The 56,086-nt window shown below is 68.7% G+C and carries 52 protein-coding genes (2 of these 52 cut by a window edge); 23 read left to right on the top strand and 29 right to left on the bottom strand.

Features of this window, described 5'->3' with window-relative positions; all coding sequences use genetic code 11:
- From AB0P11_RS14720 to AB0P11_RS14710, 3 genes are all read right to left on the bottom strand, one after another.
- A protein-coding gene (locus AB0P11_RS14720) for an FGGY-family carbohydrate kinase (protein WP_363522689.1) crosses the window boundary here: on the bottom strand, positions 1 to 1,348 show its 5' portion. Its footprint begins 254 nt before the window's first position; 1,348 of the gene's 1,602 nt are visible here — the first part of the coding sequence; the start codon lies at positions 1,346 to 1,348; its stop codon lies beyond the left edge, outside the window.
- Positions 1,345 to 2,064 carry an L-ribulose-5-phosphate 4-epimerase gene (locus AB0P11_RS14715; RefSeq protein WP_363522687.1) on the bottom strand — a complete coding sequence of 240 codons (720 nt, stop codon included), beginning with the start codon at positions 2,062 to 2,064 and terminating at the stop codon, positions 1,345 to 1,347. The genes AB0P11_RS14720 and AB0P11_RS14715 overlap by 4 nt, the downstream gene beginning before the upstream one ends.
- Before the next feature lie 246 nt (positions 2,065 to 2,310).
- Positions 2,311 to 3,324, bottom strand: a complete 1,014-nt coding sequence (locus tag AB0P11_RS14710) for a LacI family DNA-binding transcriptional regulator (protein WP_285363426.1) — start codon at positions 3,322 to 3,324, stop codon at positions 2,311 to 2,313.
- A 57-nt stretch (positions 3,325 to 3,381) separates the two neighbouring features.
- Here AB0P11_RS14710 and AB0P11_RS14705 point away from each other — a divergent pair, with 57 nt between their 5' ends.
- Positions 3,382 to 4,227 carry an NAD(P)-dependent oxidoreductase gene (locus AB0P11_RS14705; RefSeq protein WP_363522685.1) on the top strand — a complete coding sequence of 282 codons (846 nt, stop codon included), beginning with the start codon at positions 3,382 to 3,384 and terminating at the stop codon, positions 4,225 to 4,227.
- 27 nt (positions 4,228 to 4,254) lie between these two features.
- Here AB0P11_RS14705 and AB0P11_RS14700 read toward each other — a convergent pair whose 3' ends face one another.
- Complete coding sequence (locus AB0P11_RS14700; RefSeq protein ID WP_053097877.1) at positions 4,255 to 5,277, bottom strand: LacI family DNA-binding transcriptional regulator; 1,023 nt, start codon at positions 5,275 to 5,277, stop codon at positions 4,255 to 4,257.
- A gap of 192 nt (positions 5,278 to 5,469) precedes the next feature.
- Here AB0P11_RS14700 and AB0P11_RS14695 point away from each other — a divergent pair, with 192 nt between their 5' ends.
- The 4 genes from AB0P11_RS14695 to AB0P11_RS14680 all read left to right on the top strand — a co-directional run bounded on the left by AB0P11_RS14695 (position 5,470) and on the right by AB0P11_RS14680 (position 10,505).
- A complete protein-coding gene (locus tag AB0P11_RS14695; protein ID WP_072591962.1) occupies positions 5,470 to 6,768 on the top strand; it encodes a sugar ABC transporter substrate-binding protein in 1,299 nt (432 codons plus the stop codon).
- Positions 6,769 to 6,838: 70 nt separating this feature from the next.
- A complete protein-coding gene (locus AB0P11_RS14690) occupies positions 6,839 to 7,744 on the top strand; it encodes a sugar ABC transporter permease (RefSeq protein ID WP_053097880.1) in 906 nt (301 codons plus the stop codon).
- A 5-nt stretch (positions 7,745 to 7,749) separates the two neighbouring features.
- Positions 7,750 to 8,640, top strand: coding sequence for a carbohydrate ABC transporter permease (locus tag AB0P11_RS14685; RefSeq protein WP_082297903.1), 891 nt, complete (start codon positions 7,750 to 7,752; stop codon positions 8,638 to 8,640).
- Positions 8,641 to 8,642: 2 nt separating this feature from the next.
- A complete protein-coding gene (locus AB0P11_RS14680; RefSeq protein ID WP_363522682.1) occupies positions 8,643 to 10,505 on the top strand; it encodes a beta-L-arabinofuranosidase domain-containing protein in 1,863 nt (620 codons plus the stop codon).
- A 1-nt stretch (position 10,506) separates the two neighbouring features.
- On the opposite strand, the gene AB0P11_RS14675 is transcribed toward AB0P11_RS14680, so the two are convergent.
- From AB0P11_RS14675 to AB0P11_RS14625, 11 genes are all read right to left on the bottom strand, one after another.
- Positions 10,507 to 10,791 carry a WXG100 family type VII secretion target gene (locus AB0P11_RS14675; protein ID WP_285363424.1) on the bottom strand — a complete coding sequence of 95 codons (285 nt, stop codon included), beginning with the start codon at positions 10,789 to 10,791 and terminating at the stop codon, positions 10,507 to 10,509.
- Positions 10,791 to 11,291 carry a hypothetical protein gene (locus tag AB0P11_RS14670; RefSeq protein ID WP_363522680.1) on the bottom strand — a complete coding sequence of 167 codons (501 nt, stop codon included), beginning with the start codon at positions 11,289 to 11,291 and terminating at the stop codon, positions 10,791 to 10,793. The genes AB0P11_RS14675 and AB0P11_RS14670 overlap by 1 nt, the downstream gene beginning before the upstream one ends.
- Positions 11,288 to 12,601, bottom strand: a complete 1,314-nt coding sequence (locus AB0P11_RS14665) for a putative T7SS-secreted protein (RefSeq protein WP_363522678.1) — start codon at positions 12,599 to 12,601, stop codon at positions 11,288 to 11,290. The genes AB0P11_RS14670 and AB0P11_RS14665 overlap by 4 nt, the downstream gene beginning before the upstream one ends.
- Positions 12,601 to 12,891 (bottom strand): type VII secretion target, encoded by a 291-nt coding sequence (locus tag AB0P11_RS14660; protein ID WP_053097891.1) that lies wholly within the window; start codon positions 12,889 to 12,891, stop codon positions 12,601 to 12,603. Before AB0P11_RS14660 ends, AB0P11_RS14665 begins: the two co-directional genes overlap by 1 nt.
- Positions 12,892 to 13,057: 166 nt before the next feature.
- Positions 13,058 to 14,095 carry a sugar ABC transporter permease gene (locus AB0P11_RS14655; protein WP_082297904.1) on the bottom strand — a complete coding sequence of 346 codons (1,038 nt, stop codon included), beginning with the start codon at positions 14,093 to 14,095 and terminating at the stop codon, positions 13,058 to 13,060.
- Positions 14,092 to 15,159, bottom strand: coding sequence for an ABC transporter permease (locus AB0P11_RS14650; RefSeq protein ID WP_053097897.1), 1,068 nt, complete (start codon positions 15,157 to 15,159; stop codon positions 14,092 to 14,094). The genes AB0P11_RS14655 and AB0P11_RS14650 overlap by 4 nt, the downstream gene beginning before the upstream one ends.
- Positions 15,156 to 16,763, bottom strand: coding sequence for a sugar ABC transporter ATP-binding protein (locus AB0P11_RS14645; RefSeq protein WP_053097899.1), 1,608 nt, complete (start codon positions 16,761 to 16,763; stop codon positions 15,156 to 15,158). The genes AB0P11_RS14650 and AB0P11_RS14645 overlap by 4 nt, the downstream gene beginning before the upstream one ends.
- A gap of 86 nt (positions 16,764 to 16,849) precedes the next feature.
- The gene (locus AB0P11_RS14640) at positions 16,850 to 17,845 is read right to left on the bottom strand and encodes a substrate-binding domain-containing protein (RefSeq protein ID WP_053097901.1); all 996 of its coding nucleotides are present in this window, start codon (positions 17,843 to 17,845) and stop codon (positions 16,850 to 16,852) included.
- Positions 17,846 to 18,025: 180 nt separating this feature from the next.
- Positions 18,026 to 19,573 (bottom strand): sugar ABC transporter ATP-binding protein, encoded by a 1,548-nt coding sequence (locus AB0P11_RS14635; protein WP_056280582.1) that lies wholly within the window; start codon positions 19,571 to 19,573, stop codon positions 18,026 to 18,028.
- Positions 19,570 to 20,589, bottom strand: a complete 1,020-nt coding sequence (locus AB0P11_RS14630; protein ID WP_053097905.1) for a LacI family DNA-binding transcriptional regulator — start codon at positions 20,587 to 20,589, stop codon at positions 19,570 to 19,572. Before AB0P11_RS14630 ends, AB0P11_RS14635 begins: the two co-directional genes overlap by 4 nt.
- A gap of 83 nt (positions 20,590 to 20,672) precedes the next feature.
- Positions 20,673 to 21,932, bottom strand: a complete 1,260-nt coding sequence (locus AB0P11_RS14625; RefSeq protein ID WP_363522674.1) for a D-arabinono-1,4-lactone oxidase — start codon at positions 21,930 to 21,932, stop codon at positions 20,673 to 20,675.
- 79 nt (positions 21,933 to 22,011) lie between these two features.
- On the opposite strand from AB0P11_RS14625, the gene AB0P11_RS14620 reads away from it, so the two are divergent.
- From AB0P11_RS14620 to AB0P11_RS14600, 5 genes are all read left to right on the top strand, one after another.
- Positions 22,012 to 23,058 carry a LacI family DNA-binding transcriptional regulator gene (locus AB0P11_RS14620; RefSeq protein ID WP_056280575.1) on the top strand — a complete coding sequence of 349 codons (1,047 nt, stop codon included), beginning with the start codon at positions 22,012 to 22,014 and terminating at the stop codon, positions 23,056 to 23,058.
- A 93-nt stretch (positions 23,059 to 23,151) separates the two neighbouring features.
- Entirely contained in the window at positions 23,152 to 24,489 is a 1,338-nt protein-coding gene (locus tag AB0P11_RS14615) for an extracellular solute-binding protein (RefSeq protein ID WP_363522671.1), read from the top strand.
- Entirely contained in the window at positions 24,486 to 25,436 is a 951-nt protein-coding gene (locus AB0P11_RS14610) for a sugar ABC transporter permease (protein WP_053097910.1), read from the top strand. Before AB0P11_RS14615 ends, AB0P11_RS14610 begins: the two co-directional genes overlap by 4 nt.
- Positions 25,436 to 26,341 carry a carbohydrate ABC transporter permease gene (locus AB0P11_RS14605; RefSeq protein ID WP_363522669.1) on the top strand — a complete coding sequence of 302 codons (906 nt, stop codon included), beginning with the start codon at positions 25,436 to 25,438 and terminating at the stop codon, positions 26,339 to 26,341. Before AB0P11_RS14610 ends, AB0P11_RS14605 begins: the two co-directional genes overlap by 1 nt.
- 38 nt (positions 26,342 to 26,379) lie before the next feature.
- Positions 26,380 to 27,903, top strand: coding sequence for an alpha-N-arabinofuranosidase (locus AB0P11_RS14600; protein WP_363522667.1), 1,524 nt, complete (start codon positions 26,380 to 26,382; stop codon positions 27,901 to 27,903).
- A gap of 191 nt (positions 27,904 to 28,094) precedes the next feature.
- On the opposite strand, the gene AB0P11_RS14595 is transcribed toward AB0P11_RS14600, so the two are convergent.
- A complete protein-coding gene (locus AB0P11_RS14595) occupies positions 28,095 to 30,242 on the bottom strand; it encodes an LPXTG cell wall anchor domain-containing protein (protein ID WP_363522665.1) in 2,148 nt (715 codons plus the stop codon).
- Positions 30,243 to 30,547: 305 nt separating this feature from the next.
- Here AB0P11_RS14595 and AB0P11_RS14590 point away from each other — a divergent pair, with 305 nt between their 5' ends.
- Positions 30,548 to 30,979 (top strand): META domain-containing protein, encoded by a 432-nt coding sequence (locus AB0P11_RS14590; RefSeq protein WP_162253870.1) that lies wholly within the window; start codon positions 30,548 to 30,550, stop codon positions 30,977 to 30,979.
- Between the two features lie 71 nt (positions 30,980 to 31,050).
- On the opposite strand, the gene AB0P11_RS14585 is transcribed toward AB0P11_RS14590, so the two are convergent.
- From AB0P11_RS14585 to AB0P11_RS14565, 5 genes are all read right to left on the bottom strand, one after another.
- Complete coding sequence (locus tag AB0P11_RS14585) at positions 31,051 to 32,184, bottom strand: bifunctional 2-methylcitrate synthase/citrate synthase (RefSeq protein WP_053097920.1); 1,134 nt, start codon at positions 32,182 to 32,184, stop codon at positions 31,051 to 31,053.
- 2 nt (positions 32,185 to 32,186) lie between these two features.
- A complete protein-coding gene (prpB, locus tag AB0P11_RS14580) occupies positions 32,187 to 33,089 on the bottom strand; it encodes a methylisocitrate lyase (protein ID WP_363522662.1) in 903 nt (300 codons plus the stop codon).
- Complete coding sequence (locus AB0P11_RS14575) at positions 33,089 to 34,615, bottom strand: MmgE/PrpD family protein (protein ID WP_363522660.1); 1,527 nt, start codon at positions 34,613 to 34,615, stop codon at positions 33,089 to 33,091. The genes prpB and AB0P11_RS14575 overlap by 1 nt, the downstream gene beginning before the upstream one ends.
- Positions 34,612 to 35,280, bottom strand: a complete 669-nt coding sequence (locus tag AB0P11_RS14570; protein WP_363522658.1) for a GntR family transcriptional regulator — start codon at positions 35,278 to 35,280, stop codon at positions 34,612 to 34,614. Before AB0P11_RS14570 ends, AB0P11_RS14575 begins: the two co-directional genes overlap by 4 nt.
- 74 nt (positions 35,281 to 35,354) lie before the next feature.
- Positions 35,355 to 36,335, bottom strand: coding sequence for an EamA family transporter (locus AB0P11_RS14565; protein ID WP_363522656.1), 981 nt, complete (start codon positions 36,333 to 36,335; stop codon positions 35,355 to 35,357).
- 39 nt (positions 36,336 to 36,374) lie between these two features.
- On the opposite strand from AB0P11_RS14565, the gene AB0P11_RS14560 reads away from it, so the two are divergent.
- The 8 genes from AB0P11_RS14560 to AB0P11_RS14525 all read left to right on the top strand — a co-directional run bounded on the left by AB0P11_RS14560 (position 36,375) and on the right by AB0P11_RS14525 (position 43,471).
- Complete coding sequence (locus tag AB0P11_RS14560; protein WP_053097930.1) at positions 36,375 to 36,911, top strand: CGNR zinc finger domain-containing protein; 537 nt, start codon at positions 36,375 to 36,377, stop codon at positions 36,909 to 36,911.
- 40 nt (positions 36,912 to 36,951) lie between these two features.
- On the top strand, positions 36,952 to 37,938 hold the full coding sequence (locus tag AB0P11_RS14555; RefSeq protein ID WP_363522654.1) for an acetylesterase: 987 nt from the start codon (positions 36,952 to 36,954) through the stop codon (positions 37,936 to 37,938).
- A gap of 172 nt (positions 37,939 to 38,110) precedes the next feature.
- Entirely contained in the window at positions 38,111 to 38,701 is a 591-nt protein-coding gene (locus tag AB0P11_RS14550) for a glucose-6-phosphate isomerase family protein (protein ID WP_363522652.1), read from the top strand.
- A gap of 9 nt (positions 38,702 to 38,710) precedes the next feature.
- Positions 38,711 to 40,213, top strand: coding sequence for a xylulokinase (gene xylB, locus AB0P11_RS14545; RefSeq protein WP_363522650.1), 1,503 nt, complete (start codon positions 38,711 to 38,713; stop codon positions 40,211 to 40,213).
- The gene (locus tag AB0P11_RS14540) at positions 40,213 to 41,169 is read left to right on the top strand and encodes a phosphoglycerate dehydrogenase (RefSeq protein ID WP_285363409.1); all 957 of its coding nucleotides are present in this window, start codon (positions 40,213 to 40,215) and stop codon (positions 41,167 to 41,169) included. Before xylB ends, AB0P11_RS14540 begins: the two co-directional genes overlap by 1 nt.
- An 11-nt stretch (positions 41,170 to 41,180) precedes the next feature.
- On the top strand, positions 41,181 to 42,134 hold the full coding sequence (locus AB0P11_RS14535) for a shikimate dehydrogenase (protein ID WP_363522648.1): 954 nt from the start codon (positions 41,181 to 41,183) through the stop codon (positions 42,132 to 42,134).
- Entirely contained in the window at positions 42,134 to 43,102 is a 969-nt protein-coding gene (locus AB0P11_RS14530) for an aryldialkylphosphatase (RefSeq protein WP_363522646.1), read from the top strand. Before AB0P11_RS14535 ends, AB0P11_RS14530 begins: the two co-directional genes overlap by 1 nt.
- Positions 43,103 to 43,174: 72 nt before the next feature.
- Entirely contained in the window at positions 43,175 to 43,471 is a 297-nt protein-coding gene (locus AB0P11_RS14525; protein ID WP_363522644.1) for a putative quinol monooxygenase, read from the top strand.
- An 80-nt stretch (positions 43,472 to 43,551) separates the two neighbouring features.
- Here the strand turns inward: AB0P11_RS14525 and AB0P11_RS14520 are convergent, their stop codons facing one another.
- From AB0P11_RS14520 to AB0P11_RS14505, 4 genes are all read right to left on the bottom strand, one after another.
- Complete coding sequence (locus AB0P11_RS14520) at positions 43,552 to 44,550, bottom strand: ABC transporter substrate-binding protein (RefSeq protein WP_056280540.1); 999 nt, start codon at positions 44,548 to 44,550, stop codon at positions 43,552 to 43,554.
- Positions 44,551 to 44,599: 49 nt separating this feature from the next.
- The gene (locus tag AB0P11_RS14515) at positions 44,600 to 45,634 is read right to left on the bottom strand and encodes an ABC transporter permease (protein WP_171821947.1); all 1,035 of its coding nucleotides are present in this window, start codon (positions 45,632 to 45,634) and stop codon (positions 44,600 to 44,602) included.
- Entirely contained in the window at positions 45,634 to 47,136 is a 1,503-nt protein-coding gene (locus tag AB0P11_RS14510) for a sugar ABC transporter ATP-binding protein (protein ID WP_056280538.1), read from the bottom strand. Before AB0P11_RS14510 ends, AB0P11_RS14515 begins: the two co-directional genes overlap by 1 nt.
- A gap of 187 nt (positions 47,137 to 47,323) precedes the next feature.
- Positions 47,324 to 48,193 carry a sugar phosphate isomerase/epimerase family protein gene (locus AB0P11_RS14505; RefSeq protein ID WP_285363407.1) on the bottom strand — a complete coding sequence of 290 codons (870 nt, stop codon included), beginning with the start codon at positions 48,191 to 48,193 and terminating at the stop codon, positions 47,324 to 47,326.
- Between the two features lie 190 nt (positions 48,194 to 48,383).
- On the opposite strand from AB0P11_RS14505, the gene AB0P11_RS14500 reads away from it, so the two are divergent.
- On the top strand, positions 48,384 to 49,385 hold the full coding sequence (locus AB0P11_RS14500; RefSeq protein ID WP_363522641.1) for a LacI family DNA-binding transcriptional regulator: 1,002 nt from the start codon (positions 48,384 to 48,386) through the stop codon (positions 49,383 to 49,385).
- A 139-nt stretch (positions 49,386 to 49,524) separates the two neighbouring features.
- Here AB0P11_RS14500 and AB0P11_RS14495 read toward each other — a convergent pair whose 3' ends face one another.
- On the bottom strand, positions 49,525 to 50,490 hold the full coding sequence (locus AB0P11_RS14495) for an aldo/keto reductase (protein ID WP_056280528.1): 966 nt from the start codon (positions 50,488 to 50,490) through the stop codon (positions 49,525 to 49,527).
- Positions 50,477 to 51,772, bottom strand: a complete 1,296-nt coding sequence (locus AB0P11_RS14490; RefSeq protein ID WP_072591986.1) for an L-fuconate dehydratase — start codon at positions 51,770 to 51,772, stop codon at positions 50,477 to 50,479. The genes AB0P11_RS14495 and AB0P11_RS14490 overlap by 14 nt, the downstream gene beginning before the upstream one ends.
- A gap of 135 nt (positions 51,773 to 51,907) precedes the next feature.
- On the opposite strand from AB0P11_RS14490, the gene AB0P11_RS14485 reads away from it, so the two are divergent.
- The gene (locus tag AB0P11_RS14485) at positions 51,908 to 52,768 is read left to right on the top strand and encodes a fumarylacetoacetate hydrolase family protein (RefSeq protein WP_363522638.1); all 861 of its coding nucleotides are present in this window, start codon (positions 51,908 to 51,910) and stop codon (positions 52,766 to 52,768) included.
- Complete coding sequence (locus AB0P11_RS14480) at positions 52,750 to 53,523, top strand: SDR family oxidoreductase (RefSeq protein ID WP_053097956.1); 774 nt, start codon at positions 52,750 to 52,752, stop codon at positions 53,521 to 53,523. Before AB0P11_RS14485 ends, AB0P11_RS14480 begins: the two co-directional genes overlap by 19 nt.
- A gap of 46 nt (positions 53,524 to 53,569) precedes the next feature.
- Here the strand turns inward: AB0P11_RS14480 and AB0P11_RS14475 are convergent, their stop codons facing one another.
- Entirely contained in the window at positions 53,570 to 54,550 is a 981-nt protein-coding gene (locus AB0P11_RS14475; RefSeq protein ID WP_363522635.1) for an amidohydrolase family protein, read from the bottom strand.
- Positions 54,551 to 54,596: 46 nt separating this feature from the next.
- Between AB0P11_RS14475 and AB0P11_RS14470 the strand changes: the two genes are divergently transcribed.
- Positions 54,597 to 55,274 (top strand): FadR/GntR family transcriptional regulator, encoded by a 678-nt coding sequence (locus tag AB0P11_RS14470; protein ID WP_053097960.1) that lies wholly within the window; start codon positions 54,597 to 54,599, stop codon positions 55,272 to 55,274.
- Between the two features lie 171 nt (positions 55,275 to 55,445).
- On the opposite strand, the gene AB0P11_RS14465 is transcribed toward AB0P11_RS14470, so the two are convergent.
- A protein-coding gene (locus AB0P11_RS14465; protein ID WP_363522633.1) for a transaldolase family protein crosses the window boundary here: on the bottom strand, positions 55,446 to 56,086 show its 3' portion. Its footprint extends 22 nt past the window's final position; the window shows 641 of its 663 coding nt (coding positions 23-663); its start codon lies beyond the right edge, outside the window — the gene reads right to left on this strand; the stop codon is at positions 55,446 to 55,448.

Raw genomic sequence — 56,086 nt, 5'->3', positions numbered from 1 at the left:
CGGCGAGGAAACGCTGCGCGACCCCCGCGGTGCGGAACATGCCACCGTGCGCGAACATGCGGTCGAGTTCGACTCCTTCGGCGGCGAGCACCTGCATCCCCAGCGCGAGCGTGCCGAACACGCCGTACAGCTGCGAGCGCATGAAGTTCGCCAGCGTGAAGGCGCTGTCGGGGGTGCGCACGAACAGCGGGCGCCCCTCGGTGAGGCCGGCGATCGGCTCGCCCGCGAGGTGGTTGTAGGCCAGCAGGCCGCCGGCATCCGCCTCTCCGTCGAGAGCCTCGCGGAAGAGTGCGTCGAAGACCGCGTCATCGCTCAGCGGCTGCCCCGCGGCGGCGGCGAAACGGGTGAAGAGCCCTGCCCAGGCGGCCAGTTCGCTCGCGCCGTTGTTGCAGTGCACCATCGCGACGGCGTCGCCCGCGGGTGTCGTCACGAGGTCGAGCTCGTGGTGCACTTCGGAGAGCGGGCGCTCGAGCACGACCATCGCGAAGATGCTGGTTCCGGCCGAGACGTTGCCGGTGCGCGGCGACACCGAGTTCGTCGCGACCATGCCGGTGCCCGCATCGCCCTCGGGCGGGCAGAGCGGGATGCCGGAGGTCAGCGCGCCCGACGGATCGAGCAGGGCCGCGCCCTCGGCGGTGAGCGTCCCGGCGGCGGCGCCGGCGGGAAGGACGGTCGGGAGCAGGTCTTTGGCTGCGGCGGGAAGACGGTCGGCGGCGAGGGCGTCGTAGGCCTGCAGCATCCGCTCGTCGTAGTCTCCGGTGGCCGAGTCGATCGGGAACATGCCGGAGGCGTCGCCGACGCCGAGAACGCGCTCGCCCGTCAGCCTCGTGTGCACATAGCCCGCGAGGGTGGTGACGAAGTCGAGCTGCGGCACGTGCGCCTCGCCGTCGAGCACCGCCTGGTGCAGGTGCGCGATCGACCAGCGCAGGGGGATGTTCACGCCGAGCAGGTCGGTCAGCTCGGCCGCCGCGGCGCCCGTGTTGGTGTTGCGCCAGGTGCGGAACGGCGTGAGCAGCTCGCCCTGCGCATCGAACGCGAGGTATCCGTGCATCATGGCCGAGATCCCGATCGCGCCGAACGTCTCGGGGCGCACGCCGTGGCGCTCGTCCGCGTCGGCGACGAGACCGGCGTATGCCGCCTGCAGGCCTGTCCACACCTCGTCGATCGCGTAGGTCCAGAGGCCGTCCTGGAGGCGGTTCTCCCACGAGAACGACCCGGTCGCGAGCACCTCGGTGGCGTCGGATCCGATCAGACAGGCCTTGATGCGCGTGGAGCCGAGCTCGATGCCGAGGCTCGTGCGGCCGGCGAGGATGTCGTCGCGGGCGGTCGTGCGGGTCGTGTCGCTCATCGTCGGGCGTCCGAGTTCTGTCCGTAGACGTTCTGGTAGCGGTTGAAGAGGCTGTCGATGGCCTCCTGCGGAATCGGGATCAGCGGGCCGGCCTCACGGGCGTAGTGCACGGTGCGGGCCACGTCTTCGACCATGACGGCGGCCTTCACGGCATCCTTCGCGTCGACTCCGATGGTGAAGGGACCGTGGTTCTGCATGAGCACCGCGCGGCTGCGGTGGCCGGTGAGCGTCTGCACGATGCCGCGGCCGATCGAGTCGTCGCCGATGATCGCGAAGGGACCGACCGGGATAGGACCGCCGAACTCATCGGCCATGGCCGTGATGACGCAGGGGATCTCTTCGCCACGGGCTGCCCACGCGACGGCGAACGTCGAGTGCGTGTGCACGACACCTCCGACGTCGGGCATGTGGCGGTAGACGTAGGCGTGGGCGGCAGTGTCGCTCGAGGGCGAGCGGTCGCTGCCCGGAGTGCCGGGGATCACGGCGCCGTCGAGGTCGCACAGGATCATGTTCTCGGGCGTGAGGTCGTCGTAGCTGACGCCCGACGGCTTGATCACGAACAGGTCGGCTCCGGGCACGCGGCCCGAGACGTTGCCGCCGGTCCAGACGATGAGGTCGTAACGGACCAGTTCGCCGTGCAGACGGGCGACATCCTCGCGGACGGCCTGGATGGAGGCGTCGATCTCAGGGGAGAAGACGGGGGCTTCGTTGCTCACGGATACCTCGGGGTCGGCGGTGGTCACTGTGACCGGTCACAGCAGTGTGTCACGGAGGTCGGCGGACCGTCAAGACACCGGCGACCGCTCGGCGTCGCCGTGTGCGGGGTCACTTTCGCATCTCCCGTCTCGTGCGGGGCCACTTTCGCATCGGATACGGCGTATTCACGTGCAGAACTGACCCCGCATCGCGCCGCACATGCAGAACTGACCCCGCAGCGCGCCGGCACACACCCTGGCGCCGTTTCAGCGCGGCGGCGCCACCGAATCGCGGGTCACGAGCACGGGTGCCACCGGCGCGAGGTCGGATGCCGCGGCTCCGGCACTGCCCGCCAGCACCGCCGCCACCGCACGACGCGCCAATTCCGAGAAGTCCTGCCGCACGGTCGTGAGCTTCGGCCAGTAGTAGGCGGCATCCGGAGTGTCGTCGAACCCGACGACACTGATGTCTGCGGGCACCGAGAGCCCGACTTCCTGCAGACCGCCGAGCAGACCGAGGGCCATCTGGTCGTTCGCCGCGAATACCGCCGTCACACCCGAGTCGCGCACGGCGCGAGCCGCTGCATAGCCCGAGCCGGCGGTCCAGTCGCCCTCGATGACCGGTCCGGCGGCGAGTCCTCGTGCGGCGAGCTCGACCCGGAACCCCTCAGCGCGGGACTCGGCCTCGAGCCAGTCGGCGGGGCCGGCGAGGTGCGCGATGCGTGTGTGCCCGGCGTCGGCGAGTGCCGCGACGGCGAGTCGAGCCCCGGCCTCCTGATCGACCGAGAGGCCGCGTGCGCCGCGATCGGCTGCGTGCAGGGTGACGACGGGCACGCCGATGCGCACCGAGTCGAGCGCGTCGAGGGTGTGGGCGTGAGGCGCGACGACGACGATGCCCTCGACTCCCTGCATGACGAGGTGGTCGACCGCGGCGACCACGGCATCCGTGTCCCCCGCATCCGCGAAGGCCGCACTCAGCCAGTAGCCGACCTCGCGGGCCGACGCCTCGAGCGCTGCGATGCTGCGCGACGGGCCATAGTGCAGTGCGTCGGTGGCGAGCACCCCGAGCGTGCGGGAGCGGCGGGTGCCCAGCGCTCTGGCCGCGTTGTTCATGCGGTAGCCGAGTTCCGCCATGGCGGCGATGACGCGTTCTCGAGTCTCGGCGGCGACCTCGGGGTGGTCGTTGAGCACGCGCGACACCGTCTGCCGAGACACCCCTGCGCGCACGGCGACGTCGCGCACGCCGACGGTGCGGCGGGGCTCGCTGCTCGTGTCACTCACGCCGACGAGTGTATGCCGAGCGGCCCCGGCGCCTCGTCTTCGTGCCACTCTGGTGACATGCGCATCGCACTCACCGGATCATCGGGCAAGCTCGGCAGCGTCGTCGCGCGGGAGCTCCGCGCTCACGGACACGAGGTCATCGGCATGGACGTCTCAGGCACCCGCGGCCCTGACTTCGTGCAGGTGGACCTCACGGACTACGGCCAGGTCGTGGATGCTTTCACGGCCGTCGGCGACCGGCACGACGGCATCGACGCCGTGGTGCATCTCGGCGCCATCCCGGCGCCCGGCATCCGCAGCGACGTCGCCACCTTCCACAACAACATGCCCGCCACGTTCAACGTCTTCTGGGCGGCGGTGCGCCTCGGCATCCGCCGTGTCGTCTACGCCTCGAGCGAGACCGTGCTGGGCCTGCCATTCGACGTGCCGCCGCCCTACGTGCCGGTCGACGAGGACTACCCCGCCCGCCCCGAGTCGGTCTACTCGCTCGTGAAGACCCTCGAGGAGCAGCTGGCGAGGGAGCTCGTGCGCTGGGATCCCGACCTGTCGATCACCGCACTGCGGTTCTCGAACGTGATGAACCCCGAGGACTACGCCGAGTTCCCCGACTTCGACGCCGATGCGCTGCGCCGTAAGTGGAACCTCTGGGGGTACATCGACGCACGCGACGGTGCGCAGGCGGTGGAGCGTGCGCTCGAGGTGGCGGCACCCGGGTTCGACAACTTCATCATCGCGGCGGCCGACACGGTGATGACGCGTCCGAACGCCGAGCTGCTCGCCGAGGTCTTCCCCGATGTGCCGGTCGCCCGCGAGTTCGGCCCGAACGAGACGCTGCTGTCGATCGACAAGGCCCGCCGCGTGCTCGGGTTCGATCCGCAGCACTCCTGGCGCGACCACGCCTGAACTAACTCCGGCACGCGCGAGCGCCCCTCAGCGCCGGGCGATGGTCGATCCGCGGATCACGAGCCGCACCGGCAGGTGGTGCGCGCCTTCGCCGATGTCGATGCCGTCGATCGCATCGAACACCCGCAGCGCCGCCTGACGACCGAGCTGCTGCAGGTTCGCGTCGATGCTGGTGAGCTCGGGCCGGGCGTTGGTCGCGAGCACTTCCCAGTTGTCGTAGCCGATCACCGCGAGGTCGTCCGGCACGGTGCGGCCGAGATCGCGGGCCGAGTCGAGCACACCGCGAGCGATCTGGTCGGATCCGCAGAACACGGCGTCGATGTCCGGATGCCGCTGCAGCAGCATCGCCGCGGCATCCCGACCCCAGTGCTCGGTCCACTCCGAGAACATGGGCTCGCCCACGAGTTCGAGACCCGCCTCGCCAAGTGCCGCTCTGGCGCCGGCGAGGCGGTCTTGGGCTGCGGCATAGGTCGGGTCGCCCGAGATGTGCGCGATGCGCCGACGTCCGCAGGCCAACAGGTGCTCGATCGCGAGACGCCCGCCCGCGTAGTTGTCGGGGGTCAATGAGAGGTCGCGCGGGTCATCCGAGGGGGCGTACGCGTAGACCACGGGCACGGGGATCTCCTGCCCGAGCGAGGGGCGCGGATCCGTCTGACGGCCGACGACGATGATGCCGTCGACCCTGCGGCTCAGCAGCTCCTTCAGGTGGTGCTGCTCACGGATCGCGTCACCTCGCGCATCGCACAGGAAGACGTTGATGCGACCTGCGCCGAACGCATCCTCCGCGCCCATGAGGATCGGCAGCATGAAGCGGCCCTCGAGGTCGCTGGTGAGAAGGCCGACCGTGCCGGTGCGCCCGGCGAGGAGTCCTCGCGCCATGGCATTGGGGGTGAAGGACAGCTCCTCGGCGATCGCGCGCACCTTGGCGCGGGTGGCGACCGATACGTCGCCCCGATCGTTCAGCGCCTTGGATGCGGTCGAGATCGAGACTCCGGCGCGCGCGGCGACGTCACTGAGGGTCGCAGCTCGTGCTCCAGTCGTATCCGTCATCCCACTCCTTCGTGCTGAAAGGTTATCGGAACGAGGGTTGACGCGCCCTCCGAAACCACGCTATACCTTTTCGAAAGGGTTTTCGTAACTTTCGAAGAACCTGATCTTCACCCTCATCTCCACTCCCGGCGCTGCACTGCCGAAGCGCCACACCGCACCCGCTCGAGGACGAGCCCAGAGGAGCCCCCGCCCATGAACACCATTCGCACCCACGCCGCACGTCGGGCAGCAGCCGCCGTCATCGCGGCCGGCCTGCTCGTCGGCGGACTCGCCGCCTGCGCACCCGCCGGCGATGACGCCGCCTCCGACGAGCCCATCCCCGCCGAAGGCACCGACGACGGCACGACCCTGACACTGTGGACCCGCGCGCCGATCGAGCGCCAGGCCAAGCTGCTGGTCGACGCCTACAACGACAGCCACGAGAACCAGGTCGAGCTGACAGTCGTGCCCAACGACGACTACGTCGCGAAGGTCGGCGCCGCCGCAGGGTCGAGCGGCCTGCCCGACCTCTTCGCCGCCGACATCGTCTACGTGCCGAACTGGGCACAGCAGGGCCTGTTCCAGGACATGTCCGAGCAGATCGACGCCCTCGACTTCAAGGACGAGATCAACCCCGGGCACCTGTCGGCCGGCACCGTCGACGGCGCCGAGTACGTGCTGCCGTTCGCCCTCGACCTCTCGATGCTCTTCTGGAACAAGGAGCTCTTCGCCGAGGCCGGCCTCGACCCCGAGAAGGCGCCCGCCACGCTCGAAGAGTTCGCCGAAGCGGCCATGGCCGTGCAGGCGCTGAACAAGCCGGACACCTACGGCACCGCGACCGGCCTCAACTGCGGCGGATGCCTGGTCTTCACCTGGTTCCCCTCCATCTGGGCATCGGGCGACGAGGTCATGAGCGACGACGGCACCGAGTCCCTGCTCGACGGCGACTCGGCTCAGGCCGTCTACGACACGTGGGCGGGCCTCGAAGAGGCGGGTGCGGTTCTCCCGAGCTCGACCGATGAGGCTGGCCCCACCTGGACCGCCGCGTTCAGCGAGGGCAAGGTCGGCGTGATGCCTTTCCCCGCGACGCTGCTCCCCTCGCTCGAGTTCGACGCGGGAGTCGCCGGCATCCCCGGTGTCGACGGCGGCGCCTCGACGTTCGTCGGCGGCGACGGCATCGGCATCTCGAAGGACTCGAAGAAGGCCGCGCAGGCCTGGAACTTCCTCAACTGGATGATGTCCGAGGACGCCCAGGTCGAGGTGCTCGCGAAAGACGGCAACGCCGTCTCCCGCGGAGACCTGGCCGACAACGAGTATGCGGCCGCCGATCCCCGACTGGTGACGATCAACGAGGTCGCAGCCCAGGGCGACACCCCGGTGGCCCTGAACTTCCAGCAGGCGTTCAACGCCCCGGGCAGCCCGTGGCTCACCCTGGTGCGCAACGCCGTGCTCAACGGCGACGACTCGGTGCCCGCCGACAACGAGGAGATTACGGCGATCCTGTCGCAGTGATCATGCGGGGGCGGCGCGCCGCGTCGCCCCCGCATCCCCCCTCGTCAGTCCCCCATCGAAAGAGAACGTGATGACCCAGGCCACACTCCCGCTGCATCGCCGCAGACGGCGCACCGCCTTCGGCGGCCCGGTGCAGGGCTGGCTGTACGCGGCCCCCACGGCGATCTTCGTCGCCCTGCTGTTCATCGTGCCGCTGGTGCTGGTGCTGCAGATGTCGGCCTCGGACTGGCCCCTGCTGAGCGGCAACCAGGGAATCAACTTCCCGGAGAACTATGCGGATGCCGTCACGCACCGCCTCTTCTGGGATTCGATCCGCTTCACCCTGCTCTACACCGTCATCACGACCGTGATCCTGATCGGACTCGGGCTCGGCCTGGCCCTGCTCGTGCAGGAGTCCACCCGCTGGAAGGGGTTCCTGCGCACGGCCTTCCTGATCCCCAGCGCGCTCGGCCTGGCATCCGCGTCACTGCTCTTCTACGTGCTGTACTCCCCCATCGCCGGCCCGTTCGCGAACCTCATGAAGTCGTGGGGCATCACGTTCCTCGGCACGCCGGAGGGCGCACTGTGGTCGACCATCTTCCTGATCGTCTGGCGATACGCGGGCTTCTACATGCTGCTGATGCTGGTGGGCCTGCAGGGAATCCCGGATGACGTCTACGAAGCCGCCCGCATCGACGGCGCGAACCGCTGGCAGACCTTCCGCGACATCACCGTGCCGCTGCTCAAGCCGACCTTCGCGCTCACGACAGTGATGTGCGTGACCGGGTCGCTGCTCGCGTTCGAGCAGTTCTACATCCTCACCAAGGGCGGCCCCGACAACAGCACCATGACCGTCGTGCAGCTCATCTACAACGTCGCATTCCAGGGGCAGAACAGCCTCGGCATCGCCGGCGCCCTCTCGGTGATCGTGCTGCTCGCACTCATCGTCATCAACGTCTTCCAACTGCGCGCGTTCCGCCGCACGGATGAGAGCTGAGAATCATGTCCCAGACGCTGACGCGCACGATCGTCGCTCCGAACCATCAGCCGACCCCGCCGCGCTATCGCTCGAAGGCCGCTCGCGTCGTCCTCGGCATCCCGTACTGGGTGTTCACGACCGCGCTGGCCGTGATCTTCCTCTATCCGCTCATCTGGACCGGCGTCTCGTCGGTCAGCCCGATGGCCGGCACCAGCCAGACCGACGGCTGGGGCTTCGGCAACTACGCGGCCCTCGGCGAATACCAGGCCGGCATCTGGGTGTATCTGGGCAACTCGCTCTTCGTCTCGGTGCTCACCGTCGCGCTCACCCTGTTCATCTCGCTGCTGGGCGGATACGCGTTCGCGCGCTTCTCGTTCCCCGGCAAGAACGCACTGTTCCTCCTCACCCTCGCCATCCTGATGGTGCCGTATGCGACCCTGCTCATTCCGCTCTACGTGATCCTCAATGCGGTCGGCCTGCAGAACTCGCTGGTCGGCGTCGCGCTGGTGATCACGATGTTCCAGCTGCCGTTCTCGATGTTCATGATGCGCATCTCGTTCGAGTCGATCCCGCGGGAGATGGACGAGGCGGCGATGGTCGACGGATGCTCGAGCTGGGGCGCCCTGTGGCGGGTGCTGCTCCCTGCCGTCAAGCCCGGGCTCGTGACCGTCGGGCTGTTCGCGTTCCTCACCGCCTGGAACGACTTCATGGCACCGCTGATCCTCATCAACGACACCAACCGCATGACGCTGCCGCTCGCGGTGGCGAACCTCCGCGGACAGGTGCAGGGCGTCGTCGACTACGGCGCCACCGAGGCGGGAGTCGTCGTGCTGGCGCTCCCCTGCATCCTGCTCTTCCTGATCCTGCAACGACACTACGTGCGCGGCTTCATGTCCGGCGCCTTCAAGGGATGACCATGTTCGACACCACTGCACCGGCCGCCCCGGTGGTTCCCACGCACGGGCGTCTGCGCCCGCTCGGCCTCGACGAGGTGCGCATCACCGGAGGGTTCTGGGCCGACCGCCAGGCCGTCAACGGCACTGCCACTCTCAGCCACATCGAGTCGCGACTCGAGTCCGAGGGATGGCTGCCCAACTTCGACCTCGCCGCCGCCGGCACGCTGCCGGACGGGCGTCGGGGACGCGAGTTCGCCGACTCCGAGATCTACAAGTACCTCGAGGCGCTGGCGTGGGAGATCGGGCGGACGGATGCCGCAGCCGACAGCGACCTCGAGCAGCGATTCCGCCGGGTCGTCGACCGGGTCGCCGCCGCGCAGGAGCCCGACGGGTACCTCAACACGATGTTCGGCCGCGAGGGCCAGGACGAACGCTGGTCTGCGCTGCAGTGGGGGCACGAGCTGTACTGCCTCGGGCACCTGTTCCAGGCGGCCGTCGCCCGCGTGCGCACGAGACCGGATGCCGACGACGGTCTGATCGACATCGCTCGGCGCGCCGCGGATCTCGTCTGCCGCGAGTTCGGCGTCGACGGCCGGGACGCGATCTGCGGGCATGCCGAGGTCGAGGCGGGGCTTGCCGAGCTCGGCCGAGCGCTCGGTGAGCAGCGTTACATCGATCAGGCCGCGCTGTTCGTCGAGCGGCACGGTCGCGGGTCGCTCGGCGAGATCGAGTGGGGGCGCAGCTACTTCCAGGACGACGTGTCGGTGCGCGACGCCGAGGCTCTTCGCGGGCACTCCGTGCGGGCGAACTACCTGTCCTCCGCCGCAGCCGACGTCGCCGCCGAGCTCTCCGACGACTCGCTGCTCGACGCCCTGCGGTCGCAGTGGGATCGCACGGTCGAACGCCGCACCTATGTGACGGGGGGCCAGGGGTCGCACCATCAGGACGAGGCCTTCGGCGACGACTGGGAGCTGCCGCCGGATCGCGCCTACTCCGAGACCTGCGCCGGCATCGGGTCGATCATGTTCTCGTGGCGGCTGCTGCTCGCGACCGGTGAGGCGCAGTACGCCGACCTGATCGAGCGGACCCTGTTCAACGTCGTCGCGACCTCGCCCGGTGACGACGGGCGCTCGTTCTTCTACGCCAACACCCTGCATCAGCGCACGCCGGGGATCCCGGCGGATCCGGATGCCACGTCGCCGCGCGCCTCGTCATCGCTGCGCGCGCCGTGGTTCGAGGTGTCGTGCTGCCCGCCGAATGTGGCGCGCACGTTCGCGAGCCTCTCCGCGTATGTCGCGACGGCCGATGATGACGGCGTGCAGCTGCATCAGTACGCACCGTCGACCGTGCGCACGACACTGCCGGACGGCCGGATCGTCGCGTTCGATGTCTCGACGGACTACCCGGCGAAGGGCGATGTTCGCGTCACGATCACCGAGGATGCCGAGTTCACACTGACGCTGCGAGTGCCGTCGTGGGCGTCGGGAGCAACGGTGCGTGTGCACAGCGGGAATGAGGTCACGGAGCTGCCTGCACCTCCGGGTGCGGTCGAAGTCGCTCGTGCGTTCCGCGCCGGCGACATCGTCGAACTCACTCTGCCGATCGTGGCGAGGACCACATCACCGCATCCGATGGTGGATGCCGTGCGCGGCAGCGTCGCGATCGAACGCGGCCCCGAGGTGCTGGCACTCGAGTCGATCGACCTCGGCGGCGACATCGGCGACGCGATCGCGGCCGGGGAGCCCGTCGAGCGCGACGGTCACGTGGTGCTGCCGGTGCGCCACCGCTCGACCGGCGAGACGGTCGACGCCCCCTTGATCGCCTATCACGACTGGGCGCGGCGCGGTCCGTCGACCATGCGGGTCTGGATTCCGACGGTGTGAGTCAGCTCCAGAGGTCGGCGACGTGAGCCTCGGCCTCGCGAGTGCGTGCTTGCGCGCGGGCGGCCGCGGTGGCGGCGCTGGTGAGAGCGGTCTGCATGTCGCCGGCACACTCGTTCCATTCGCGGTGAGCGCGGGAGTAGGCATCTTGGGCGGCCCCGGTCCACAGGCGCCTCAGCCCGGTTGCTTCGGCGTCCAGGTCGTCAAGGAGCGCTCGGATATGCTGCGCGGTGTCGGCCAACGTCGCGATCGACTGGGCGAGCGGTTCGTGCTCGACACGGATGCGCATCAGCTGTCGCCCTCTTCGGATTCAGGTTTCGGCCAGCTCAGGTGCAGATCGCGGAGCTCGTAGGGCTGAGACACGTCGTCGGTGAGGAAGTACGTGTAGAAGACGACGGCCGCCTCGTCGGCGGTGAAGACCTCGTGCGGGTAGACCGTGGTGCGGTGGCGACCGTTGTCGTAGTGGATCACCTCGGTGGGCTCGCCTGTGCGGTCGCCGCCGGGCTTGCCGATCGCGTACTGGTGGGGAGTGCCGTCGGCCTCGATACGGCGCACCTCCAGCGCCAGCGCCTCAGCGGTTCCCGCGCACTGCATGTACTCCTCACTGAACGGGATGTCCTCGAGGAGGTCCGCACCTTCGGGCGCACGCCACAGACTGTAGGACCAGAACGTGGATCCGTTCATGCCCTTCAGTGACGCCCGCAGTTGCTCCGGGTACGGGCGGACGTAGTCGACGAAAGGGCCACGGCTCTCACCATTGATCTGGTCGATATGCGTAGGTGTACTCATTTCACAGTCTCCAGGACCACTCGGGTGATCTGTATCGTCTTGCCGTTGAGGGTGGCGGTCGCGGGGCGTTCGGGACTGACCGTGCTGTCGAATCCCTTTTGGGCTGCGTCGCGGCTGCCGGTGCCGCCCTTGACCTCGATGCCGGTGTAGGTCCCATCGGCATTCTCGTAGAGGCCGTCGTAGTAGCGGTGTTGATCTGACGTCGCGTCGGGCTTGTGACGGTACCCGTCGATGGTCGCACGAACTTTATCGTGGATGACCTCGACGCTGCGTCTGTCAGCGACTCGATCCAACCCGATCTTCTCGGTATCGACCCAAGGGCGTTGCCCGTCGCCGTTCCAGTGGCCCTTGATGTCACGGCCCCCGTGTTCAGGGTGGGGTGGCGGGCGCTCCACGATGCGGACCGCATCATCCCCGGTCGCCTCGTTCATCCATCGCGTCCCGGCGTGCCCGGCAGCGGCGAGGCCTGCGCCCGCGACACCCACGCCGGCCCAGGCGAGGCCGGCACCGGGGACGCCTCCAACTCCGGTGATCGCGAGGGCACCTCCGCCGCCGATCATCGTGCCGCCACCGACCACGAGCGCGACTCCGCCGAGGAGTTCGAGGAGGATGTCGGGGTGGTTGATGAGCGCGTTGCCCATCGAGGCGATGAAGTTCAGTTGCTCGATCGCCGGGTTGAGTACGGCGGTCTCGAACATGATCGAGCCGATCGCCCGGACGACTGCCCAGTTCGTCGCGCCTTCGGCCTGCTTCGGCGTCTGCAGGGGCGCGGCATCCGCCGCTGCGTGGATGGCGTTGGCAGCGTCGACGGCGTAGCGATCCAGCACACCCCGTGCGTTCGTCAAGACGTCGACCGCCTGTGCGCGCAGGTCCGCGCCGCCGTCGACGAACGGGACGTCGAGTTCGACGTGTCGCAGGTGAAGGTCGCGTTCCAGCTCACGCACCTTCACCTGGTGCTCCTGGCGTGAGGCGATCGTCGCTGCTTCGGCCTGCTCCCACAGGTCGATGGCGCGTGCGGCTTCGTCCTGCGCCCATCGCAGAGCATCGCCATAGGCCGACAGAGCGGCGGCGCCACTCATCAAGTACTCGCCGCACCTCTGCCATGACGACCGCACGTATTCCGCCCGCTCGAGGTACTTCTCATACGGGTACCCCGTCCACGCGGAATCGACCTCGAGGCCCCGCAACCCGTCCCGAAGGGCAGTGGCGGCCTCGGACCGAGACCGCCACGCGGACGCGACCGTATGCGCCGCGGCATACGAGCCCGGTATCAGCGCGACCGGGTCGTTCGTCGTCCCCAGCTCGGACATCAGTAGTCGCTCTCGGCCCAGATCATCTGGTCGAGTTCGCTGCTCGACGCCTCATCGCCCCGGTCGAACACCTCGGCGGTCTGCCGCAGGTTCTCCGCCACCATGTCGACGTCCGCGAGACGGCGCCCCAGTGCCGTCGTCCATGCGTCGCCGAATCGCGCCACCGCCGCGGTGATCGAGCGTGCGCCCAGCCCCGACGACTGCGCGACCACCGCCGAGCCGAAGTCGCCCCGCAGACTGGCGGCCTTCGTCGCGAAGGCGCGCAGCTCGTCGGTCTCCACATCCGTCATCGCACGCCATCGGTCACGAACGACAACGTTACGTCTTCATATGAGGACGTCACCGACATCCGCAGCTCGAATACCGGTGTTCCGAGATGGGACCTTCAGGGTGCTCAGACATGCGAATGGCCCCACCTCGGTGCGAGATGGGGCCATTCAGGCGATGGAGCGGAAGCTACTCCCGTTTTCGGGTGACCGCCCGCTGCAGCAGCACGAACACGAGCAGGATGCCGCCCGTGATGATCGTCGTCATCTCGGGCGGGATGCCTCCGTCACGCGTGATGAGCACGTTCATCAGACCGAGCACCAGCGCACCGACGACCGAGCCGAGCACGTATCCGTAAGCCCCTGTCAACACGGTGCCGCCGATCACTGCCGCGGCGATCGCGTCGAGCTCCCACCCGATGCCGGTGATGTTCTGAGCGGTGCCGAGTCGTGCGGTGTAGAGCACCGCCGCGAGACCGGCGAGACCGCCGCTGATCACGTAGACGAGCACCTTGGTGCGCTGCACGGGCAGACCCATGAGCAGCGCCGAGCTCTCCGATCCTCCGATCGCGTACACGGTGCGGCCGGTGCGCGTGCGGTGCAGAACGAAGAACGCGGCGGCCACGACGATCACCGCGATGAGCACGGCGGGGGTGATCACGAGGTCGTTGACCTTCGGGCCGTCGATGATCTTCAGCTGGGTGCCGATCCAGCGGATCGGCGACTCCTCACCCAGCCGCTCGGGCTTGGTGCTGAGCAGCGAGGCGAGGCCCCGACCGAGGAACATCATCGCCAGTGTCGCGATGAAGGGCTGCACGTCGAAGTACCGGATCAGCACTCCCGAGACGATGCCGAAGAGCACGCCGATGCCGATCATCGCGACGATCACGGCGAAGGCGTTCCAGCCGGCGTTCGAGAGCATCACACCGGCGACCGACGAGACCGCGATGATCGATCCCACCGAGAGGTCGATGCCGCCCGTGAGGATCACGAAGGTCAGCGCGACCGCGAGCACGATGAGGTGCGCATTGTTGATGAGCAGGTTCGACAGCGTGTTGAACTGCAGGATGCGGCCGTAGGCCACCTCGCCGAAGATCACCATGCCGACGAAGATGACCACCGAGGCGATCGTCGGCAGCACCGAGGGGTTCGCCGTGATCATGCGTCGCAGACGGTCGGCGACGCTCTCCGTCGCCCGAGGGGCCGGAGGGGCGGTCATGACGCTCATGCGGACACCTCTTCTTTCGCGATGATCTGTTCGACCGGGCGGGCTCTGCGTCGCGTCCGGAACCAGCTGCGCACGCGCTGCGACTGCAGCAGACACAGCACGACGATCACGATGGCCTTGAACGCCGGGGTCGCCGACGACGAGACGCCGAGATACAGCACGGTCTTGTCGAGGGTCGCGATGAGCAACGCGCCGACGAAGGCGCCGCTGAGTGAGAACTTGCCACCCGCCAGCGATGCGCCGCCGATGACGACCGCGAGGATCGCGTCGAGCTCGAGCTGGTAGCCGGTGCGGGAGATGTCGACGGTCATGACGCTGCCGACCGACATGATGCCCGCGATCCCGGCGAGGATGCCGCTCATGATGTAGGCCGTGAGCAGCAGTCCCTTCGGCTTGATACCCGCCATGCGGCTGGCCCGGGGGTTGATGCCGATCGCCTCGATCATCAGGCCCAGCGCGCTGCGCCTCACCACCCAGCCGACGGCGATCACGATCAGCACCGCGAGGATGAACACCACGGGGATGCCGATCACGAAGCCGTTCGCGATCCACCGGAACGCATCGTTGGATGCCGTCGTGTTCTGCCCGCCGGTGATCACCTTGGCGATGCCTCGGCCGGCGAGCATGAGCACGAGCGTGGCGATGAAGGGCTGCAGGCCGACATAGGCGACGAGGACGCCGTTGACCGCCCCCAGGATGCCGGTGATGACCAGCGCGAGTCCTACCGCGGCGAGCGCTGCGCCGAAGGAGTCGCCTGCGGCGCTGAGGAACTCCATCGAGACCGCTCCGGCGACGGCCATCAGAGATCCGACCGAGAGGTCGATGCCACCGGTGGCGATCACGAGCGACATCCCGATCGCGATCATCATGATCGGCGCCGCCTGGCGCAGGATGTCGATGAGGTTGCCGACGAGGTTGCCGTTGTTGGGGTTGATCGAGAGCGCGAGGTACGTCGGGTCCTTGATCACGTTCAGGGCGAGCAGCGCGAAGATCGCGACGATGCCCCAGAAGAACGGCTTGTGGATCAGGTCCCGCCAGATGGTGGTGCCGGCTGACGCGGTCATCGCGCTGCCTCCTTGTCGGTCGTGGGGGCGATGCTATCGGGCACGGCGCCGTCGGTGTCGTCGAGCGTCTCGGCAGCGGCCTCGACTCCGTGAGCGGCGATCACATCGACGATCACCTGCGCGGTGACGTCCGGTCCGTTCTGGATCTCGCCGATCTTCCGGTGGTCCTTCAGCACGACGATCCGCTCGGAGAGGCGCACGACCTCTTCGAGCTCGGAAGAGATGAACACCACGGCGACGCCGTCTTCGGCGAGCTCGGCCACCGCCTCCTGGATCTCGGCCTTCGCACCCACGTCGATGCCGCGGGTCGGCTCATCGAGGATCAGCAGCTCGGGCTGCGTGGCGAGCCAGCGGCCGAGCAGCACCTTCTGCTGGTTGCCGCCGGAGAGGTTCTTGATCATCCGGTCGGGGTCGGCCGGACGGACGTTGAACTGCGCGATGTAGCGGTCGACGATCGCATCCTGTTCCTTGCGGCTCATGGGACGCGCCCATCCGCGCTCCGCCTGCACGGCGAGGATGATGTTCTCGCGCACGGTCAGGTCTCCGATGATCCCCTCGTCGCGGCGGTTCTCGGTCGAGAAGGCGATCCGACGAGGCAGCGCATCGGCGGGCGACTTGAGGTCGACCCGGCGTCCATGCAGCTCGATCGTGCCTTCGTCGGTGCGGTCGGCGCCGTAGAGCAGTCGGGCGAGCTCGGTGCGCCCGGAGCCGAGCAGCCCGGCGAAGCCGATGACCTCGCCGGGGCGGATGTCGAGGTCGGTCGCCTCGACCGCTCCGCGTCGTGCGATTCCGGATGCCGCGAGCAGCGGCTTCTCATCGGCCTCGCGCGGCGCGCGGCGGCGGTTGCCTCCGAGCGACTTGAGCGCATCGAGGTCCTTGCCGATCATCTTCGAGATGAGAGCGTGGCGGTCGAGGTCCCGGGTGAGGTACTCACCCTCGTACAGGCCGTTGCGCAGCACCGTCAGGCGGTCGCTGATCGCGTAGACCTGATCGAGGAAGTGCGAGACGAAGAGGATCGCGACCCCCTGGTCTCGCAGTGCCCGGATCACGGTGAAGAGGCCCTCGACCTCGGCGGCGTCGAGGCTGGAGGTCGGCTCGTCGAGGATGAGCACCTTGGCCTTGATCGCCATCGCGCGGCTGATGGCGACGAGCTGCTGCAGCGCGATCGAGAGGGTCGAGAGCGGCCGGCGGGTGTCGAGGTGCCCCAGGCCGAGTCGGGAGAGGGCGTCGGTCGCAGCGCGGTGGGTGGCCGTCCAGTTGATGCCGAACACACCTCGCGTCTCATGACCGAGCATCACGTTCTCGCCGATCGAGAGGTTGGGGGCGAGGTTGACCTCCTGGTACACCGTCGAGATCCCGGCATCCTGCGCGTCGCCGGCGCCGCCGAAGCTGCGCTCCTGCCCGGCGACGACGATCGACCCGGAGTCGATCCGGTAGACGCCGGTCAGGGCTTTGATCAGGGTCGACTTGCCCGCGCCGTTCTCGCCCATGAGCGCGTGGACCTCGCCCTGGAACAGCCGGAAATCGACCTTGTCGAGGGCTTTCACGCCAGGGAACTCGATCGAGATCCCACGCATCTCGACGATGGGCAGTGCTTCGTTCATCGGTGTCTCCTCCTCCGGAAGAGCCCGGGCGGTGCGGCTGTTGCGGCACCGCCCGGGCTCACTGGCTGATCGCTCCGGCGGCGGGGTCAGTACTTGCGGTCGGCGAGCACGGCCTGTGCCGCCTCTGCGGAATCGAACGCCTCGCTGGGGACGACGATGTACGAGTCGACGTCCTCACCGGCGAGAGCCTTCTCGACGACCTCGAGGGCCGTCTCGCCGAAGAGCGGGTTGTACTCGTGCACGTAGCTGAGCTGGCCGTCGGCGAGCGCCTGCATGGCGTTCTTCGTGCCGTCGATCGTGGCGATCTTGACGTCCTCGCCCACCACCAGGCCGGCTTCCTCAGCGGCCTGCGCAGCGCCGAGACCCATCTCGTCGTTCTGTGCGAACACGAGCTGGATGTCGTTGTTCGAGGACTTGAGCATCGTCTCGAAGACGCTCTTGCCCTCTTCCGCCGACCAGTTCGCCGTCTGCGCGTCGAGCTTGGTGAGCGACGAGTCGCCGAGGCCCTCGTCGAAGCCGGTGTTGCGCTCGTTCACGACGCCGACGCCGGCCGGCCCCTCGAGCACGACGTAGTTGCCTCCGTCGGGGAACGTCGCCGCAGCCCAGGTGCCGACCTCCTTCGCGACCTCGACGTTGTCGGGAGCGATGCGGGTGACGTACAGGCTGTCGTCGTCGGGCTCGATGCCGCGGTCGAGCAGGATGACGGGGATCTCCGCCTCCTGTGCGCGCTTGAGCGAGTCCTCCCAGCCCGAGGCCTCGGTGGCCGAGAGCAGGATCACATCGACGCCCTCGTCGACGAACGACGTGAACGCGTCGATCTGCGACTTCTGGTCGAGGTTGGTGGCGGGTGCGTACTTGAGGTCGTATCCGGCTTCCTCCGTGAAGGTGTCCTGGATGTTCTGCTCGTTGGCCTCGCGCCATGCGCCCTCGGGACCGACGGCCACGAAGCCGACCGTGGTGACGTCGTCGCCGTCGCCACCCCCGTCGCCCGAGTCGCCGGTCGAGCAGGCCGCAAGGCCGATGGTGAGTGCGCCGACTGCTGCCAGGCCGAACGCGATGCGAATGCGCTTCTTCGCGGACATTTCTTCTCCTCGTTGAGATGCCGGTGGTCACTCCGGCGGTGGTGGACCAGTCATGGTCCGATCGTGATTGCAGGACACCTGCATCGCATGTCCTGCGGTGATGTTACCGGGAACAATTTCTGGAACACAAGAGGTCGAACGAAAATCAACGATGCATGAAGGAAAAGATCTTGTTACCGATCACAGCTCAACGCTGTGGCTGAGCTCAGCGGCGATCATCTCGACCACGGTGTCGACCGTGACACCAGGACCGTTGCTGAGCTCGCCGATCTTCTCGCGGTCCTTCAGCACGATGATGCGATCACTCAGCCGCACCACCTCTTCGAGTTCGGACGAGATGAAGACCACGGCCACTCCGTCACCGGCCAGCTGGCTGATGCGTCTCTGCACATCGATCTTCGCCGCGATGTCGATCCCCCGAGTGGGCTCGTCGAGGATCAGCACGTGCGGACGCACCGCCAGCGCACGGGCCAGCAGCACCTTCTGCTGGGTTCCCCCCGAGAGCAGGCCGACCGGGCGGTCGAGGTCGGCGGGATCCAGATGCAGGGCCTCGACGTACGTCTCGACGAGTCCCCGCGACTCCGCGTGCGAGAGCGGACGAGTCCACCCGCGCAGCGCCTGCAGCGACAGGATGATGTTCTCGCGCGCCGTGAGCTCGCCGATGATGCCCTGCGTCCCCCGGTTCTCGGCCGACAGCGCGATCCGGTGTCGCAGCGCCGCCGACGGGCTCCGCAGCTGCACCCGTTCGCCGTCGACCCAGAGCTCGCCGCTGTCGGCCCGCGCCGAACCGCTGAGCAGCGACGCGAGCTCGGTGCGCCCGGAACCCCGCAGCCCCGCGAGGCCCACGATCTCTCCGCGTTGGATCTCGACATCCATCTGCTCGAGCTCACCGCGTCGCCCCACACCGGACGCCTGCATCGCGGGCTCTCCGTCGTACGCGTAGTGGTGGGCCTTGCGCTCAGAGCCGAGCGCTCGGAGGCTGTCGATGTCCTTGCCGAGCATCTTCGAGATCAGGTCGGCCCGGTCGAGGTCTCGCGTCGCATACTCCCCCACGCGCCGCCCGTTGCGCAGCACGGTCATGCGGTCGCTGATCGCGAACGCCTGCTCGAGGAAGTGCGAGATGAACAGGATCGCGACCCCCCGCTGCCGCAGACCGCGGATGACGCGCATCAGGGTCGCGACCTCGGCGACGTCGAGGCTGGAGGTGGGCTCATCGAGGACGAGCACCCTCGGCTCGTCGACGACCGCGCGCGCGAGTGCGACGAGCTGCTTCTGCGCAGGCGTGAGCAGAGAGAGCGGCGTCTTCGGATCGAGGCCGTCGAGCCCGAGTCTGGCCAGCGCCTCCGCGGCATCCGCTCTCGTCCTCCGCCAGTCGATGCCGAACCGTCCTCGGCGCTCCCGCCCGAGCATCACGTTCTCCGCGACACTGAGATTCGGGCTCAGCTGGGTCTCCTGGAACACCGTCGCGATCCCCGCCGCTCGACTGTCGGCGACCCCCGAGAACCGACGGGGCTCGCCGTCGACGAGGACCGTGCCCTCCTCCGGCGCGAGGGTGCCGGTGATCACCGCGACCAGGGTGGACTTGCCGGCGGCGTTCTCGCCCATGACGGCATGCACCTCGCCGGGGAACAGCCGGAAGTCGACGTCATCGAGCGCGCGCACGCCGGGGAACTCGACCGTGATGCCCGCAAGCCGCACGACCGGCGCGGGACCACGGTCGGAGGTCATCGCACCTCCCGAGGTGCGGCCGATGAGCCGCGGGCGACGAGCTCGGTCGGGATCCGGGTGAGCGTGGGGATGTCCCGCCCTTCGATCGCCGCGCGCAGCATCTCGACCACCGCGACGCCCAGCGCCCCGAAGTCCTGGCGCACCGTCGTGAGCGGCGGGATGAAGTGCCGCGCCAGCGGGATGTCGTCGAAGCCGACCACGCTGAGATCCCGCGGCACCTCGAAGCCCCGGTCGTGCAGACCGTGGATCAGCCCCATCGCCATGTCGTCGTTCGCGGCGAAGATCGCCGTGTAGTCGGGCAGCCGCGTGAGCCCCTTCGCGAAGTCGTAGGCGAAGTCGGCCGACCAGTCGCCGACGACGATGGGCCGTTCGCGGATGCCCCACGACTTGGCCCGCGAATGGAAGGCCCGCTCCCGAGCCCTCGCGTCGAGCCAGTCGAGCGGACCCGAGAGGTGCAGGATGTCGCGGTGGCCGAGTGCGACGAGGTGGTCGACCACGGATGTCGTGCCCGCATGCTGGTCGATCGACACGGTGAGGAACGTCGGGTCGGCGTCTGCCTTGACGACCAGCATCGGCACGGTGATGGCGATGCGGCGCAGCGCCGCCACGGACGACGAGCGGGGCGCGATGACGCAGAGCGCATCGACTCCCTGGGTCACGAGATTGTCGACCGCCTCCTGCGGAGACAGCGGGTCACCCTCGTGCAGAGCGATCGGCGTGACGGAGTATCCGGTGGCACGTGCGGAGAGCTCGACCGCTCGCAGGATGCTGGTCGGACCGTGCGCCACCGCGCTCTCGACGATCACGCCGATCCGGCGGGTGCGCTGCGTGGCGAGAGCCCGCGCGACGAGGTTCGGGCGGTAGTCGAGCTCCTCGATCGCCTCGAGCACGCGGCGTTTCGTGTCGGGCTTGATGTTCGGGTGATCGTTGAGAACACGCGAGACCGTCATGTGCGAGACGCCCGCGATGGTCGCCACCTGACGGATGTTGGGCTTGTCTGAACCGACGTTCGCCATGCACACCTCCGTCGGCCGAGCCTCGGAGAATGTTACCGAGAACAAGCCCGGTGGTGCAATGGATCCCGCGGCAGCGGCAGGCGCTAGAGGCCCAGGCGCTCCAGGTAGGGGTTCACCAGTCGGCGCTCCGGGTCGAACCGCGCCGCGAGCGCGGCGAAGTCATCCCAGCGCGAGTAGCGAGAGCGCACCTCGGCGGCATCGAGCGTGAACACCTTTCCCCAGTGCGGGCGGGCGGTCTCGGGCAGTGCCGCCTCGAGCGTGGGCAGGAACTCGCGAACGGCCGCCTCGTCGGGCTTCCAGGTGAAGTGGATGCCGACGGCATCCATACCCTGCGATGAGCTCAGCCAGAGGTAGTCGGGGGCGACCGTGCGGATCTCGTTCACGAGCAGCAGCGGCGCGATCTGGCCGGCGAGCGTGCGGACCGCCTGGATCGCGGCGACCGCATCGGCGCGGGGCACCAGGTACTCGCTCTGGATCTCGGCGCCCGCCGACGGCGTGAACTCGAGCTTGAAGTGCGCGAGACGCTCGAACCACGGCCCCGGCACTCCGAGCTGCTCGGTGCAGGCCACCGGGTCGACGCCGATGATCGGATGCCGCTTCGCTGTCGCAGGCTCCGCTCCGAGTCGGTCGAAGAGATCGGCGCGGGTGTTCTCGCGCGCCTCGGGCTGTCGCTGCTTGACCCAGATCTGGTCGGCGACGTCGGTGTGCTCCCACCGCGAGAAGATGCTGACGCTCGTTCCGATGCTCGTCACCTCGTCGAAGTCGGCGAGGATCGCATCCCACGACGGATGCTCGAACACGTGCTGGGCGACCTCGTAGGCGGGCTCGACATCGAGCGTCACGTCGACGACCGCTCCGAGGGCTCCGAGGCTGACGACCGCGCCGTCGAAGTCGTCGTCTCCGCGAGCGAGCGAGCGGATCTCCCCTGCCGGCGTGATGATCGTCAGCGCGCGCACGGCGGAGGCCAGCGATCCCGTCGCGTCGCCCGAGCCGTGCGTTCCGGTCGCGACGGCTCCCGCGATCGAGATGTGCGGCAGCGAGGCGAGGTTCGCGAGCGCGAGCCCCTCGGCATCGAGCAGCGGGGCGAGGTCCCCGTAGCGCAGCCCGCCCGACACGCGCACGGCGTCACGGGCGTCGGCGACCTCGAACAAGACGGGCAGCCGGTCGAGCGCGATGAGCACCCCGTCGGTGTCGGCGATGTCGTTGAAGCAGTGCCGCGACCCGAGGAAGCGCACGGCCCCGCCCCGGGCGAGCAATCCCTGCAGCTCATCGATCGAGCTCGGGTGCTCGATCGCGGATGCGCGATAGGTGAGGTTGCCGGCCCAGTTGCGTTCGATGGTCATCGGGCCATAGTAGCCACGGCAGCCTCGCCCGCCATCGGAGAGGCACCGCGCTCGGCACGCGCATGGATAGGCTGACCGGATGACTGCGATGCCGCCGCCGCGCGCGACGATGAAGGACGTCGCCGCACTTGCCGGCGTCTCACCCAAGACGGTCTCGAACGTCGTCACCGGCACGGTCGCCGTTCGCGAGGAGACGAGGCTCAGGGTCGAGTCGGCGATGGTGGAGCTCGACTTCGTGCCCAACCTCAACGCCCGCGGGCTCCGCAAGGGCCGCTCGGGCATCATCGCCGTGGCCCTGCCCGACCTCGCCACCGCGTTCTCGGCCGAGCTGATGCATCGCATCGTCGACGCTGCGCACGATCGGGGCCTGGCGGTGCAGATCGAGGAGACCGCGACTGATCCCGAACGCGAGCGGGAGCTCGTCTCGCGCGCTCGCGCGCACCTGGTCGACGGGCTGATCCTGAACCCGATCCGCCTCGAGGACAGCGTGCTGAAGTACGCCGACCGGCTGCCCCCGCTCGTCGTGCTCGGGGAGGTCGAGCAGAACAGGGCCGACCACGTGCGGATCGACAGTCGCCGCGCCGCCGCTGACGTGACCCGGCATGTGCTGTCTCGCGGGGCGACCCGCATCGCGGTGATCGGCGCCGATGACGACGCGGCGGTCGCGACCGCCACAGGTCGCCTGCGACTCGAGGGCGTGCACGACGCGCTGCGAGAGGTCGGCATCCCGCGCGACACCGCTCTCGAGATCAACCCGATGCCGTGGTCGATGACGGGTGGGGCGGATGGCGTCGCCACGCTGTTCCGGCGGGGTGTGGCATTCGACGCGATCATCGCCTTCACCGACTCGCTCGCGCTCGGAGCGCTGCACGCGCTGCACGATCACGGCGTGAGCGTGCCGGACGATGTGATCGTGACGGGCTTCGACGATGTCGAGTTCTCGCGGTACACGTCGCCCTCGCTCACGACGATCGCCTTCGATCGTCGCGCGTTCGCCGACGCGGCCCTCACGCTGCTCGAGTCGCGCATGGACGACCGCTCCGCTCCCCCGCGCGCGCTCACCCTCTCGCATCATCTGCTCGAGCGCGACAGCACGCGGGGCACCCCGCGCGGCTACCGCCCCTGACGCGGCCCGGAAGCATCGGCTCACTCTTGCGCCGCTGATTACATCGATGTAATGATGTACCCCGACCCCGCCCGCTGTCACGAAGGAGTGACGATGACGCCCCCGCTCGATATGTCCAGACGGCAGTTCCTGACTGCCGCCTCCGTCACGGCCGCCGCGGCGCTGCTCGCTGGCTGCGCCCCCGGAACAGTCCCGGGCTCGAACACCACGACCCTCCAGTTCTGGCATCTGCTCTCGGGTGGCGACGGCGTCACCATGTCGCAACTGCTCGACACCGCGAACGCGGCGCAGAACGCGTACCGCATCCGCCCCACGGTGCTCGCCTGGGGCACCCCGTACTACACGAAGCTCGCGATGGCGGGCGCCGGTGGCCGCGCCCCCGACGTCGCGATCATGCACGCCACCCGAACGGTCGGCTGGGCCCCCGGCGGTCTGCTCGACCCGTGGGATCTCGACCGACTGGCAGACCTCGGCGTCGACGCATCGACGTTCCCGAAGCCCATCTGGGAGAAGGGCTTCGTCGGCGAGAACATGTACAGCGTCGCGCTCGACGCGCATCCGTTCGTCGCGATGTTCAACACCGACATCTGCGATGCCGCCGGAGTGCTCGACAGTGACGGTCGCCTCGCAGAGACGTCGTCTCCCGAGGATTTCGTCGAGCAACTGCGCACGATCGGCGGCAAAGCCGACGGCCACGCGCTGTCGTACGGATATCTCGGCGACGGCGCGCAGATGTGGCGCCTCTTCTACACCTTCTACTCGCAGCACGGCGGTGCGATGGAGCTGCCCGCCGGCGGCAAGGCCGTGATCGACAAGGATGCCGCGGTCGAGTCCCTCTCGCTCATGCGCACCCTGCTCGACGGCGAGATCGCCCTCGCCCAGGCCGACTACGGCAGCGCCGTCGCCGAGTTCGCGACCGGCAAGAGCGGCATGCTGTTCACCGGCGTCTGGGAGCTCCGCACCATGCAGAACGCGGAGATCCCGTTCGATGCGACCATGATCCCCACGCTCTACGGCACCCCGGCGGTCTACGCCGACTCGCACTCGTTCGTGCTGCCGCATCAGACCAACGCCGACGAGAAGAAGCGCGACCTGACGTACCAGTTCGTCGCCGACATGCTCAAGGGCTCGTTCGGCTGGGCCGAGGCCGGGCACATCCCCGCCTTCCTGCCGGTCACCGAGTCGCCCGAGTACGCCGATCTCGTCCCCCAGGCCCACTACGCCGAGGCCGCGCAGCACGTCGTGTACGACCCCACCGCGTGGTTCACCGGATCGGGCTCCAACTTCCAGGGCGAGTTCGGCGCCGCGGTGCAGGGCGTCCTGCTGTCGGGCGATGACCCCGCGGCGGCGATCGACCGGTTCGAGGCACGGGTGAACACCCTGCTCCGTCAGCCCAACCCGGCAGACCCCGAGGGGACGTTCGCATCATGACCACGGCAACCGACTCCACGCGCACCATCGTCACCGGCTCCAAGGCCGCCATCCCGATCCGTCGCGCCGGCTCCCGCAACCGCGAGCAGCTCATCAGCTGGGCGTTCCTCGCTCCGTTCCTGCTCGCGTTCGTGCTGTTCCTCGCCTGGCCGATCGTGCACGGCATCATCCTCAGCTTCACCGACCAATCGCTCACGGGCGCCGGCGGCTCCTTCATCGGCTTCGCGAACTACGCCGAGGCGCTGACGGATCCGAAGATGTGGCAGTCGATGGGCAACACGGTGTGGTTCACCCTGCTGTCCACTGTGCCGCTCGTTGTGATCGCTCTGCTGATGGCGGCTCTCGTCGACCGCGGCATCCCGGGTCAGTGGCTGTGGCGACTGTCGTTCTTCATGCCGTATCTGCTCGCCTCGACCGTGATCTCGCAGATCTGGGTGTGGATCTTCAACCCGCAGATCGGTGCCGCGAACAACATCCTCGAGTTCTTCGGTCTCGAGCCTCTCGCCTGGCTCCAGAATCCCGACACCAACATGCTGTCGATCGTGATCGCCACCGTCTGGTGGACGGTCGGATTCAACTTCCTGCTGTACCTCGCGGCGATGCAGAACATCCCGCCGCAGCAGTACGAGGCCGCATCGCTCGATGGCGCGGGGCCGTGGCGCCAGTTCTGGTCGATCACTCTTCCGCAGCTGGGACCGGCGACCGTGCTGATCCTGATCCTGCAGATCCTGGCGTCGCTCAAGCTCTTCGATCAGGCGTACCAGATGCTCGGCGGTGTCGCGAGTGACACGACCCGCTCGATCGTCCAGTACATCTACGAAGCCGGCTTCGTCAGTTACCGATTCGGCTACTCGGCCGCGATCTCCTATGTGTTCTTCGCCCTCATCGTCATCATCGGCGTCGCGCAGGCTCTGATCACGCGCCGCCGGAAGGAGTCGCAGCTGTGATGTCCACCGCCACTCTCACCGAGACCATCACCACGACCAAGCCCGCGCGGGCCCGTCGCCCGCACCTGCCGGGCGAGAAGCCGTTCGGCGTGCTGCGCATCAGCGCACTCGTCGTCCTCATCGTCCTGGCGGTCGGCTGGCTGCTGCCCTTCCTCTGGGCGATCGCGACGGCGTTCAAGACCGAGACGGATGCCGCCAGCGGCGACCCGTCCTGGATCGGCGCCTCGGGCCCGACGATCGAGGCGTTCACCGCGATCCTGTCGCAGGGCAACGTCTACACCTGGGCGTTCAACAGCCTGTGGACGTCGATCGCCGTGACCCTGATCACGCTCACGATCTCGGCATTGGCCGCCTACGCCTTCTCCCGGCTCGACTTCACCGGTCGCAAGTGGCTGTTCGTCGCCATCATCGCCTCGATCGTCGTGCCGCCGCAGGTGCTCATCATCCCGCTGTTCTACGAGATGCTCGCGTTCAACATGATCGACACCTACTGGGGTCTGATCCTGCCGCAGGTCGTGGCGCCGGCTATGGTGTTCATCCTGAAGCGCTTCTTCGACGCGATCCCGATCGAGCTCGAAGACGCCGCCCGGGTCGACGGCGCCAGCCGACTGCGCATCTTCTGGTCGATCGTGCTGCCGCTGTCGCGCCCGATCCTGGCATCCGTCGCGATCTTCGTGTTCATCGGCGCCTGGAACAACTTCCTCTGGCCGTTCCTCGTCATCAACGACACCACGCTGATGACGCTGCCGGTCGGCCTCCAGACGGTGATCAGCGCCTACGGCGTGCAGTACGCCCAGGTCATGGCTCAGGCCGTGCTGGCAGCGCTGCCGTTGATCGTCGTGTTCATCATCTTCCAGAAGCAGATCGTCAAGGGCGTCGCGACCAGCGGCTTCGGCGGTCAGTAGTCCCCCACCCGGCTCGAGAGCCAGAAACAAGGAGAGCAATGTCTCAGGCCCGCATCACCATCGATCGCGACTTCACCATCGCCGACGTCCCCCGGAGGCTCTTCGGGTCGTTCGTCGAGCACATGGGGCGCTGCGTGTACACCGGCATCTACGAACCGGGGCACCCGCAGGCCGACGAGCGCGGCTTCCGTCAGGACGTCCTCGCCCTGGTGAAGGAGATGGGTCCGACGGTGGTCCGATACCCGGGAGGCAACTTCGTCTCGGGCTACCGTTGGGAAGACGGGGTGGGCCCGGTCGAAGACCGCCCGGTGCGCATCGACGGCGCCTGGCACACGATCGAGACCAACGCCTTCGGCCTGCACGAGTTCATGGACTGGGCGAAGGATGCCGACGTCGAGGTCATGGAGGCGATCAACCTCGGCACCCGCGGGGTCGAAGAGGCCCGGTCGCTCGTCGAATACGCCAACCACCCCGGTGGCACCTACTGGTCGGACCTTCGTCGCAAGAACGGCGCAGAGCAGCCGTTCGACATCAAGCTGTGGTGCCTGGGCAACGAGCTCGACGGCCCGTGGCAGATCGGCGGCAAGACCGCGACCGAGTACGGACGCCTCGCGCAGGAGTCGGCCAAGGCCATGAAGCTCGTCGACCCGACGATCGAACTCGTCGCGGTCGGCTCGTCGGCGCGGTCGATGCCGACGTTCGGCACCTGGGAGCACACCGTGCTCACCCACGCCTACGACGAGGTGGACTTCGTCTCGATGCACGCCTACTACCAGGAGCACGACGGCGACGCCGAGTCGTTCCTCGCGGAGTCGGTCGACATGGATGCGTTCATCGACGGCGTCATCGCGACGATCGACGCCGTCAAGGCCGCGGGCAAGCACACCAAGCAGGTCGACATCTCGTTCGACGAGTGGAACGTGTGGGATCAGCGCACGTTCAACGACGTCGAGTCGGTCGAGATCGCGAAGGCGGGGTGGAAGAAGCACCCGCGGCTGATCGAAGACACCTACAACGTGACGGATGCCGTCGTCGTCGGCACCCTGCTCAACAGCCTGCTGCGTCACGGCGACCGCGTGAAGATCGCCAACCAGGCGCAGCTCGTCAACGTGATCGCGCCGATCCGCTCGGAGGAGAACGGCCCTGCCTGGCGTCAGACGAGCTTCTGGCCCTTCGAGCGCATGGCTCGCCTCGCCAAGGGCCGCATCCTGCGCCTCGCGGTGTCGGCGCCGCAGATCGAGACGAAGCGCTACGGCGGGGTCGACTCGGTCGACGCCGCAGCCACGTGGGACGAGGAGACCGGACGAGTCGTGGTCTTCGTCGCGAACCGCTCGCTGACCGAAGAGAGCGACCTGACCGTCGAGCTGCGCGGCCTGACCGGCCTCCGCGTCGTGAACGCCGAGACGCTGACGATCCCCGAGGGCGGCGACCGTCGCACCGCGAACCTCGAGACCACGCAGGATGCCGTGCACATGGTGCCGCTCGGCGCCGCCGAGGTCGTCGACGGGTCGGTGCGTGCGACGCTGCCGCCGCTGTCATGGTCGGTGATCGAACTCGCCTGAGGTTCGGCTCGACAGGAGAGGGCCCGGCATCGGATTCCGATGTCGGGCCTTCTGCGTGTCCGGCATCCCGCGCGCCTGCACCACGAAGCACCCCGCAGACGCGAAGAAGCCCGGTATCGATCGATACCGGGCTTCTCAGCGATGGGGTTCGCGGCCGAGGCCGGTCACTCCGTCAGATCGTGATCAGGCGATCAGCTCTGGATCTGCTGGCGACGACGCACGACCAGCAGCAGTCCGCCCGAGAGCAGGGCGAGCGCGATGGCTCCGGCCGTCAGCGGGACGAGCATGTCGGAACCGGTCGCGGCGAGACCGCCGTCACCCGGGGCGGCTGCGCCACCCTCACCGGGAGCGGGAGCGGCTCCGCCACCGCCGGCGACCGGTGCGGCGAGAACAGCGAACGCCAGGTCGGTCGGAGCCGACGAGACGCCGTCGATGGCCTGCGTGGCCGAGACCGTGTAGGTGCCCGACTCGAGAGCCGCACCGAAGTCGACGCTCCAGGCACCGTCCTCGACAGTGGCCGTGAACGTGCCGCTCGCCGCGGCGAAGGCGCCCGCGAGGGCCGCCGTGTTCGCCGTGGTCGGCTCGGCGCCGGTGAGCTTCACCGTCACGGTCGCTCCGTCGATGCCCGAGCCGGCGAGTCCGGAAGGACCGTCGTTGTGGGCGAACTCCGCGCCGTTCGTGACCGAGGTCACGGCCGGCGAGACGGGGATGACCGAGAACGACGCGGTGGCCTCAGGCGAGACCTCGTCGTCACGGGTCTGCGTCACGACGACGCTGTGCGAGCCGTACTCGAGGGTGAGTCCGTCGACGGTCCACGAACCGTCTGCGGCGACCTCGGTCGTGCCGAGCACGTCGTCGGTCTCGGCGTCGGTCACCGTGATGGCGGTGGCCGGCAGGCCGGTGCCGCTGATCGCGGTGACGGTCTCGTTGGCAGTCGAGCCGTCAGCCGGCGAGGTGATGACCGGTGCGACGAGCGGAGCAGGCACCACGGTCACGTCGATCGAGACGGTCTCGGAAGAGCTGAAACCGGTGCGTGCACGGACCGAGATGGTCTGCTCGCCGAGCTCGACGGGGCCGACGACCGAGAAGGCGCCGTCCACGACGTCGACCGTCTGGTCTGCGCCGAAGCCGCTGACCGTGACCTTGGCCGCTCCGACAGCGGTTCCGGTGATGGCCGTTCCCGGCTGCACCTCTGCACCGTCGGTCGGGCTCGTGATGACCGGTGCGTCGAGGTCGAGTGCGACCTGGTAGCCGTTGGTCTTGGGCAGAGCGGTCACGAGCGATGTCGCCCAGGTGAACTGCTCTTCGGTCGCGGTCGCCTCGGAGCCACCGCTGATGACGCCGACGGCCGCGTTGCCCTGGATGACAGCGCCGCCGGAGTCACCGGGAGCCGCGGGAGTGTTGCTCGAGAAGCCCTGAACCCAGTGGCCGTCGATGCTCGCCCATCCGTCGAGGATGTCGTCGCCGTCGACCACGCCGGTGGTGAAGCCGGTGGTGCGACCGCTCTTGTTGACCTCGCCGAGCGCCGGGGCGGCGACGGACTTGATCGCGATGACGCTGTCAGCGAGTGAGCTGAGCGAGTCGCCGGCCGTTGTCCAGTCGGTGACCGCGGGAACCGGGTTCCAGCCTGCGGCCTCGTCGATGTCGATGACCGAGATGTCGGTCGCGGTGGTGTCGCCGTTCGAGCCGAGGCCACCGTCGCCGCCGCCGAACTGGGCGAAGCCGAACGTGCCGAGCAGTTCGACCGACGCGGGGAGCGAGGGGGTTCCGCCGACTGCCGGCTCGTCACCGGGAACGGTGAGAGTCGTGTCGGTGAGCGGTTCGCCGCTCTCGTCGAAGGCACAGTGTCCGGCGCTCAGGAGCGCAGGGTCACCGGTGGGTGTGAATGCTGCGAAGCCCACGGAGCACGACCAGGCGGCACTTCCAGGCTCGTTGGCAAGGAAACCGTCGAGGTCGGGGCTGACCGACAGGTAGCCCTGTCCGCCGACGACGTCGCCCTCATCGAACGCCGAGAGCACACGGTCGACCTTGACGACGGCTGCGTCAGGGAAGCCCTCTGTCGCGGCGATCTGCGTGATCTCGGAGTCGGCGGACGCGCTGTCAGCAGTCACGACGACGACGTTGCCGCCATCCGCGGTCTGTCCGACGGCGACCATGTCGGTGCCGACCTTGTCGAGTTCCGCCTTCGTCTTCAGCACCTGAGCAGGAGCGTCCTGGCTGGGTGCGTCGGTCGAATCTTCAGCGAACGCCGCAGGCGCTCCGAGGAAGAGCCCCGAGAGGGCGAGCGTGGTGGCGGCCGTCAACGCCAATGGGCGGCGGCCTGTCACTCTGTGCTTCATGTGATGTATGTCCTTGCTGGTCACGGATCGTCAGTCAGTTTCATCTCCGGCAGTGTGCGATGCACACAGAACCGTTCGCCTCCCGGTGGAGGCGTGAACTGCGACGCTGGCCCCCCGACAAGCAGGATCCTGTTCGTCGAGACGAGCAGGGATCTCCAGAAGCGTACCCAGTAAATCCACAGAATGGGGAAATTGTTTACCAGAATTTCGCCTCTTGACCTGGCCCTCTCGTTTGCGATACGGCAGGACGACCGCCCGCCGCACAACGGATTGCGTTCGCAGACGACACGGTTACCATGGCCACCATGAGCACCCACCGCAGAGCACGCACCCTCGTCGGCCTCGCGATCCTGGGAGCCTTCGCCGTGATGGGCGCAGCCTGCGCGACCGGCGGCCCCAGCAGTGCGCCGACGTCGAGCGCCGACCCGAACGGCGAAGACAGCGCCGTCGTCGAGAAGCTCGTCGGACTGTGGGGAGAGGATGCCTCCGGTCAGCCGCACCTCGAGTTCACCGCCGACGGCGAGGTGCACGGCAGTGACGGCTGCAACGGCATCACGACGACCTACTCGGTGAACGGCGACCGTGTCGATCTCGCCCGATTCGCCTCGACGCTGAAGGCGTGCCCCGGAGTGGACGGCTGGATGCGGGGCGTGCGTGCGGTCGAGATCGACGGCGACGTCCTCGTGATCAAGGACGCGTCCGGCACGGAGCTGGGCACCCTCCCGCGCGCGAGCTGACGTCGCGCCGCGGAGTGCGGCATCCGATCCGGCGACCGACCCGGGTTCGTCGACCCGGGCCGGTGCGCCGATCAGTTCTCGATGTGGCGTTCGTCGACGCCGTCGTAGAACGACAGCGGGCGGATCAGAGCGTTCGCACCGGCCTGTTCGATGATGTGCGCCGTCCACCCTGTGACCCGCGCCGCGACGAACAGCGGCGTGAAGGTGAGGGTGTCGAAGCCGATGAGGTTGTAGGCAGGACCCGACGGGTAGTCGAGGTTCGGGTAGATGCCCTTGCGCGCCACGAACTCCGACTCGAGAGCGTCGTACAGCTCTGCCACCTCGGCCTTGTCGTAGTGCTCGACCAGGGTGTCGAGCGCCGCCTTCATCGTCGGCACCCGCGAGTCGCCGCTCTTGTAGACGCGGTGCCCGAAGCCCATGATCTTGCGCTTCTCGGCCAGCGCCTTGTCGAGCCACGGCACGACGTTCGAGGCCTCGCCGATCTCGTCGAAGATGTGCAGCACAGCCTCATTGGCGCCGCCGTGCAGCGGCCCCTTGAGCGCGCCGATCGCCCCGACCACCGCCGAGTAGAGGTCGCTGAGGGTGGAGGTGATCACGCGGGCCGTGAACGTCGAGGCGTTGAACGAGTGCTCGGCATACAGGATCATCGAGCGGTTGAACGCGTCGACGACCACCGGATCGGGCTCCTCGCCGAACGTCATCCAGAGGAAGTTCGCCGAGTAGTCGAGGTCGTCGCGCGGTGCGATCGTCTCCTGCCCCCGGCGGCGGCGCTGACCGTACGCGACGATCGCGGGGAGAGCGGCGAACAGACGGATGCTGCGCTCGAGGTTCTCCTCCGGGCTGCCGCCGGCATCGAGCACCGATCCGCCCGCGTTCGTGTCGGAGGCACCGATCAGGCTGACCGCCGTGCGCACCTCGTCCATCGGATGCGCGTCGAGCGGAACCAGGTCGATCGCCGTCTTCACGCTGTCGGTCAGAGCGCGATGGAGGCGCTCCTCCGCGCGGAAAGCGGCCAGCTCGTCGGCCGTCGGCAGCTCGCCGTGCCACAGCAGGTAGGCCACCGCCTCGAAAGGCTGGGTCGCCGCCAGCTCCTGCACGGGATATCCGCGGTAGAGCAGGCTGTTCGTCTCGGGGTTGACCTTCGAGATCGCGGTCGTGTCGACGACGACCCCGGCGAGGCCCTTCTTGATGTCCGGCTCGGTCATGCTCACTCCTTCGTGACGGTGAAGCCTGCGACGCCGGAGTCGAACTGCTTGTAGGACTCGTAGTCGATCAGGTCGTAGAGATCGGCACGGTGCTGCATCTCACCGAGCTTCGAGGTGAGGTGCCCCTCCTCGTTCAGCGTATCGAGCGCACCGCCCGCCGCGCCCATCGCGATGCGCAGCAGCGACACCGGCCAGATGACCATGTTCACACCGGCATCCCGCAGCTGGTCGACCGAGAACAGATCGCTCTTGCCGAACTCGGTCATGTTGGCGAGGATCGGCACTTCGAGCGCATTCGCCATCGCCTCGAACTCGGCGAGGGTGCGCATCGCCTCGGGGAAGACGGCATCCGCCCCGGCATCCACCAGCGCCTTCGCACGATCGATCGCGGACTCGAGTCCCTCGACCGCGCGGATGTCGGTGCGCGCCATGATGAGGAAGTTCGGGTCGCGTCGAGCGTCGGCGGCGGCGCGGATGCGACGGATCGCCGTGCTCTCGTCGACGACGCTCTTGCCGTCGAGGTGGCCGCAACGCTTCGGGTTGATCTGGTCTTCGATGTGCGTGCCGGCGAGGCCGGCATCCTCGAGCTCCTGGATCGTGCGGGCGACGTTCATCGGCTCGCCGAAACCGGTGTCGGCGTCGACGATCGCGGGGATGTCGGTCATCCGCGCGATCTGCTTGGCCCGACCGGCGACCTCGGTCAGCGTGGTGAGGCCGATGTCGGGCACCCCGAGGTCGGCAGAGAGCACCGCACCCGAGATGTAGACCCCGTCGAAGCCCTTCTGCTCGATCAGTCGGGCGCTCAGCGGATTGAACGCGCCGGGGAAGCGCAGCAGCTCGCCACTCGCGAGCCGTTCGCGGAACAGACGGCGCTTCTCGGCCGGGGTGACGTGCGAATACAGCATCAGAACAGGCCCTTCGGGGCATCGGCGCCCTCGAGCAGGCCGGGCTTCGCGATGATCGACAGCTCGCCGACCTCCGCGGCCGTGAGCTCGGGCAGACGCTGCACGAGCTCGAGGAACCGCTCGATCTCCGCGGGCTCGAGCACGGGCTCGGCGAGCAGGCGGAACTTCGCGATGTAGTTCTCACGGGCGAACGGACGAGCACCCAGCGGGTGCGCGTCCGCGACGGCGATCTCATCGACCACGGTCGTGCCGTCGGTGAGGCGGAACTCGACGCGCCCGCCGAACGCCTTCACGTCGGGGTCTTCGGAGTGGTAGCGGCGGGTCCACTCGGCATCCTCGGCCGTGGTGATCTTGTGCCACAGGGCGACCGTGTCTGCGCGACCGGCCCGCTCGGGGGTGTACGAATCGACGTGGTGCCAGCCGCCGTCCTGCAGCGCGACCGCGAAGATGTACGGGATCGAGTGGTCGAGCGTCTCGCGGGATGCAGTGGGGTCGTACTTCTGGGGGTCGTTCGCACCCGAGCCGATCACGTAGTGCGTGTGGTGGCTGGTGTGCAGCACGACGGCCTCGATGTTGGCGGGGTCGCGCAGCGCCGGGTTCTCGGTGCCGAGCTTGCGGGCGAGGTCGATCCACGCCTGCGCCTGGTACTCGGCCGAGTGCTCCTTGGTGTACGAGTCGAGGATCGCGCGCTTCGCCTCGCCCGCGGCAGGAAGCGGCACCTCGTAAGCGGCGTCCTTGCCGTCGAGCATCCAGGCGATCACGCCGTCTTCGCCCTCGTAGATCGGCGCGGGACTCGTCTGACCGCGCATCGCCCGGTCGACCGCCTCGACGGCGAGCTTGCCGGCGAAGGCCGGGGCGTGCGCCTTCCAGGTCGAGATCTCGCCCTTGCGGCTCTGACGCGTGGCGGTGGTGGTGTGCAGGCCCTGACCGACGGCCTGGTAGATCGTCTCGACGTCGAGCCCGAGCAGCGTGCCGATGCCGGCGGCGGCCGACGGGCCGAGGTGCGCGACGTGGTCGATCTTGTGCTTGTGCAGGCAGATCGCGCGCACGAGGTCCATCTGGACCTCGTAGCCGGTGGCGATGCCGCGCAGCAGCGCGCGGCCGTCGGCCTGCACGTGCTGGGCGACGGCGAGGATCGGCGGGATGTTGTCGCCCGGGTGCGAGTACTCGGCCGCGAGGAACGTGTCGTGATAGTCGAGCTCGCGCACGGCCACGCCGTTGGCCCACGCCGCCCACTCGGGGCTGGTGCGGTGGTCGAGCGCCGCGCCGAAGACCGTGGCGCCGATGCCGCCGGTCGAGACGGGGTGGCTGAACGCCTGGGTGCGAGCCGCGTTGATGGGCCCGCGGGTGAGGGATGCCGCGGCCACCGACGCGTTGTCGATGATGCGGTTGATGATCATGTCGGTGACGTCCTGCTCGACCTCGACCGGGTCGGCGGCGACCTCGGCGATCTTCCAGGCGAGCTGGTCTTCGCGGGCGAGGTTCTCATCGCTGCGGTGGACGCGGACGTGGTGGGTGACGGTCATTTCACACCTTCTGGGTTGGCGGTCAGGGAGTCGAGGATGCCGGTCAGCGCATTGTGCAGATGCACGTGCGTGGCGTGGGCGGCGAGGTCACCGTCTCGGGCGGCGAGGGCCTGCGCGATCGTTCGGTGCTCGGCGGCTGAGGCTGAGAGGCGGGCCGGCTTGTCGCGGGCCATGCGGCGAACTCGCACGAGGTGGGTGCGCACGGTGCGCAGGGCCGAGGCGATGTAGTCGTTGTCGACCGCACCGTCGAGAGCGGCATCGAAGCGGGCGATCAGGGCGTAGTACGCGTCGCGGCCCTCGACGGCGGTGAGGTCGACGTGCGCGAACTCGTCGGCGAGGGCGGCGAAGAGGGCGGCGTCACCCCGCTGGGCCGCGAGTCGGGCGGAGGTCTCTTCGAGCGCGCGGCGGATCTCGAACAGCGCGCGGATGTCGTCGGCATCCAGGTCGGCGACCACCGTCACTCGCGGCGACTGCTGCACGACGAGGCCGTCGGCGGCGAGGCGGCGCAGCGCTTCGCGCATCGGGGTGCGGCTGATGCCGAGGCGGGCGGCCTGCTCGACCTCGCCGAGCACGAACCCCGCGGGGAGGGCTCCGGACTGGATCTCCTCGAGCAGCGCGGCGTGGGCTCGATCGCCGGCGGTGATGCGATCGGCGACAGAGCTCATGCCCTCAGTGTATACACAAATACGTTTCGTATGATCAGGGGCGCGGTCAGCGGGTGCTTCGCGTATACATTGCGCTACCGCTGCGGCCGCTCCACGGCATCCGGCACCGGCTCGACGAACTCGGCGGGACGCGGCTCGCCGAGCTTCACCACGACGACGCCAACCAGCACCAGCGCCCCGCCGAGGGCCTGCAGCAGATCGGGCAGCTGTCCGAGCAGCAGCCAGCCGAAGAGCAGCGCGGCGACCACCTCGGAGAGCGCGACGAAGGATGCGAGGCGGGAGCCGAGCATCCGCGTCGACGCGATGCCGAGCACATAGGCGAGTGCCGTCGCGACCAGGCCGATCGCGAGCACCGGCACGAACCACGGCACGGTGCCGAAGCGATAGGTGATGTCGTCGGTCGTCCAGGCGATGGGCAGGATGCCGGCGAGTCCGGCGACCGTCAGCGCGATCGCGCCGAGCAGCAGCCCACCCCCGGCGAGCGCGATCGGAGGCAGTCCGGTGTCGGCCTTGGCCGAGAGCAGGAAGTACGTCGCCGCACCCACCATCGCGGCGAGTGCCCAGAGGATGCCGGCGACATCGACCTCGGCGCCGGTGATGATGTCGAGCATCAGCACGAGTCCGACGAAGGCGATGGCCGCGCCGATCACGCTGCGCCGACTCGGCCGCTCGCCCCGGCGGAGCCACAGCCAGAGGATGACGGCGATCGGCGCGGTGTATTCGATGAGCAGTGCGAGGCCGACGTCCATCACGGCGACGGCCTGGAAGTAGCAGAGCTGCGTGGCGGTGACGGCGAGCAGGCCGTAGGCGGCGACCATCCCGGCGTTCTTGCGGAGCACTGCCCACCGCCCGCGCAGCGACAGGACCGTCGGCACGAGCAGCACGAGTGCGGCGACCCAGACACGCGCGGTCACGGCGGCACCGGGCGTCCACCCCGCATCGATGAGCCCGCGAGCCCAGGCGCCGGACATCCCGAACGCGAAGGCCGCGCCGATCGCCAGAGGCAGACCGAGACGCACGCCGCGCATCGAGATGTCATTCGCAACTCTGCTCATGACAGGTGACGCTACTCGTGCACGTTGTAAGGTGTCAACATGAACTTCACCGATGACACGGAAGAGGCGCTCCGCGCAGCCATCCGGCTCGTGAACTCGGCGGAAGAGCCCGAGACCCTCGAGACGCTCGCCGACTACGACGCCTTCCTCGCGGACTTCCCCTACTCCGGCCGCCTCGACCGCGACGACGCCGAGCTCTCCTCGCTGCGTGCGATCCGCCCGCGCCTGCGCTCCATGCTCATCGCGCCACGAGACGAGATGGCCGAGCACGTCAACGCCGCGCTGGCCGAAGCGTCTCTCGCGCCGCGACTCGTGCGCCATGACGGCGTGGACTGGCACCTGCACGCCGTCGCCGACGAGCGCCCCCTCGCCGAGCGCGTGCTGATCGAGACCGCGATGGCGCTGATCGACGTCATCCGCACCGACGAGGGATCCCGCATCTCGATCTGCGCCGACGACACGTGCGAGGCGCTCGCTCTCGACCTGTCCCGCAACCGGTCGAAGCGCTACTGCTCGACGACCTGCACGAATCGCAACGCGGTGGCGGCGTATCGTGCGCGGCGCGCGAGCGCCTGAGCCGCGGCATCCGGAGGACGTTCGGTAGCGTCGTCTCGTCATGACCTTCCCCCCTCCCTACGACACCTGGTTCCCCGACGCCGAGTTCGACGCCGCTTACGGACACACGCTCACCACGCTCCGCGAGATCGCACCGGTTCCAGCGCCGGACGGCTTCACCGCGCGATGGCAGGCGTGGCGCGCACAGGCGAAGACGGTGGATGCCGCACCCGCCGTGCTGTCCACCGAGAGCATCCACGGCCGGCGGGTGTCGATCATCGAGCACGCCGGAGTCGACGGCATCCGACTGCGTGCCTGGCTCGTCGAGCCCGTCTCGCCGCCCGCGCGGGTGGGCGTCGCGCACAGCCACGGATACGGCGGGCGGGATGCGATCGACCTCGCTCGTATTCCCGAGGATGCAGCGGCGATCTTCCCTGTCGCCCGCGGGCTGCCCACGCTGAACACGGGCATCGGCGCCCCCGAGATCCAGGCCGAGCATGTGCTGGCCGGGATCGAGAACTCCGACGACTACGTGCTGGGACTCTGCGCCCGCGACCTCTGGCTCGCGGCGGATGCCCTGACCGCGCTCGTCGGACGCGTGCCGCTCTACTACGTCGGCGAGAGCTTCGGCGGCGGCATCGGAGCGCTCGCCCTGCCGTGGGACGACCGGTATATCGGGGCGACCCTCATCGTCCCGAGCTTCGGGCAGTACGACGAGCGCCTCGCCGTTCACTGCCTCGGCAGCGGGGAGACCGTGCGCGATCACGTCGCCGCGCATCCCGACGCGCGCGAGGCGCTGCGCTGGTTCGACGCCTCGTCAGCCCTCGGCTTCGCCCGCGTTCCGGTGCGCGTGGAGGCGGCACTGTGGGACCCGTACGTGCCGCCGCCCGGACAGTTCGGCGTCGCGAACGCGGCGCGGATGCTCGAACTCGCCGTCCTCCCCGCCGGCCATGCCGACTACCCAGGGGCCGACGAGGTGACAGCCGAGGCCGTCAGAGGCGGCCGCGCCCACCTCGCGCGCGCACTGCGCGCCGCCTCCGCTCCATGACTCCGGAGAAACTCGCATGGCGAGCCCGACGGGTTCGGGCGATCCAGGAGCAGCGCACACCCGCGCTCCCCGGCCTGCGCATCCGAGCACTGGACGCCACTTGTCATCACAGGTACACTCAACTTGTCATTACAGGTTGCGCAGCGCCGCAGCATCCGCACGAGGAGCACCGATGCCCCAGTTCCACACTCCCCCGATCTCGCCGATGGCGATCGCCTTCGACGCCGAGAAGCTCACGCTCTCCCCGGAGGGACCCACTCTGACGCGGCGCATGTCCGACCTCGAGGGACTCTTCCTCGACGCCGACGCCTGGGCTGCCGCGGCCGCCGGCGACAACCCCGTCGTCTACACCGTGGTCAGCTCTCCCGTGCCCGAGGTCGACCGCGAGCTGCCGCAGTCGATCACCACGATCATGCCCGGCGACACCTCGGGAGAGCTCTGGATGACCAAGGGCCACCAGCATCCGAACCACCAGGGCGAGATCTACCTCGCGCTGAAGGGCCGCGGCGGGCTGCTCATGTTCGACGGCGAGCGCACCGAATGGCTCGACATGCTGCCCGGCACGATCGGCTACATCCCGCCGGGCTGGGCGCACCGCTCGGTCAACACGGGCGACGAGCCCTACTCGTTCCTCGCGGTGTACCCGGGCGGCGCCGGCCACGACTACGACTGGGTCCTCGAGCACGGGATGGGCTCTCGGGCCTATCGCGCCACCGAGGGCGTGGACCTGCGCCCCTACTCCGCGTCCCCCCCCGCGGAATAGGCTCCGGCCATGCTGATCGCGCACGATCTGGGGACCACCGGCGACAAGGCCTCCCTGCACCATGACGACGGACGCCTCGTCACCTCGGTCACGGTGCCGTACCCCGCGCACTTCGCCGCGGGCGGCATCGCCGAGCAGGATCCGGCGGACTGGTGGGATGCCGTCGTCTCGGCGACCCGACAGCTGATCGACCGTGCGGGCGTCGACCCGTCGACCGTCGGCGGACTCGTCGTCAGCGGCCAGATGATGGGCACCGTGCTGCTCGACGCACACGGCGAGCCGGTGCGCCCCGCGATCATCTGGGCTGACACCCGCTCGGGCGCGCAGACCCGTGCGCTCGAAGAGCGTCTCGGCGCACAGGACGCCTATCGCGTGCTCGGCCATCGACTGAACCCCACCTACTCGGTCGAGAAGGTCATGTGGGTGCGCGACAACGAGCCGGATGTCTGGGCGCGGGTGCGGCACTTCTGCGTCGCGAAGGACTACATCGTCTACCGTCTCACCGGGCGCCTCGCCACCGAGCGCTCCGACGCCTCGGGCACCAACGCCTACGACCAGGTGCGCGGCGAGTGGTCGGCCGATGTGCTCGCCGCCGCGGGACTCGACCCCGCTCTCTTCCCCGAGATCCTCGAATCGACGACGATCGCCGGGTCCCTGACCGCCGAATCGGCCACCGACCTCGGGCTTCCGGCATCCGTCCGCGTCGTCATGGGCGGCGGAGACGGCCCCTTGGCCGCCGTCGGTTCGGGCATCGTCGCGCCCGAAGACGGCGCGTACGTGTGCCTGGGCACCTCGTCGTGGATCTCGTTCGCGAGCCTCACACCGCTGCACGACCCGCAGATGCGCACCATGACGTTCGACAACGTCGTGCCAGGATCCTTCGTGCCGACCGCGACCATGCAGGCCGGCGGCGCCTCGGTGCAGTGGATCGCCGAAGCCCTCTCCCCCGACCCCGCGCGCCCCGACACCGCCCGGCTCACCGCGGAGGCCGGGGGCGACCTCGACACCGAGGACCTCTACTTCCTCCCCTATCTGCTCGGCGAACGATCCCCGCTGTGGGACCCGCACGCCCGCGGAGCCTTCGTCGGCCTCGCCCGTCACCACACCCGCGCGCACCTCACCCGAGCCGTGCTCGAGGGTGTCGCGTACAACTTGCTCACTTGCATCCAGGCGTTCCGCGAATCCGGTGCGTCGATCGACCGCATCGACGCGGTGGGCGGCGGAGCACAGAGCGACGCCTGGCTCGGCATCCTCGCCGACGTCTGGGGTGTGCCGATCCGACGGCGCACGATCGTCGAAGAGGCCAACAGCCTCGGCGCCGCTGTCACCGGTGCCGTCGGCCTCGGCCTCGCCGACTTCTCGGCGGCGCGGGCGCTCAGCGAGGTCACGGCGGAGTTCACTCCGGACGCCGGCCGGCACGCCGTGCACGCGCAGCGGCATTCGCGCTTCGTCGGCGCCTACGCCGCGCTCGAGCCGTGGTTCGCCCAGGCCCCCGCCACCCGAGGCGCCTGATGGGAGTCATCCTCGCGACCAGCCGATCGTTCTCGGACGGAGACCTCGACCTCGTCGGGCGAGCCAGGGCCGCCGGTCACGAGATCGTCCGGGGCCCCGCCCACCACGGGCTCACCGAGCTCGCACCCCTGCTCGCTGCCGCCGAGGGGTGGATCGCGGGCACGGGTCCGGTGACCGACGACCACCTGGCCGCCGCGCCGAACCTCAGGGTCGTGGCCCGCTACGGCGTCGGCACCGAGGCGGTCGATCTCGACGCGGCGCTGCGGCGCGGCATCCCGGTGACGAACACCCCGGGGGCGAACGCGGATGCCGTCGCCGACCACGCCGTCGGCCTCATGCTTGCGGCGCTCCGGTTCATCCCCGACGGCGATCGCCGCGTGCGGGCCGGCGACTGGGCCGTGCGGCGCGGTCGCGAGCTCGGAGCCGCCACGGTCGGCATCGTCGGGTTCGGTCGCATAGGCCAGGGCGTCGCGCGACGTCTGAGCGGTTTCGGCGCACGCGTGCTCGCGGCAGATCCGTTCCTGCCGGCCGACGTGATCGCCGAGCGCGGCGCCGAACCGGTCGACCTCGACGAGCTGTTCCGCACAGCCGACGTCATCACCCTGCACGCCCCGGGCGGGCAGACGCTCGTCGATGCGGCGCGACTCGACGGCATCCGCCCCGGCACGATCCTGGTGAACACCGCCCGCCCCGATCTCGTCGACGAGGCGGCACTCGCCGCCGCCCTGCGTGACGGACGCCTCGGCGGATACGCCGCCGACACCCTGACCGGCGACACCGCGGCGAGCGCGAGTCCGCTGCTCGCCGACGACCTCGCCGACCGTGTCACCGTGACCCCGCATCTCGGCGCGCAGACGACCCAGGCCGTCGACAACATGGGCTCGATGTCCCTCGACGATGTGCTCGCGGTTCTCGCCGGCACCGCTCCCGCCCACCCCGTCTCCCCCCGACCCTGAAGGACCCAGCGATGACCATCACCGAGAACACCGCGACCCCCGCGACCACGACCGGCGGCTACATGGGCTTCGTCGGCGTGAGCACCGGCTCGTCGTCGATCATGAAGGTGTTCCCGAAGTGGGCCGAGGTGCTGGGCCTCCCCACCGAGAACCTCATCGGACACGACCTTCCGATGGATGCGACTCCCGAGCAGTACGTCGCCATGGTCGAGCAGATCCGCGACGACCCGCAGCACCGGGGCGCACTGGTCACGACCCACAAGATGAACGTGTTCGCCGCGGCATCCGACCTGTTCGACGAGCTCGACCCGTTCGCCGTCTCGTGCTCCGAGATCTCGAGCATCTCGAAGCGGGGTGACCGCCTGATCGGCCGCGCCAAAGACCCCCTCACCGTCGATCTCGCACTCAAGGACTTCCTGCCGACCGAGCACTTCGCCCGTACCGGGGCGGAGGTCGTGATCCTCGGCGCCGGCGGCTCGGGCACCGCGCTCAGCTGGGCGCTGGCGGAGAGGGCGGATGCTCCGGCGAAGATCACCGTGACCGCTCGCGACGACGACAAGCTCGACCACCTGCGCGAGGTGCACCGCCAGCACGGCACCCCCGACGGGCTGATCACGTACGTGCGCACCGACACGGTGCAGGATGCCGCGGCCATCGTCGCAGGCGCTCCCGCGGGCTCGCTGATCGTGAACGCCACCGGCCTCGGCAAGGACCGCCCGGGCTCGCCGCTGCCCGACGACGTCGCGTTCCCCGAGGACGCGTGGGTGTGGGAGTTCAACTACCGCGGCTCGCTCGAGTTCCTGCATCAGGCGCGTGCGCAGGAGGGCGCGCGCGGTCTGCACGTGGTCGACGGCTGGCGCTACTTCATCCACGGGTGGTCGCAGGTCGTCGCCGACGTGTTCGAGATCGACCTCACGCCCGAGATCGTCGAGCGGCTCGCCCAGGCCGCCGAATCGGTGCGCTGATGCCCGTCGTGCGGACGGTGCTCGGCGACATCGACCCGACGCGTCTCGGGGCGACGGACTATCACGAGCACCTGTTCCAGATCTCGCCGCTGCTGGTCGGCGATGAGCTCGACGATGAGGAGCTCTCCGGCCAGGAGGCCGCCCTGCTGCGGGCCAGCGGCTTCGCGGCGATGGTCGATGCGACGCCGTTCGGGCTCGGGCGCGATCCCGAGGGGGTCGCACGCATCAGCGCCGGCACCGGACTGCACATCGTCGCCACGACAGGGCGCCACCGCGAGGCGCACTACGGCGAGGACCATCCGATGCAGGTGTGGGATGTCGAGCGCCTGGCCGAGCTGTTCATCGCCGAGGTGATGCGCGGGATGCTCGTCGACGATGCGCTGGTGTTCGAGACCCCCGACGTGCCCCGGGCGGCTGCGCCCGAGGGATCACCGGTACGCGCCGGGATGCTGAAAGCCGGCGTCGGCTACTGGAGCATCACCGCCTTCGAGCACACGACCCTGCTCGCGGTCGCAGCGGCGCACCGAGCGACCGGCGCGCCGGTCATGGTGCACCTGGAGTTCTGCACCGCCGCGCACGAGGTCCTCGATCTGCTCGAGGGCGAAGGCGTGGCATCCGATCGCGTCGTGCTCGCGCATGCCGACCGCGATCCGGATGCCGGGCTGCACGCGTCGCTCGCCGAGCGCGGCGCCTACCTCGGGTACGACGGCTTCGCGCGTCCGCGTACGAGGTCGGATGCCGAGCTGCTCGCCCTGACCGAGAAGGCCGTCGCCCTCGGATGCGGAGACCGCATCCTGCTCGGCGGCGATGTCGCCCGCCGCACCCGCTACCTCGCGTACGGCGGCATGCCGGGTCTCGCCTATCTCGGCGAGCGCTACCTGCCGCGGCTGCGCTCCGCGCTGGGCGACGACGCGGTCGAGCGGATGCTGGTCGCCAACCCCGCGCGCCTGCTCACCCTGTCGACCTGACCCTGTCAGCCTGACCACACCGCTGCCTGACCGCACCGTCCCACCCCGCCAGCCCACACCCGAGGAGTCCGCATGACCGAGCCGACCATCCTGCATGCCGTGTTCACCGCACGCCCCGACAAGGGCGACGACGTTGCGGCGCTGCTGCGCGACTTCGCCGAGGTGGTGCGCGCCGAAGAGGGCAACGTCGTGTTCGATGCGACGCGGCTCGTCGACGACCCCGACCGCTTCTTCGTCTACGAGGTCTACCGCGACGAGGCGGCCTTCCAGGCGCACATCTCGGCCGCGGCCGGCGTCCCATTCAATGAGGCGCTGCAGCAGCTGATCGTCGAGCCGGCATCCGTGCTGACCTTCCTCCGACGCATCTGACGCACCCTGCCACGCGCCCCCGCACCCCCGGCACGCAAGAAGCCCCCCACCCGAAGGTGAGGGGCTTCTTTCTCAGCGGGTCACTCGTAGAGGACCGCTGCGATGTCCTCGTCCTCGAGGTTCGTGCTGTCGTACCAGTACGAACCCGTGTCGTAGAACTCCTCGACGTCCTCGCCGTTGGCCGCGTCGTACGCCGCCTGGACGACCTGCGCGCCGATGCCGATCGGGTCCTGCGTGATGGCGCCGGCCATCGTTCCGTCCTTGATCGCGTTGATCTGGGCAGCTCCCGAGTCGAAGCCGACGATCGTGATCTTGCCCTTCTCGAGGCCGAGCTCGTTCACGGCGTTCACGACGCCGATGGCCGAGCCCTCGTTGGTGCCGTAGATGCCCTTGAGATCGGGGTGAGCGGCGATCAGCGTCTTCGCGATGTCAGCCGACTTCAGGTGGTCGCCGTCACCGTACTGGATGTCGACGATCTTGATGTCGGGGAAGTCCGCCTCGATCTTCTCGACGAATCCGTCACGACGCTCGACACCGGTCGAGTTGATGTTCGAGTGGCCGACGATGGCGACTTCGCCCTCGCCGCCGATCAGCTCGGCCATGTGCTCTGCGGCGAGCGCACCGGCGACCTTGCTGTCGGTCGCCGACAGGCTGAGTCCGACGTCGCCGTCGCAGGGAGCGTCGAAGTACACGACGGGGATGTCCTTGGCCTTCGCCTGCTCGAGCGGGGCGACGCACGCCTCGGGGTCGAGGGCGGCGTAGGCGATGGCATCCGGGTTCTTGTCGATCGCGGTGGTGAGCATCTCGAGCTGCTGGGCGATCTCGGTCTCGGCGGCCGGGCCCTCGAACGTGATCTTCACGCCGAGCTCGTCCGCCTTCTCCTGAGCACCGGTCTTGACGGCCTGCCAGAACTGGTGCTGGAAGCCCTTCGAGACGAGCGCGATGTACATCTCGCCGTCGCCGCTGCCTCCGTCGCCGCTGCCTTCTTCGATGACGTCACCGCCGCCTGCGCAACCCGCGAAGACGAGGGCGGATGCGGCCACGAGTGCCGCGAATGCGGTCTTCTTGCCGAATTTCATGGAAACTCCATTGTTCTCTGTGTGGTGGTGGGGGGTGTAGATCTGTGGGTCAGGTGCGCTGGCGGTTGCGCAGCGAGTCGAGGAAGACGGCCAGCAGCACGACGATGCCGACGACGATGTTCTGCCACTCCGACTGGATCGACATGATGCGCAGGCCGTTGACGAGCACGCTCATGATGAGCGCACCGATCACGGTGCCGAGGATCGAGCCTCGTCCGCCGAGCAGCGACGTTCCGCCGATGATGACGGCGGCGATCGCCTGCAGCTCGTAGCCGGTGCCGATCTGCGGCTGCGCCGAGTCGAGACGGGCCGCGATCACGATGCCCGCGATGCCGGTGAAGGCGCCCGCGAACATGTAGATGAGGATCGTCCAGCGGCGGGTGTTCACACCCGACAGCCGGGTGGCCTCCTCGTTCGAGCCGATCGCGAAGGTGTAGCGGCCGAGGAGCGTCTTCGACAGCACGAGCCACGCGATGATCGCGGCCACGGCGGTGATCAGCACGGCGTTCGGGATGCCGGGGATGATCACGCCGAGCGCGATCTTCTTGAAGTCGGGGGCCGAGGTCGAGAAGTAGATCGGCGAGACGTTCGAGATGACGAGGGCGAGTCCGCCGGCGATCATCATCATCGCGAGGGTCGCGATGAAGGGCGGCAGCCGGAGGAACGTGATGTTGATGCCGTTCACGAGTCCCATGAGGACACCCGTGAGCACACCGCCGATCACGCCGACCCAGACGGGGAGTCCCATGTTGGTGACGAAGACACCCGTCATCACGGCGCACAGCGCCATACCGGTGCCGATCGAGAGATCGATGCCGCCGGTGATGATGACGAAGGTCGTGCCGAGGGCGAGGATGCCGATGACCGCCGTCGACAGCAGCACCGTGGCGATGTTGCTGAAGGTGAAGAAGTTCGGGCTGGCGATCGAGAAGAAGATCACCAGGACGATCAGCGTGCCGAAGGCGAGTGACTGCTGCAGCTGGCGGCGGAGGAACCCGCCGAAGTCGCGCTTGTCGGTGTTCTCATCGACCGCCGTCTGGATGATCGTCGTCGTCGACGATCCGGACTGCTGTGGGGTGCTCATCAGTCTTCCTCCCCGTGGGCTGCGAGTTGCATGATCTTCTCCTGGCTGGCTTCCTCGTTGCGGAGCGTCCCGGTGATCCGACCGTTCGCGAAGACCGCGATGCGGTTCGCGACGCGGAGGATCTCGGGGAGCTCCGATGAGATGACGATGATGGATTTGCCCTGGTCAGCGAGCTGCTGCATGAGGCGGTAGATCTCCTCCTTCGCGCCGACGTCGATCCCTCGGGTCGGCTCGTCGAAGATGAGGATGTCGCAGTCGCGCATCAGCCACCGGGCGATGACGACCTTCTGCTGGTTCCCTCCCGAGAGCAGCTTCACGACCTGGTTCACCGAGGGCGTCTTGACCCGCAGCTGCTGCACGTACTCCTTGGTGCGGTTCTTCGCCTTCGCGTCGCCCATCCAGCCGATGCCGTTGGCGTACGACCCGAGCGAGGCGAGCACGGTGTTGAAGGTCACGTCCTGCTCGAGCATCAGGCCCAGCAGCTTGCGGTCCTCCGAGAGGTAGCCGAGGCCGTGCTTGACCGCATCCGCCGGCTGTCCGATTCGCACCGGGTCGCCGCCGATCGCGATCGTGCCGCCGTCGCGGTGGTCGGCACCGATGATGGCCCGCGCAGTCTCGGTGCGCCCGGCGCCCATGAGCCCGGCGAAGCCCAGGATCTCGCCCTTGTGCAGCTGGAACGAGACGTCCTTGAGGAGGTTCTTGGTCGAGAGTCCCTGCACGTCGAGCACGATCGGGTCGTTGATGTGATCGCGGGCCTGCGGACGGGTTCCCTCGTCGATCACGCGGCCGACCATCATCTCGATGATCTTCGGGACGCTGACCTCTGACTTCTCCAGTGATCCGATGTATGTGCCGTCACGGAGCACCGTGACCCGGTCGGCGAGACGCCGCAGCTCGTCCATGCGGTGCGAGATGTAGACGATGCCGGTCCCCGAGGCGCGCAGCTGCTCGATCAGCAGGAACAGGGTCTCGGTCTCGGAGTCGGTGAGCGCCGAGGTGGGCTCGTCCATGATGAGCACCTTGGCGTTGAACGAGAGCGCCTTGGCGATCTCGACCATCTGCTGCTCGGCCACGGTCAGCTCGCCGACGAGCTGTCGCGGGTTGACCCTGATGCCGAGGCGCTGCAGCAGTTCGGCCGTCTGCGCGTTGAGCTTGCGCTCCGACAGGAAGGGGCCGGTGGTGGGCTCGCGACCCACGAAGATGTTCTGCGCCACGGTGAGATCGGGCATCAGGTTGAGTTCCTGGTGGATGATCGTGATGCCGAGCTGCTGCGCCTGCAGCGGGCTGGTGAGTTCGACCTCCTGGCCCTCGAACGTGATGGTGCCCTCGTCCTTGGTGTAGATCCCCGAGAGGATCTTCATCAGGGTCGACTTGCCGGCGCCGTTCTCGCCCACGAGCACCAGCACCTCGCCGGCTCGCACCTCGAGGTGCACATCCTTGAGAGCCTGCACACCGGGGAATCCCTTGCTGATCCCGTCGACTCTGAGAATGGGGTCACTCATGTGCTCACCTGCTTCCTTGAAGGTCGTGATGCGATATTCCGGTCGGGTCCGGAAACATCGGATCAATTCTGCGTCTTACGCCCCACCCTGCGCAAGTTGTATCTAAATGTAACTAAGACTTCTTCGGATGGGAAGACCTGTAATAACAAGTTGGCAACAGGTCGGCGGATCGAGGCGACGGCCCGGCTCAGTGCAGCCGGATCGAGTCGACCGCGACGAGCTTGTCGCGGATGTAGGCGTTGGCGTGCGCTCCGAGCTCGACGTTGTCGGTCCACAGGTTGCGCCAGATGCCGAGCATGCGGCTGAGATCGGGGGCGACGACGGCTGACGAGAACGACTCGAACACGATCGGACCGTCGTAGCCGATGCGGCCCAGCGCCTTGAAGAAGTTGTCGAAGTCGACGGTGCCGGTGCCGAGATAGCCGCGGTGGCTCTCCCCGATGTGCACGTAGCGCAGGGCCGGAGCCGCGTCGAGGACCGGCGCGAACATATCCGACTCCTCGATGTTCATGTGGTACGTGTCGAGGTGGATGCCGAGGTTCGGCCGATCGACCTCGGCGAGGTAGGCGAGCGCCTGCCGTGCGGTGTTCAGCACGTTCGTCTCGTAGCGGTTCACGACCTCGAGCGAGACCGAGATGCCGCGCTCTGCGGCATGGTCGGCGACGCGGGCGATCGTTTGCCGACTGCTCTCCAGCCCCTCGGCCGTCACCGGGTCCATGTACTTCTGCATCGCACTGTAGATCACGCCGCAGAAGTGCTGGCCGCCGAGGTCCGCGAGCACGTCGACCGCCCTGAGCAGCAGCGCCTCTCCCGCGGCCACGACAGCCGGGTCGGAGCTCGTCACGTCGGTCGCTCCCGAGAGTCCGAGCGAGGCGCTGACGGCGAGATCGTGCTCTTCGAGCGCGTCCTTCGCCGCGGTGACGTCGAACGAGAACGGGTCCATCAGCGGGAACTCGATCAGGTCGAATCCGGCCGCCTTCGTCTTCTCGACGGAGAGACGGATGCCGTCGGCATCGAAGTGTCCGGTCCAGACGAGCCCGTGGCATCCGATGTTCATGAGACCTCTCGGAGACGGGTGTGCGGCACCTTCGCCTCGGCAGGATTGGCACGTTGCAACTCTGCGTTCAGGTCACCGTACGCGGGTCGGGGATGCGGTGTCAAGAACTTTCTTGGCACGTTGCAATCGCTGAGCTACTCTGGACTCGCCGCCGACCGTCCTGCGTCGACGCGCAGTCGACAGGAGCTCCATGCCCGCCAGCGTCAAAGACGTCGCCGCTCTCGCCGGGGTGTCCTCCTCGACCGTCTCGAACTACCTCAACCACCCGCATGTGCTCGGCGAATCGAGCGCGGCGAAGGTGAGGGAGGCGATCGCGCAGCTCGGCTACGTGCCCAACGAATCCGCCCGTCAACTGCGAGCCGGCTCCAGCAAGGCGCTGGCGCTGATTCTTCTCGACGCCTGGCTGCCGTACTTCCACGAGCTCTCGCGCGGGGTCGAAGACGTGGCCCGCGAGGGCGGCTGGTCGCTGTTCTTCAGCAACAGCAACCGCGACGCCGACACCGAACGCGGGAACATCGACATGTTCGAGGCGCACCGCGTGCAGGGCATCGTCATCTACCCGCTCGAAGACGTGGTGCCCCGGCTCGAGCAGCTCGCCGATCGCGGCATCCGCTCGGTCGTCGTCGGCCCCATCCCCGATTCGCCGACCGTCGGTTCGGTGCTGTTCGACGACCGCGGCGGCGGACGGCTGGCGGGCGAGCACCTGCTGTCGCTCGGCCGCCGCCGCATCCTCTTCCTGGGGGCGCCGAGCGTCAGCCAGTCGAACGACCGCCTCCTCGGGCTGCGCGATGCCGTCACCGCGGCCGGGGCGACGGCCGATGTGATCGACGTGCCGCACCTGACGACCGAGGACGGCCTCGACGTCGGCGCGCGGATCGCCGAGATGCCTGCCACCGAACGCCCCGACGCGATCTTCGCCGCCAACGACATGGTGGCGATCGGCGTGCTCACCCAGCTGCTGCGCCAGGGCATCCGCGTGCCCGAGGAGATCGCGCTGGTCGGCTTCGACGACGTCGCGCAGGCCCACCAGAGCGTCGTGCCGCTGACGAGCGTGCGGCAGCCCGGGTACGAGATCGGCCGGGCGGCGGGCGCGGCACTCATCCGCCAGCTCACCGACCCCACGGCCGACCTCCCCGCTCCCACACCGTTCGCCGCCGAGCTCGTGGTGCGCGAGTCGACCGTCGGCCGCTGAGCCTCGTCTCCGCCGTCGCGGAGTTATGGCGCAGGCCCGGTTCACAATTCAGCACGAACCCGCACTGATGCCGCCGCCGAAGCCGCAGACCGCCCACCAGCGCAGACCTATGCTGAATTGTGAACGCGCGACGTCCGGCTCAGCCCGGGATCAGCCCCTCTGCGGCGAGCTCGTTCCACAGCGCGCCAGGAATCTCGAGCGCCGCATACTCGGCATTCTGCGTCAACTGCCCTGGCCGGCTTCCTCCGACCACCACCGAGCGCACCACGTCTGACTGCAGCGGGAACTGGATCGCGGCGGCGGGCAGCGGCACGTCGTGCTCGGCGCACACCCGTGCGATGCGCAGCAGCCGTTCCCACAGCTCGTCGGGAAGCTGCCCGTACTCGTATCGCCCGTCGCGGCGAGGTTCGTTCGATGCCAGCAGCCCGGAGTTGAAGACGGATGCCGCGACGATCCCTGTCCCGGTCTCTCGGCACGCCGGCAGCACCTCGGCCGCCGCCGGCTGTTCGAGCAGCGTGTATCTGCCCGCGACCATGACCAGGTCGAGGTCGGCCGACCGCACGGAGGCGGCGAGCGCATCCGACACCATCGAGCCGATGCCGACGGCAGTCACCTCGCCGTCGCGACGCAGCTGCTCGAGCGCCGGCAGCGCCTCGGCGAGCGCGAGATCCAGGTCATGCCGCTCGGGGTCGTGCAGGTAGAGCAGGTCGATGCGCTCGATCCCGAGACGTTCGCGGGACTCATCGAGACTGGTGCGTATCCCCTCAGCCGAGAAGTCCCACACGCGCTGCAGATCGTCGGGAACATGGAAGTCGTTCGCGGTGTCGAGGCCGCCGTCGTGGTCGGGGTTCGGTCGCAGCAGGCGCCCGACCTTGGTCGACAGCACGTACTCGTCGCGCGGTTTGGTCTGCAGGAACGCCCCGAGACGACGCTCCGAGAGCCCGAGCCCGTAATGCGGAGCGGTGTCGAAGTAGCGGATGCCGCTGTCCCACGCCGCATCGAGCACCGCCCACGCCTCGTCATCGCTCAGCGCGCGGAAGAGGTTGCCGACGTTCGCGGCCCCGTATCCGAGGGGCGGAACCGCCAGAGCATCAGACTCCGACATGCTGCCCCGTCCACGTGTACGCGGCGATGCTCTCGGCCTTCATCTCCATGCCGGATCCGGGCACCGTGGGTGCCATGTACGACCCGCCCTGGATGTCGGTGGGGATCACGAAGTGCTCGTGCAGGTGGTCGACGAATTCGATCATCCGCCCTTCGCGGGTGCCGGTGACGGCGACGAAGTCGAACATCGAGAGGTGCTGCACGGCTTCGCACAGCCCGACGCCACCGGCATGCGGGCAGACCGGCACACCGAACTTCGCGGCCAGCAGCAGGTTGGCGATGTTCTCGTTGACACCCGCGACGCGCACGGCGTCGATCTGCATGACCGAGATCGCCTCGGCCTGCAGCAGCTGCTTGAAGATGACGCGGTTCTGGGCGTGCTCGCCGGTGGCGACGCGGATGGGTGCCACCCCCCTGGCGATCTCGGCGTGACCGAGCACGTCGTCGGGGCTCGTGGGCTCTTCGATCCAGGCGGGGTGGAACTCGGCGAGCGCGCCTATCCATTCGATCGCCTCCGACACCTCCCACCGCTGGTTGGCGTCGATCGCGATGGGGAAGTCCGGTCCGCACACCTCGCGGGCCTTGCGGAAACGGCGGATGTCGTCGTCGAGGTCGGCGCCGACCTTGAGCTTGATCTGGGTGAAGCCGTCGGCCATCGCCTCGCGGGCGAGCCGCTCGAGCTTCTCGTCGGAGTATCCGAGCCATCCGGGGCTGGTCGTGTAGCCGGGGTATCCGGTGGCGAGCAGTTCCCGTTCGCGCTCGAGGCGTCCCGGCTCGGCGGCGCGCAGGATCTCGAGGGCGTCCTCGGGCGTCAGCGCATTGGTGAGGTAGCGGAAGTCGACGAGGCCCACGAGCTCCTCGGGCGTCATCCGCGCGAGCAGCTGCCACAGCGGCAGCCCGGCCCGCTTGGCCTTGATGTCCCACAGCGCGTTGATGACCGCGCCGATGGCCATGTGCATGACGCCCTTCTCGGGGCCGAGCCAGCGCAGCTGCGAGTCGCCGATGATGTCGCGGAACGTCGTGCCCATGTCGTCGAGCAACGGCTCGATCTCGCGACCGACGAGGTGCCCGGCGAGCGCGTCGATCGCGGCGACCTGCACATCGTTGCCGCGCCCGATCGTGAAGACGAACGCGTGGCCGTCGATGCCGTCCTCGGCATCCGTGCGCACGATCACGTATGCCGCCGAGTAGTCGGGGTCGGGATTCATGGCATCCGATCCGTCCAGACTCAGCGATGTCGGGAAGCGGATGTCGGTCGTGTCGAGGGCGACGATGCGGCTCACGGGTTCCTCTCGTGCACGGGACGGATATCCGTGCAGATCTCTTGGAGTGTAAACATCGGATGTCTATACTGTCAACGAGACGGGCCGCACTGACGCGCCTCGTCACCCACGGACACCTCACTGAGCAGGAGAGACATGAAGTTCGCACGGCTAGGCACCCCCGGCGCCGAGATCCCCGTCCTCGTCGAAGGCGACCGCTACCTCGATCTGCGCTCTGTGACATCCGATGTGAACGGTGATTTCCTCGCCGGTGATTTCCGGGCTCGCGTCGCTGCGGCCCGTGCCGCCGACGAACTGCCGGTTCTCGGGGATGCCGCGGCGATGCGCATCGGCGCGCCGATCGCCCGCCCGAGCGCCGTCATCTGCATCGGCCAGAACTACGCGGCGCACGCCCGCGAGTCCGGCTCCGAGCCGCCGACCGTCCCGATCATGTTCCTGAAGACGCCGAACACGGTGGTCGGCCCGAACGATGCGGTCACGATCCCCCGCGGCAGCGAGAAGACCGACTGGGAGGTCGAGCTCGGCATCGTGATCGGCGCCCGCGCCGCCTACCTCGATTCGCCCGACGACGCCGACGCCCACATCGCCGGCTACGTGGTGGCGAACGACGTCTCGGAGCGCGCCTTCCAGATGGAGGTCTCGGGCGGGCAGTGGTCGAAGGGCAAGATCGCCCCCGGTTTCAACCCGACCGGCCCCTGGCTGGTGACACCCGACGAGGTCGACGTCGACGACCTGCGGCTGCGCAGCTGGGTGAACGGCGAAGCGCGTCAGGATTCGAACACCGACGACATGATCTTCGACGTGCGCGTGATCGTGCACCACCTGTCGCAGTACGTCACGCTCGAGCCGGGCGATCTGATCCTCACGGGCACTCCCCAGGGCGTGGCCTTCGGGGGCAAGTTCCCCTATCTGACGGCGGGCGACGTGGTCGACATCGAGATCGAAGGACTCGGGCATCAGCGCCAGGAGTTCGTGGCATGGGAGGCACAGAAGTGAGCAGCGCACTCGACGGACTCGTCGCGATCGTGACCGGCGGAGCATCCGGGATCGGAGCGGCCATCGCCGCCCGCCTGCACGCCGACGGCGCGCAGATCGCGGTGCTCGACCGCGACACCTCAGGAGCGGATGCCGCCTTCGCCGCTTTCACGGCCGACGTGTCGGACCGTGCATCGGTCGATGCCGCCGTGGCCGCCGTCGCCGAGAGGTTCGGGCGCATCGACATCGTCGTGAACAACGCCGGGGTCGGCGCCCAGGGCGACATCAGCGCCAACGACGACGACGAGTGGGCGCGTGTGCTCTCGATCAACGTCACGGGCATCGCCCGCGTCACGTCGGCGGCGCTGCCGTGGCTCAAGAAGTCGCCGAGCGCGGCGGTCTGCAACACGGCATCCATCGCCTCGACCACCGGCCTTCCCCAGCGCGCGCTCTACAGCGCGTCGAAGGGCGCCGTCTCGGCTCTGACCCGTGCCATGGCCGCCGATCACCTGCGCGAGGGCATCCGCGTCAACGCCGTCAACCCCGGCACCGCCGACACCCCGTGGGTCGGCCGGCTGCTCGACTCGGCCGACGACCCGGCCGCCGAGCGCGCCGCCCTCGAGGCCCGCCAGCCGCATGGCCGCCTGGTCTCACCCGACGAGGTCGCCGCGGCGGTCGCCTACCTGGTGAGCCCCGCCGCGGGCTCGACCACGGGCACGTTCATCGAGGTCGACGGCGGCATGGCTCAGCTGCGGCTCCGTCCCGTCGGGGGCTGACCGCCGCGTCGCCCACTGTCCTGGTCCCGGCCCCGGACAGTGGGCGCTACGAGCGACCGCCACGCAGCCAACCCAGGATGCCGCGGCGCGGCCGCTCCTCCCGAGAGTCCTCATGCGTCGGCCGCTCTCCGATCCGGTAGAACTCCTCGGCGTTCGTCCACATGATCGCGTCGACGTCGTGCCCGCGGCGCTCGGCCCAGGCGATCACCGCATCCGCCCATCTGATCCGAGCCGTCGGCTGGTACATGGGCGATCCGTCGACGTTCGCGTACGGGTCGCCCTCCTCCGGGGGTCCGATGACCGAGACCGGCCAGTCACTGCCCCACATCAGCCGCTCGACGCCGAACGCATCGGCCGCGGCGTCGAGGAACGGATGCAGCTGCTCGGCCGACCAGTCGCCTCCGGCCTCTCCCGGCAGCCCCGAGAGCTTGCACCACACATTCGGATGCCGTGCCAGGTCGTCGAGATCGCGCACCCATTCCATGGTCGGCGCCACCGGGGCCTTCGCCGTGCCGACCTCGGGCTTGCCGAGGTGATCGAGCACCATCCGCAGCTCGGGCACCGCCCCCGCGAGTCGGGCCACCTCGGGCAGCTGCGCGGCGCGCACGCACGCGTCGAAGGCCCAGCCGCGCGCCGCGACCTCGCGCGCCCCGGTGACGAAGTCTGCCGAGACCGCCAGTCCGTCGGGTTCGCCCTGCAGGTTGTGCCGCACGCCGACCACGAGCGGCTCAGCGGCGAGTCCTTCGAGGTGCGCGGTGGTGTCGGTGCCGCGATCCAGACGCGCCCCCGCGACGATGCCGACCACCCCGACGCGGGGCGCGAGCCCGGCCACCCACCGCACTTCTTCGAGGAAGTCGTCTTCGATGGTCTCGGCCTGCACGAACACCGCGCGCTCGGTCGTCGCGCGGGCGATGCGGGCGTGCTCGATCTCGGTCGCACCGAACAGCCAGGCGAGCGGACCCTCGAGCCACGTGTAGTGCAGAAGCTCGGGGTCCCAGAGGTGCAGGTGCGAATCGAGTACGCGCATGCCCCCATCCTGCCGCAGACATCCGATGAATGGCTAGGATGACGCCATGGCAGTGACTGACGACGCGATCGAGAAGATCAAGGCGATGATCGTGTCGGGCGAACTCGCCCCCGGCGATCGCCTCCCTCCCGAGAAGGAGCTGTCCGAGCGGCTCGGCCTGTCACGCAACTCGATGCGCGAGGCCGTGAAGGCGCTCGAGGTGATCCGGGTGCTCGACGTGCGCCGCGGTGACGGCACCTATGTCACCAGCCTGGAGCCCCACCTGCTGCTCGAGGCGATCTCGTTCGTGGTCGACATGCACGACGACGACTCGATGCTCGAGATCTTCGCGGTGCGACGGATGCTGGAGTCGCAGGCGACCGGCCTCGCGGCCACCCTCGGCAGCGACGACGCGATCGCCGGCCTCGAGAGCGAGGTCGCCTCCATCGATCCGACGGTCAGCATCGAAGAGCTCGTCGAGCACGACATCCGCTTCCACCGTGAGATCGTCGGCATGGCCGGCAACGCCTATCTCGCCAGCCTCATCGAGCACCTGAGCAGTCAGACCGTGCGCGCCCGCGTGTGGCGTGGTCTCACCGAGGGCGGAGCGGTCGAGCGCACCCTCTCGGAGCACCGTGCGATCGCCGACGCCATCGCCCGGCGCGATTCGGGTCTCGCCACCTCGCTGGCCACGGCGCACATCGCCGGCGTCGAGCGGTGGCTGCGCCAGGCGGCATCCGCCTGACGCAGCGACGCCTTTTCTCGGCCACGCGTCCCTCAAGCCTTCCCTGCACGCTTTCGTCGTCCGGGCCCCGACAGGCACGTTCGGCCAGATGCGCTTCGCTCGGCCGTATCCGTGACGTCGGGCCGAATCTGGCGCGTCTGGCCGACGCTGGCCCACTCGCCGAAGCGCGACTCAGGCCCCGAGCCGCCCCATCGCCGCGTCGAACTCGGCGGCGGAGCTGTCGCTGACCTCGTGGAACAGCACCTGCTCGATCACGTCGGGTGCCGCCGTGAAGTACGGCACCCCCGCGAGACGCAGACCGGTGATGTCGTCGGGTGATCGCAGGCTGGCCGCGAGCACGTTCGAGTCGCTGCCCGCGCACACCTCCTGCATGCGGGCGATCACCGTATCCCCGTCGATGCCGGCATCCCGCATCCGTCCGAGGTAGGGGGCGATGTACTGCGCCCCGATCGAGGCGCATGCCAGCGCCTGTGCGACCGAGTAGACGGCGGTGACGAGCACGGTCGCGCCGTCGCGCACCAGAGCGGATGCCGCGGCGAAGCCGTCGCGGGTCGCCGGCACCTTCACGGCCACGCGATCGCCCAGCGCACGGATGCCCTCGGCGTTGCGGAGGAAGGATGCGGTGTCGCCGCCCCACGTCTGGAAGAAGATCTCGCGGGCGCCCTCGTCCGACCAGCGGGCGTAGAGGTCGGGGATCTCCGCGGCGGTGCGGCCGCCGCGCTCGAGGATCGTGGGGTTGGTCGTCACGCCGTGCACGACGCCCGCGGTGAGGAGCGAGGCGACGCGGTCGACGTCCGCGCTGTCGACATAGA

It is taken from the genome of Microbacterium sp. NPDC079176 (genome assembly GCF_040686675.1).
Lineage (GTDB): Bacteria > Actinomycetota > Actinomycetes > Actinomycetales > Microbacteriaceae > Microbacterium.
This window is presented reverse-complemented; position numbering and strand designations above follow the sequence as displayed.

Bases quoted from the DNA above. Each gene is read 5' to 3' on its own strand.
- AB0P11_RS14695 (WP_072591962.1), top strand. From the start codon at position 5,470: ATGAACACCATTCGCACCCACGCCGCACGTCGGGCAGCAGCCGCCGTC.
- AB0P11_RS14670 (WP_363522680.1), bottom strand. From the start codon at position 11,291: ATGAGTACACCTACGCATATCGACCAGATCAATGGTGAGAGCCGTGGC.
- AB0P11_RS14485 (WP_363522638.1), top strand. From the start codon at position 51,908: ATGAAGTTCGCACGGCTAGGCACCCCCGGCGCCGAGATCCCCGTCCTC.
- AB0P11_RS14475 (WP_363522635.1), bottom strand. From the start codon at position 54,550: ATGCGCGTACTCGATTCGCACCTGCACCTCTGGGACCCCGAGCTTCTG.
- AB0P11_RS14595 (WP_363522665.1), bottom strand. From the start codon at position 30,242: ATGAAGCACAGAGTGACAGGCCGCCGCCCATTGGCGTTGACGGCCGCC.
- AB0P11_RS14605 (WP_363522669.1), top strand. From the start codon at position 25,436: ATGTCCACCGCCACTCTCACCGAGACCATCACCACGACCAAGCCCGCG.
- AB0P11_RS14590 (WP_162253870.1), top strand. From the start codon at position 30,548: ATGAGCACCCACCGCAGAGCACGCACCCTCGTCGGCCTCGCGATCCTG.
- AB0P11_RS14660 (WP_053097891.1), bottom strand. From the start codon at position 12,891: ATGACGGATGTGGAGACCGACGAGCTGCGCGCCTTCGCGACGAAGGCC.
- AB0P11_RS14570 (WP_363522658.1), bottom strand. From the start codon at position 35,280: ATGAGCTCTGTCGCCGATCGCATCACCGCCGGCGATCGAGCCCACGCC.
- AB0P11_RS14480 (WP_053097956.1), top strand. From the start codon at position 52,750: ATGGGAGGCACAGAAGTGAGCAGCGCACTCGACGGACTCGTCGCGATC.
- AB0P11_RS14500 (WP_363522641.1), top strand. From the start codon at position 48,384: ATGCCCGCCAGCGTCAAAGACGTCGCCGCTCTCGCCGGGGTGTCCTCC.
- AB0P11_RS14575 (WP_363522660.1), bottom strand. From the start codon at position 34,615: ATGACCGTCACCCACCACGTCCGCGTCCACCGCAGCGATGAGAACCTC.
- AB0P11_RS14615 (WP_363522671.1), top strand. From the start codon at position 23,152: ATGACGCCCCCGCTCGATATGTCCAGACGGCAGTTCCTGACTGCCGCC.
- AB0P11_RS14630 (WP_053097905.1), bottom strand. From the start codon at position 20,589: ATGGCGAACGTCGGTTCAGACAAGCCCAACATCCGTCAGGTGGCGACC.
- AB0P11_RS14600 (WP_363522667.1), top strand. From the start codon at position 26,380: ATGTCTCAGGCCCGCATCACCATCGATCGCGACTTCACCATCGCCGAC.
- AB0P11_RS14650 (WP_053097897.1), bottom strand. From the start codon at position 15,159: ATGACCGCGTCAGCCGGCACCACCATCTGGCGGGACCTGATCCACAAG.
- prpB (WP_363522662.1), bottom strand. From the start codon at position 33,089: ATGCTGTATTCGCACGTCACCCCGGCCGAGAAGCGCCGTCTGTTCCGC.
- AB0P11_RS14540 (WP_285363409.1), top strand. From the start codon at position 40,213: ATGGGAGTCATCCTCGCGACCAGCCGATCGTTCTCGGACGGAGACCTC.
- AB0P11_RS14470 (WP_053097960.1), top strand. From the start codon at position 54,597: ATGGCAGTGACTGACGACGCGATCGAGAAGATCAAGGCGATGATCGTG.
- AB0P11_RS14685 (WP_082297903.1), top strand. From the start codon at position 7,750: ATGTCCCAGACGCTGACGCGCACGATCGTCGCTCCGAACCATCAGCCG.
- AB0P11_RS14550 (WP_363522652.1), top strand. From the start codon at position 38,111: ATGCCCCAGTTCCACACTCCCCCGATCTCGCCGATGGCGATCGCCTTC.
- AB0P11_RS14690 (WP_053097880.1), top strand. From the start codon at position 6,839: ATGACCCAGGCCACACTCCCGCTGCATCGCCGCAGACGGCGCACCGCC.
- AB0P11_RS14560 (WP_053097930.1), top strand. From the start codon at position 36,375: ATGAACTTCACCGATGACACGGAAGAGGCGCTCCGCGCAGCCATCCGG.
- xylB (WP_363522650.1), top strand. From the start codon at position 38,711: ATGCTGATCGCGCACGATCTGGGGACCACCGGCGACAAGGCCTCCCTG.
- AB0P11_RS14525 (WP_363522644.1), top strand. From the start codon at position 43,175: ATGACCGAGCCGACCATCCTGCATGCCGTGTTCACCGCACGCCCCGAC.
- AB0P11_RS14625 (WP_363522674.1), bottom strand. From the start codon at position 21,932: ATGACCATCGAACGCAACTGGGCCGGCAACCTCACCTATCGCGCATCC.
- AB0P11_RS14610 (WP_053097910.1), top strand. From the start codon at position 24,486: ATGACCACGGCAACCGACTCCACGCGCACCATCGTCACCGGCTCCAAG.
- AB0P11_RS14645 (WP_053097899.1), bottom strand. From the start codon at position 16,763: ATGAACGAAGCACTGCCCATCGTCGAGATGCGTGGGATCTCGATCGAG.
- AB0P11_RS14515 (WP_171821947.1), bottom strand. From the start codon at position 45,634: ATGAGCACCCCACAGCAGTCCGGATCGTCGACGACGACGATCATCCAG.
- AB0P11_RS14675 (WP_285363424.1), bottom strand. From the start codon at position 10,791: ATGCGCATCCGTGTCGAGCACGAACCGCTCGCCCAGTCGATCGCGACG.
- AB0P11_RS14680 (WP_363522682.1), top strand. From the start codon at position 8,643: ATGTTCGACACCACTGCACCGGCCGCCCCGGTGGTTCCCACGCACGGG.
- AB0P11_RS14640 (WP_053097901.1), bottom strand. From the start codon at position 17,845: ATGTCCGCGAAGAAGCGCATTCGCATCGCGTTCGGCCTGGCAGCAGTC.
- AB0P11_RS14585 (WP_053097920.1), bottom strand. From the start codon at position 32,184: ATGACCGAGCCGGACATCAAGAAGGGCCTCGCCGGGGTCGTCGTCGAC.
- AB0P11_RS14510 (WP_056280538.1), bottom strand. From the start codon at position 47,136: ATGAGTGACCCCATTCTCAGAGTCGACGGGATCAGCAAGGGATTCCCC.
- AB0P11_RS14620 (WP_056280575.1), top strand. From the start codon at position 22,012: ATGACTGCGATGCCGCCGCCGCGCGCGACGATGAAGGACGTCGCCGCA.
- AB0P11_RS14565 (WP_363522656.1), bottom strand. From the start codon at position 36,335: ATGAGCAGAGTTGCGAATGACATCTCGATGCGCGGCGTGCGTCTCGGT.
- AB0P11_RS14700 (WP_053097877.1), bottom strand. From the start codon at position 5,277: ATGACGGATACGACTGGAGCACGAGCTGCGACCCTCAGTGACGTCGCC.
- AB0P11_RS14535 (WP_363522648.1), top strand. From the start codon at position 41,181: ATGACCATCACCGAGAACACCGCGACCCCCGCGACCACGACCGGCGGC.
- AB0P11_RS14665 (WP_363522678.1), bottom strand. From the start codon at position 12,601: ATGTCCGAGCTGGGGACGACGAACGACCCGGTCGCGCTGATACCGGGC.
- AB0P11_RS14705 (WP_363522685.1), top strand. From the start codon at position 3,382: ATGCGCATCGCACTCACCGGATCATCGGGCAAGCTCGGCAGCGTCGTC.
- AB0P11_RS14635 (WP_056280582.1), bottom strand. From the start codon at position 19,573: ATGACCTCCGACCGTGGTCCCGCGCCGGTCGTGCGGCTTGCGGGCATC.
- AB0P11_RS14495 (WP_056280528.1), bottom strand. From the start codon at position 50,490: ATGTCGGAGTCTGATGCTCTGGCGGTTCCGCCCCTCGGATACGGGGCC.
- AB0P11_RS14505 (WP_285363407.1), bottom strand. From the start codon at position 48,193: ATGAACATCGGATGCCACGGGCTCGTCTGGACCGGACACTTCGATGCC.
- AB0P11_RS14530 (WP_363522646.1), top strand. From the start codon at position 42,134: ATGCCCGTCGTGCGGACGGTGCTCGGCGACATCGACCCGACGCGTCTC.
- AB0P11_RS14555 (WP_363522654.1), top strand. From the start codon at position 36,952: ATGACCTTCCCCCCTCCCTACGACACCTGGTTCCCCGACGCCGAGTTC.
- AB0P11_RS14520 (WP_056280540.1), bottom strand. From the start codon at position 44,550: ATGAAATTCGGCAAGAAGACCGCATTCGCGGCACTCGTGGCCGCATCC.
- AB0P11_RS14655 (WP_082297904.1), bottom strand. From the start codon at position 14,095: ATGAGCGTCATGACCGCCCCTCCGGCCCCTCGGGCGACGGAGAGCGTC.